This is a genomic window from Rhizobium sp. CG4 (genome assembly GCF_023701965.1).
Taxonomy (GTDB): domain Bacteria; phylum Pseudomonadota; class Alphaproteobacteria; order Rhizobiales; family Rhizobiaceae; genus Agrobacterium.
In genome coordinates this window covers 1-57,671 of sequence record NZ_JABAEG010000006.1, presented here as the reverse complement: position 1 = coordinate 57,671, position 57,671 = coordinate 1, and the positions used below count along the sequence as shown (strand labels likewise).

Genomic DNA, 57,671 nt, shown 5'->3' with positions numbered 1-57,671 from the left:
CCGGGATACAGAAAGCCGGTAAAGGGCTGTACGCCAGTGCAAAGACCAAGCTTCAGGCCCTTGGATTCATTGTCACGGTATTTTGCCGTGGACGTGATCACGAAGAAAGGTTCGGCCTGTCCCGGCGCCCCGGCAGCTTCTGCCACGGTCGAAGAATCCGACAATAGCGGCGCATTTTCCGCAAATGCCTTCACCCAGGAGGCCGTCGCCGTCTGATTGGTCGTATCAAGCGGTTTGCCGTAAAGCGCTTCATAGGCCTTGGCGACATCCTCATCGTGATGGGTCTCGATCTGGTTGAACCAGTCGGCATAAAGCGGCTTGTCGAAGAGGTCGAGCATAGCAAGCTTGCCCTTCCACTGCGGTTCCGTCAGTTGCCAGATATTGCTGACCGGGCACTTGTCGTATTTTTCGGTGTTATATGTCCACACATGAGGGTCTGAGACGACAACAAGCGGATCGCGCAGCTTTTTGGAAATGTCGTTCGTCAGATCCGGTGGCGTCCAGCTGCTAACGATACCCTGTGGCAGCAACTCGCCCATGGCGGAGGCCACATCGGTGGCGACACTGACGTCACCAACGATATTACCGGCTTGGTGCTCGCGGATCATCAGTTCGATCTGCGTTGCTTCGTTCACCTTTTTGCCGCTGGCCTGAACACCATACTTTTCGGTGAAAGACTTCGCGGTATCAACGATTTTGCCGGTGACAGCATAAACGGTGATCGGTGGTTCCTTTTTAGCCGCATCGATCAGCGCGTCAAGATTAAAGGCATCTTCAGCATGGGCCGCGCCACTGAGAGCTGTTGCAACCAGCAGTGCAACGGCGGATACCGCCGATTTGCGCCGATCAAGCTTGGTTCGTTTGGTTTGGGTCATGATATCAACTCCACATCGCCATTCATTTTCGGTAATTCATCCGCCAGAAATCCTGCCAGTCCTCGCGCGCATCCCAATCTTCGAGAGCGCTTGCCATGCTGTACGGCAGCACCTGATCAAGAACCGCGCCAATGCCGGAAGGCTCGTCCGAAGGCAGGCTGACATCACGGTTGGTGGACATCTTTCCGTCGATTGCCTGCGGTGCGATGCCTTCAGCAGTCATCACGTAATGCATGAAAAGCTTGGCAGCGTTCGGACTGTCCGTGCCCTTGGTGATCAGGCCAACGCCGGGATAAAGCCAGCCGAGCCATGGTTTCAAATCCTTGCAGAGGCCGAGTTTCATGTCCTTGTCGGCATTGTCGCGGAACTTGGCAGAGCTGATCAGCCCCATGAATGGCTCAGACTGGCCCGGTGCACCCACCGCATCTGCAGCCGCCGCATCGGCGTCGGTCAGAAGCGGAGCATTCGCTGCGAGCGCCTTGATCCAAGCTGCCGTTGCCGTTTCCTCGCCCTTTTCAAGGTCTTTGCCGTAGAATTCCTTGTAAGCGGCTGCGACCTTGTCATCGCCGTGTTTGGCCATCTGGTTGAACCAGTCGACGTAGGAAGCCTTGCCGAGCGGGTCCTGCATAGCAACCTTGCCCTTCCACTTTGGCTCGGTCAGCTCCCAGATGTTGGTGACAGGGCATTTGTCGAACAGTTCAGTGTTGTAGGCCCATACATTGGCGCTGTTCACCACGGTCAACGGCGACTGGTATTCTGCAGGGATCTTGTCTGCGAGATCCGGTGGCAGCCAGCTTTCCGCAAATCCTTGAGGTATCAGCTGCGCCATGGCGGCTGGAGCATCGCTGATAATCGACACGTCGCCCTGAATATTGTTGGCACGCGCCTCACGAATGATCATCTCAAGCTGTGCTGTTGCCTTGACCTTCGAACCTTCGGCGGAAAGTCCGTATTTTTTGGCAAAGTTTGCAGCCATTTCGACAATCTTGCCGGTGCTGTCATAGACAGTGATCGGCTTTTCTTTTTTTGCGGCCTCAACCAGGGCATCGAGGTTAAAAGGCTCCTCCGCCTTCACCACGCCCCCCAGCGTTGTCAAAACCGCGGCCGTTAACAAAAAACGGCCCATGCATCCCTTCACGTTACGCTTCATACTGCTTCTCCTCCAGCAAGCGCCCCAATGATCAGTGAATTTCAGTTGTAACTATTCTTCCTCAGCACCGTGTCCGCCTCGTTGACCCGACGCCCATCCGCGTCGAAGACATGCAGGGCTTCCGGCGGCGCGTGCACAAATACCCGCTCGCCGCTGTCGATCCGTGGCAGGGCATGCGTCGTCAAAAACAGCGTGTGGTTCTGGCTCTTCAATTCGAGGATCCAGCTGCCACCGGTTGGCAGTACGCCAGTAACGGTCATCTCCACGCCGAAATTGTTTTCCGGCACAGACTTCTGTTTTGAGGTGTATTCCAGCGCTTCCGGCCGGATACCAACCGAACCGATGCCGCGCAGTTTCGGGTAATTCTTCGCGAAATAGGCTTCGGCCTTGTCGGCAATGTCAGACACGCCCGGTTTGCCGAAGGTCAGAATATTAATTGGCGGGCTACCGACGAATTCGGCAACGAAACGGTTTGCCGGACGATCATAGATATCGTTTGGTGTACCCATCTGCTGCAATGTGCCTTCGTTCATCACAGCAATCGTCGTTGCCAGTGTCATCGCTTCCCACTGGTCATGGGTCACGAAAACAATCGTCGTCTTGAACTCGTTGTGCAGACGTTTCAGCTCAGCACGCATTTCAAGTCGCAGGCGCGCATCAAGGTTGGACAATGGCTCATCGAGCAAAAGCACGCCCGGATTGACCGCCAGCATACGAGCCAGCGCAACACGCTGTTGCTGACCACCGGACAGCTGCGACGGGTAACGATCACGATACTTGGCAATATCGAGAGCCTGCATGACGCGCTCTACCCGCGCTTCGCGTTCGGCCTTCGGCAAGTTGCGCAGTCTCAAACCAAAATCGGTATTGCGCTCGATCGTCAGGTGCGGCCACAGCGCATAGCTCTGGAACACCAGACCCATTTCACGCTTTTCCGGTGGTACAAAGACGCCCTGTTGTACGGAGTCGACCACCCGTTCTCCTACCCTGATCTCGCCACCCGACAGGTTTTCCAGCCCCGCAATCATGCGAAGGGTCGTGGTCTTGCCGCAGCCAGAAGGACCGAGCAGGCACATGAATTCGCCGTCGCGGATTTCCAGATCAAGATCGGCAACCGCGTTTGCGGAGTTCACACCATAGTTTTTCTGCGCGCCGCGCAGGTTGATTGTAGGCATTAGCTTCCAAGTCCTTCTGCAAGATTTGTGCGTGTCAGCTTCTGGGCCAACAGCGTGCCGAAATAGGCAATTGCGGCAATGATCAACACCACGGCATTGGCTGCCTGGGTGTAGTGGTAGTCGACCAGTCGCAGGGAAAAGGTGGTCAGAACATCAGTGCTCGGTACCGCCAGGATCACGAAGAGGCTGAGGCCCTTGATGCCCGAGATGAAGGGCAGCAGCACGCCGGTAACCAGTGAGCCCTTCTGAATCGGAATCACGATGGAGATCATGCGGCGGAACCAGCCAGCACCAGCAACCTGTGCCGCTTCTTCCGGATCCTTGCCCAGCTGCGTCATGGCGGAAATACCGGCACGCGACGCATAGGGCATCTGATCAGCAATCAGCGCCAGTATCAGGATGGTCACCGTGCCATAAAGCGCAGGCATTGGACCACGCGGTACCGCAAACAGCGAAAGATAGGCCGCCGCAAAGGCAATGCCCGGCACCAGATATGGCAGGAAGGTTACCTGACGCAAATAGACCGACAGACTGCGCACTGGTGTACGGATAACCACATAACCGACCAGCAGACCAAGCACACCTGAAGTCAGTGATGCGAAACCAACGATCATCATGGTGTTTTTGGCAGCCGCCCACAGATCAGGGCTCAATAGCACGCCTGTCTGCAGCGCAACCGTGTGCAGGTTGGTGCCGATCCAGTAATCGAGGGTGAAGTTGTCGAAGGTGAAACGCGCAGGCACCTTCATGACAGTCGACAGAACCAGCGTGAGCAACGGCATGCCAACGCTCAAGATAAAGACGGCCGCAGCAAACCCGGTTGCCGGAAGGCGAAGTTTGCCGAGGCGGTTCTGGCGGTTCATTGATCCCTTGGAACCGATCGTCACGAAACGACGTGCTTCCCGCACCAGCCGTGCATCAATCATCAAGGTGATGATACCGATCAACATGATCGATGCGGCAACCACACCGGCAACACCCGTCTGGCGCGAGGCGATACTGCGGAACAACGACGTTGACAGCACTTCGAACTTCACTGGCAGACCCAGAACGTAGGGCACACCAAACTCGCCAAGGCACTTTGCAAAAATCAGCACCATCGATGACAGAAGCGCCGGGCGCATCAACGGCATGATGATCTGGATGGCAACCTGATAACGACGCGCACCGAGAATACGGGCCGAGTCTTCAAGCTGCGAGTCAAACCGGCGCAAGGCAGAACCAAACAGCAGGATGACAAACGGCGTGTAATGCAGGGCCAGAATGATGGTGATTGGAAAACGCCCATAGGCAACCCAGTCCGGCGGGGTTAGGCCCATGGCCTCAAACCAGCCCGGCTGGCCACCCACGGTGCGGTTTTTGAACAGGGTTGTCCAGGCCAGCGCGAATGTCCATGCAGGCAACATGTAAGGCACGATCAGCGCAGTCGCGAACCAGCGACGGCCAAACATGTCGGTGCGGCTGATCAGCCAAGCCAGCACGGTGCCAATTACCAGCGACAGGGAAATTGCGCCTAGCGCCACTGTCAGCGTGTTGGCCAGCGGCCGCCAGAACAGGTCCGTTGCGACCGGCGAGAAAAACGCCCGGTCGAGATAATACATCGTGAGATCGCCGACATCCTTGCCAAGCCGACGCTCATGACCAAACTGCACCCGCACAGAATCCAGCACGATCGATATGATCGGCACGACAATCAGATAGGTGAACAGCAAGGCGGTCAAAACGCCGATCAATGTCGTCGGCTCTCGCAGCGCAATCTTCAGCCGATAGCGCCAAGCCTGCCACGCTGAAGGTGCACCTATGGCGCGTTGCTCCACCGCATCGGCTTTGTTTGTGTCACTTAGAAGAGCCATCATTCCTCCCCAGGCCTTCCATTGCGATGTCATGCGCCACTCGATGAAAAGCGCGCAAAATCCCTCCACCCAAATCGCGTAAATACGATTTTGGGCACTGTGGGCATCAGCAATGTATTCAATCCTCCCGACGGGACTCCCGACCCGTCAGCCTTGGTGAACGCCCAATCAGGGGCGCTCCTGCTTATCCAAGGCATGGATTTTGAGCCCCACTGCCTTCGACTATGGTTGGATGATCAATCCTCATGAAGGTTTTGTCAATGATAAAATTGCACACGTGATCAATATTATAATTAATTGATTTTGCTTGATTATTTTATGTATATTTTGGATATTTATTGCACACGTGATCAGAGGGAAAGCCCGTCAGATAAAAATGACATCACGCGTGTCTGTGACAGAGTTGAACAGAGACGTCACAATGGACGTGCCGGACCACGCGTTACGAGAAATTCTCGCACCACAAACGCGTGTTTCGACATTTTGGGGATTGGAAAAACCCCAACTTTGTGGCCTGTGATGAAGTGAAAAATATCAGGGGGAATGCATGGCCCGAGGCTTTGTAACGGCGGAAGAAGTGGCAAAACGGGCTGGCGTATCTCGCTCGGCCGTATCACGAACATTCACCCCGGGCGGCAGCGTGTCGAAAGCGGTGCGCAAGAAGGTTCTGAAAGCGGCGCAAGATCTTGGCTACCGCGTCAATCGTCTGGCGCAGGGTTTGAACAATGATCGTTCCAATCTCATTGGTGTGGTCGGTGCCAATCTCAGTTCGCCGTTCATTTCCAAACAACTCGATGCTTTAAGCCTTGCGCTTTTGCGTCGTGGTTCACAGTGCCTTCTTTTGAACGCCGCTGATGCACGCAAAGATATCGCACCGCTGATCGAACTGCTTTTTGAGTTCCGTGCGCAGGCAATCGTTGTACTGTCAGGTGAACCACCGGCCTCGATCGTGGATGAATGTATTGCCAATGGCGTGCGTCTTATCCTGATCAACCAGAGCGTGGACCGCACCGACACCAATATCGTTCTCAGTGACGATTCACACGGCGCCGATCTGGCGGCAATGCGGCTGCGGGCTGCGAAATGCAAAAAAGTTGCCGTCGTCACCAGTGGCAGCCAGACCCCGGCACAGCTTCGCCGCGCCAAGGCCTTTACCAAACGGATGGACAGCGAAGACATTGAAGTTGTCAGTTGGTCTAACGGTCCAACCAGTTATGACAGCGGTTATCAGGCCGGTTGTGAATTGCTGAAAGACAAGGATATAGATGGCGCATTCTGCGTCACCGACCTGCTGGCGCTCGGTTTCCTCGACGCCGCCCGATTGGAAATGAAGCGCCGCGTACCGCAGGATCTTTCGGTTGTCGGTTTTGACGACATCCCCCAGGCCGGCTGGAAAAGTTATCAGCTCACCACCATCGCCCAGTCCTTTGATGCGCTGACTGAAAAGGTCCTGACCGCGCTCGACAGCGACGAACCGGAAACCAGATTGCAGGTCGTACCGGTCAGCATGGTGGAGCGGACAACCGCCCGTTAACTGGCTTTCATGCGTTAATTGACTTGCCGGATACGGCTTTCGTTAAGCAGGCCGCTATCATCGAGAATGGGAAGCGCCACCGCCACGACATGGGCATTGATGCGCTTGAGGTCTCGCAACAAATCGAGATGCAGAGAACTCGTCTGGATACTGTCGGCCCTGCCGTCCCGCAGGCGCTGCAAATGGCGGGCGGATGACTGCTTTTCCAGTCGACGAACATCTTCCTTCACTTCGACGAGACGGCGCGCCAGTTCAGAATTTTTCGTCGAAAAAACCGTCTGGGCCATGCGCAGATTGTCGAGCGTGATGGTGAACAGGCGCAGCAATTCCTGCTGGCCGTCTTCAGAGAAGGTCAAACCAAGGCTAACCTTCTTGGCAATTTCCGGCCGGATGCCCTTTTCGATGATGTCGCCGATATGCTCAAGATTGATTGCATATTCAACGATATCCATTGAACGACGATAATCCTCATCGCTCAACTGCCCTTGCCCGACCCGCGACACGAACACCTTGATTTCATGCTGAATTCGGTCGACGCGCCCTTCAAGTGCACTGATTTCACTCAGTTGCGAAAGGTCGTTACGGCGCATTGCTTCTGCAGCCTGACGCAACATGCGCTCAACCAGATCGCCAACCAGCATCACTTCGCGGCTGGCACCGGCAAGAGCTGCAACCGGCTGGTCGAGATCATGACTATCAAGGAAGCTGCGATGATCATCGCCGGTTTTTTTGTCCGGCAGGATGGCCGCTGTCAGTCGCAAAATGAACGGTGACAATGGCCAGGCAATCAGCGCCACGGCAATGTTGAACAGAAGATGCGCATCAACTGCGAGCTGCTGGTGCGAAAAATAGGGAAGTTCCAAAATCGCGGCACCATAACCGGCAAGTGGCATGGCAACGGCGCAACCAATGGCGCGAATGATGAGGTTGCCAATCGTCACACGCCTTGCGGCAATCGATGCCTTCATGGTCGCCAGAACTGGCGGCACGGCACCGCCGAGATTAGCGCCAAGCACCAGCACAATCACCAGACTGGAATCGATACTGCCGCTCGCAGCCAAAGACAGGATCAGAATAACGACCGCGAGGCTGGACGACGCCAGCACAGCAAGACCTGCTGAAAACATCAAAGCAACCGGCCAGGCATTACCCAGCATGGTGATGAAAAGATTGAGTACTGGCGACTGACGCAGCGGATCGGTGGCCGCAGACAGCAAATGCAGCGACAAGAGCATGAGACCGACACCCACAAGCGCCGTGCCAGCGCCCTGCTTGGCTGACGAGGTCATGCGCATCAACACGACACCGGCCAGGATCAGCAGCGGCGACAACCAACCGAGACCCAAGGCAACGATCCACGCCGTGGTCGCTGTTCCAATGTTTGCACCAAGCATGACGATCTGCGCCATTGCTGGCACGATCATGTCCTTCTCAACGAAGGATGCGACCATCAGGGCGGTGGCTGTCGAGCTTTGCAGCGCAACGGTTGCAAGGAAACCGGCAGCAAATGAACGAGGGCCGCTTCGTGTGCCGGCAGCAAGGCCGGTCCGCAACTTTGCACCCAGCGCTCTAGACATGCCGTCCTTAATCTGACGCAGACCAAAGAGCAGCAGAGCGACTGCGCCAAACAGGTTGATGCTTACGATGGCCGATTCCATGCACTCACCTCATATCGACAATTATGCCGGCACGACGTCGCCAACCGTCGGGATCGACAGAACCAGATTCTGCGCTCCTCCTTCGGCACGATCAAGAAAAAGCCCGAGAGCCCCGAAGAATATCCCAAGGAAACTCGAGAGAGAGCCGTCATGAACTCCGGGAGCCCGCCCGAACCTCGATGCCAGCGAACGGTAAAGCATCAACCTTTCCGGCTCGATATGCGACAAGGCCAGCGACGCGCCCTGTCGCAGACAGTACCAATCTGCAATCAATTCAAACATCGGCAGATCAGCCAAGCCATCAAATCGAATAGGCATAGTCTCGTCCGTGACACCAAGCGAGGAGATCACATCCCAGACGGGCCTGTTGCCGATTGCCGCAACTATATCTGCGGGCCATTCCTTGACGAAATAACGATGCCGCACCAAAGCGCGTTTGTGCTGTCGCAGGAAGTCACCATAGTGACCGGCGGTAAAGGCCAGATCACGCTGTTCGCCGCGGATATCGGTCTCTCGACCATATCCTTGCGATAGGAGATCGTTGACGGGCAAGTCTGACATTTCAACGGTTTCAACCGCAACCTCAGTCATCGAGGCATGTACAACCTTGAAGGCTGGCGGAAAAGCCACCAGTGACGGGACCGCAACATTGGTCAGGCTCCGGCCGGAGGCTCCTCGTCTCGTCACACCTTCCACATGCAGATGGCCACTGAAATGAACCGTGACGCCAGCGGCGAGCAATGCATCCTCGACAGCCTTCACAGGCGTGCGCCGTACGACATTGGTTTCGCCGAATAATACCGCCTCGGCACCGGAAGCTCCGTCAAACGGATCGAGCGCCGGGTAATGCGAGAACGCCATAAGCGTCTTGCCCTGCTGCTTTGCCCGTTGGCTGACATCAGCAATCCAATTCAGAATGAAGCGTTTGGACCTGAGCATCGCATTCCAGCCGCCAGATGTGCTGTCGGTAAAGGCAGCCTCCTCGCCACGCTCGAACTGCCCGTCCAGCGGTTCAAATACGTTGGCGTCAATCATCAACAACCAAAGGCCCGGCTCCGGTTCAACAAGATAGGAGGCGTCCATCAGGCGATAGACATTGCTGCCATCAGGCGAGGTCACGGTATAAACCCGGTCGTCGGCAGCATCGCTTGTGCCGAAGGGTGTCTCCCAGTGCAGATATTCCGGACGACGAAAATAACCGAATGCCGCCATCGGGTTCAGGCCCGACGGATAGCCTTCACAATACATGGCATCGCTGAACGCCACACAGTCATCAACCGTGCTTGGATTGCTTGTTATCGACAGGCTGCGTCCCGCCTCCCCCAAGAATTCCTTTTGATGATGGCGACCTTGCGGGCCAAAAATGTCGTGGTTGCCCGGCAGAGCGTAAAAGGCGGTGCCATGGGTATCGGTATGGGCCTGTAGCAAACCGCGCAACGTTTCCGTCGTGGCACGCTGGCCATCATCGGTATAATCGCCAAGCAGCACAACATGGCGGATGTTGCGGGCAGCCACCTGATCAAGGGCAGCGCGCAGCGCGTCCGCACTTTCGTTAAAAACGCGGGTCGATTGGCGTGTATCTGACCAGCTTCGCATGGTCAGTTGCTGGCCATCCACATTGATACCGGTAAAGCCAAAATCTGCCGAGGTATCGTGAAAATGTGCGTCTGCGATAACAGCGACCGGCGGGAAATGTCTTACACCCATGATCAAGCCTTCTTTCGGCCTTCGACGAGATCAATCCAGTCGGATGCACGCCGCGCCGCTTCATAAAGGCTCGGTTTCGGGGTCTCAAACCACTCGTCCGGACGCAATTCGCGTCGCTCACGGATGACTGCAACAGCATCATCAAGCGTCGGATAAAGTTCAGGCTGTTGTTTGTGGAGAAACAGCGCCACCAGAGACACCGACCGGCTGCGACCACTACGGCAGTTGACGAGTACATTGCCGCCATCGGGGAACGGATAGGTCGCCCGTTTCGGCATGGTCTGGCGCAGAGCCCCATCCAGAATATAGTAGGCACCCAGCATCATCGTATCGGGGCTTCCCTCCCCGTCGATCAGGCCAAGTTTGTAATAACGGATATCGCCGTAACCGGTGGCGAGAAGATCACCGTCCTCGTCGGCGCCCCGCACCAGATTGATGTCCAGATTGACGGCGCAATTGACAACTGTGGTAATGCCGTGGCGCCGCAGCAGACCAATATCGCGCGCGCCATCACTACCACCGATATAAAGCGTGGCATTGTGCGGCCCGAGACCTTCGGCAATCTTGCTGATTGCGGGTCTTGCATAAACCGGTCCGTCCATAATCCATTCCTCCATACCGGCGCTTGCACCGTCATTCATCTTTGCAAATTAATTCAGGCAACCGACGAAACCGGTCTCGCGCCGCTCGCTTCAACCACCGCCAGCGGAATGGCGGATGCCTTGCTTACGCCTGCTGAGACGCCACGCGCGGCGGCCAGAACTGCTCCGCCATCACGAAGACTGCCAATTTCCAGGAACGGGCAGACATCGCCTCCAGCCTCACTGACCAACAGCAGTCCGGCAAGGCAGTCCCAGGAATTCATATGTAGCTCAAGATAACCGTCTGACCGGCCATCCGCGACATAGGCCAGAGCAAGTGCGCCTGATCCGGCACGTCGGACATTGGTCCCCATATCGAGCAGATTTTTGACGACACCGAGATAGGTATCGTTGGATACCCGTGTCGACCATCCCATTTCGATGGACGCGGCATCGAAACGCTGGGTTCCGGATGCACTGATCGGCTTGCCATTGAGTGTCGCGCCTTCGCCGCGAACGGCGAAATAAAGCTCGTCTAGCGCCGGGTTGTAGATGGCCCCAATTTCTGTTCGACCATCTTCAACATAGGCAATCGAAATGCAGAAATGCGGGATGCCCCGCGCAAAGTTGGCAGTCCCGTCGACAGGGTCCACGACCCAGACCTTGGCACCGATATTTCCGCCACCCTCTTCACCAAAGAAGGTATCATCCGGGAAATGTTTTTCAATCATGCTGCGGATATGCGCCTCGGAAGCAGCATCCGTCACGGTGAGAAAATCCTGTGGACCCTTCATCGAAACACTGCGCTCGGCCTCACCATGAAAACCCTTAAGAACCAGCTCTCCGGCGGAGCGGATGACCGCACGGCAGAGATCGGCGCGAGCCTGAAGCGTATCGGCGTAATGCAAGCTTTCCACGAGATCACCATCAAATCGATTTGAACACGCGTGCAATATTGCACACGTGTTCATTGATTGCAAGCAAGCAGCAGCGCTTGATATCGCCAATCCTGTGAATGACTATCTCCCGTTCCTGGCCCTACGCAACGGCTGCAGCGGGCGTGACGTAGCACGTGTTGTGCAGCGCTATCAGCTCATCATAGGCAGAGACATTGCCAGCCAGAACCGGATGGCCGCTCAGCAGCGCTTCACCTTCTGCCGGGAATGGCATAAAGCGGCCACCGGCTTCTTTCACGAGGCAAAAACCGGCCATGCAGTCCCAGGCGCGCATATAAGGTTCGTAGTATCCCACGAGGCGTCCGGCCGCGACATAGGCCAGCATCAGGGCACCCGAACCGTTGCGGATAAAACTGCCGCCACGGGCGAGCAGATCGGTGATGATCGAGCCAACCAGTTCCGGCGTCACCATGGTGTTGGAACTGATACCGGTCATTGAATTCTGGATGGTGCGGCTTGGATCAAGTTTGAGCGATTTACCGTTTAACGTCGCACCCATGCCATCTGCTGCGGCGTAGGTTTCGTTCATGCAAGGCACCTGAATGACACCGATCACTGGCACACCACCACGCAACACGGCAATCGATACACACCATGTTGGCAAGCCGTTGACAAAGGGCGCCGTGCCATCGATCGGATCAACCACCCAGGTGTAACCCGATGTTCCGTCCTGCAGACCAAATTCTTCACCCAGAAAGCTGTCTTCCGGAATGGCCGCGAGCACCCTTTCACGTAGAAAGGTTTCGACATTACGGTCGGCAATCGACACGACGTCCTGAAGATCGCGTTTGGTCTCGACAACAAGCGTATCGCGCTTGTTGAAGTAATCGAGCGCCAAGGCGCCCGCTTCTGCGGCCAGAGACTTCGCCAGTTCGAAGCGTTGATCGAGGCCGATATCATGCTTGGTCATTTCATCATTCCTATGCACTTGGTTGAATTCAAGATTGGATCAAGGCAATGCCGCGGCTTTTGAACCCGAGCGTCACATCACTGGCCGGCGGAAGGCTGGTTTCAACCGCATGATCGATGATGAACAGCGTGCCGACATCCGTCTCGACTTCATATTCGACATGACCGCCCAGATATGCGCTGTGCAGCACCCGACCGGCCAACCCTTGACCGCCGGGTTGCCCGATCGAAATAGAACCGGGGCGAACAGCCAGTTGTGCCGTTCCGGTTTTTGCATCACGAGCCGGTATACGATGATCGACACCACCGACCCGGATCAGCGCATTTGGACCTTCGATACCAACCACTTCGCAACCAATGACATTCGCTTCGCCCATAAAGTCGGCAATGAAGGATGAGGCTGGCGCTTCATAAAGTTCGCGTGGCGAGCCCGATTGTGCGATCTCGCCATCTTTCATCACGATGATGCGGTCGGAGACCGCCAGCGCCTCGTCCTGATCATGCGTCACGTAAACCGCCGTGAAACCCAGACGCTGCTGCAGCTCACGAATTTCAGTACGGACCCGGCGGCGCAGACGCGCATCAAGGTTGGAAAGTGGCTCATCAAGCAGCAGCACCTGTGGTTCAAGCACCAGCGCGCGGGCAACAGCAACACGCTGTTGCTGACCGCCTGAAAGCTCGGCGGGAAGACGGTGACCCATACCCGCAAGACCAACCAGTTTCAGGCCTTCTTCAGCCTTTTCCCGCGCCTCTGCTTTACGTAACCCTGAGGATTGCAGGCCATAAGCGACATTGTCGAGCGCGGTCATATGCGGGAACAGGGCATAGGACTGGAAGACCATGGAAACGTCACGTTCATTGGCAGGCAGCATGGTGACATCCTTGCCGCCAATCAAGATGCGTCCGGCGGTCGGGTGTTCAAGACCCGCCAGCATGCGCAGCGTTGTCGTTTTGCCGCAACCGGATGGACCAAGCAGTGTCACCAGCGTTCCCGGCTCAATGGTGAGGGACAGGTCTTGAATGGCAACGAAGGAACCAAAGGTCTTGCGAACATTTTGAAAGGTAACGGAACCGGGTTTTACGGAAATCATGCTGTTTTCTCCTGAGACAGAGGAACGGAGTTTGCTGGCTGCAGGCCTGCGACACGGTTTTCACGTCGCAAACGACGCTCGCCGACCAGCAGCTGGAAGCCGGTAATGACCGTGATCATCACCACGATGAGCATTGAGGAGTAGGCAATGGCCACGCCATATTCACCGTTCTCAACGAGACCGACGATGTAGGAGGTTGCCATGTTGTATTCCGCGCTGACGAGGAAAATCACGGCGCTGATCGAGGTGATCGCACGCACGAAGGAGTAGACCAGCGCCGCCGTGATGGCCGGACGCAGCAATGGCAGGATGACCTTTCTGATGGTGCGGAAACTGTCGGCCCGCAACGTCAGCGACGCTTCATCAAGGCTCTTGTCGAGCTGGCTCATCGCTGCAATGCCGCCGCGCACGCCAACTGGCATGTTACGGAAAACAAAACAGGCAATCAGCACCAGAGCCGAACCGGTCAACTCCACCGGAGGCAGGTTGAAAGCCATGATATAGCTAACGCCAATGACCGTACCGGGAATGGCAAAGCTCATCATCAGGGCAAATTCAAAGATATTGCGACCGGCAAATTTCTGTCTGACGATGATATAGGCTGTCAGCAGGCCAACAGCAGCAGTCAGCGGCGCCGAAATCAACGCAATCTCCATTGTCGTCCAGAACGAATTCCAGGCGACACCTGTCCAGGCGATGGAGCCGTCAGCAAAACTGACCGAAAAGGCACGGATATAGTGTGCGAAGGTCAGAGAGTTATCGAGACCCCAGGTCTTCACGAAACCACCGACCAGGATCATGCCGTAAACAACGATGGTGAACAGCATCCACGGAACGACAACCGCGTGTACACCAATCGACAGGCCGCGCGGCAGGGCAATGTGGGCACCGCTGTCGCCCTTTCCGGTAACCGTTGCGAAATTTTTGCCCGAAAGCCAGAGACGCTGGGCAAGGAAAGCCGACAGTGTGAAGCAGAGCAGGATGATCGCCAGAACGGCTGCGCGTGACGGATCATTCTGCGAACCGACCACTGCAAAGAATATTTCAGTCGACAGAACGCCATGACTACCGCCCAGCACCAGCGGATTGCCGAAATCGGCCATGCTTTCGATGAAACCAATGAGGAAGGCGTTGGCGAGGCCAGGCTTCATCAGCGGCAGCGACACGCGCCAGAAGGTGCGCCAGCGATCGGCCCGCAGCGTCTGCGACGCTTCTTCCATCGATGGGCTTACACCCTCAACAACACCAATCAGCACAAGGAATGAAATGGGGGTAAAGGACAGAACCTGTGCAATCCAGATGCCGGTCAGGCCATAAAGCCATCGACCCGGCTCTATGCCAAAAAGATCAGACAGTCCCTGCGTGACAACACCGGCGCGACCGAACAGAAGCGTCAGCGCAAGACCGATAACAAAAGGTGGCGTGATGATCGGCAACACCGTCAGCAGACGCAGCCCCCTCTTGAACGGAAAACGGGTACGTGTTGCGACCAGCGCAAAACCAAGCCCAAGCACGGTCGAGCCAAACGCAGTCATCAGGGCGAGGAACAATGTCCGCCAGGCGACGCCGCAGCGTTCTTCACCGAGCACACAGCCAAGGCTCCAGATACCTGGATCCTGGATATTGCGGATAAAACCATCGGCATTAAAAGAACCGTCAAAGTCCTGAACCGAGGCAATCAGCATGCTGCCAATCGGATAGAACACGAAGACGGTAACGAGGAAAACCAGCACCGAAATCGAACCGACGACAAAGGCATCACCCTTCATTACGCCGCGTTCGGCAAGACCGAAAGCAAACAACAGCACAAAGACCAGCGACATCAAGACGCCACCGGCACCAATCGACGGCTGACCATCGGCCAGCTGGCCAAACAGGGTCTCGCTAATGGTCCATGTCCAGCCGGTAAAACCGATCGCCAGCCCCTGTAGGCTAAGGAATAGCAGACCTATCGCACCGATCCATGCCAGCAGCTTGCCGCGTCGCATTGGATCCGCGATTGGCCTGACAGCACATGCACCAACGAAGATCAGCGCAATGCCAATCAGCCACGGCTTGCCGTAGACAAGAATTTGCAGAATACCTGGCGCGTTACTGGACGCGGAGAAGAACTCCGAAAACCAGCGAAAACTGTAGAAGCCGCCTTCGATGCGGTACCAGGGGAGAAGAAACAGGGCCACTGCCCCAAGCATCAGGACAACGTCCAGCCTGCGATTGCCACGCGTCATGGCCAACCTCGCTATTTTTATGCTGATGAATGAACTTGAGGCCGATACCCGAACCAAAGGTCGGGGTATCGGCCGTCACGTCTCGGATCAGTTGGCGACAGCGCCGACTTCACGATCCCAACGCTCCAAGAGAGCCTTGCGCTTGACAGGTTCGCCATAGGTCTTGAAGTCGTAGTCAATCAGCTTGATATCCTCGAACTTCGGCGCTTCCTTCGGCACTTCGGCCGTCTTGTTGGACGGCAACTGGAAGGACTTGGCATCCTTCATACGAGACTGCACGTCCGGCTGCAGCGCCCAGTCGTACCAGACCTTCGCATTGTCGAGGTTGCGGGCACCCTTGATGATCGACATGGAGCCGATCTCATAACCGGTACCTTCACATGGCGCGATCGACTTGACCGGGAAGCCTTCTGCCGTCTGCGCCACCGCATCATGCATGAAGACGATACCAACCGCAGTCTCGCCACGCGCAGCCGCCTTGACCGGTGCAGAACCCGACTTGGTGTATTGCGAGATATTGGCGTTGAGCTTCTTCAGATAGTCGATGGCCTGGTCTTCACCCATGATCTGCACCAGTGAAGCGAGTGCCGTGTAGGCTGTGCCGGAGGAATTGGGGTTGGCGATCTGGATTTCGCCCTTCAGTTCCGGTGCCAGAAGATCGGCCCAGCACAGCGGCTCCTTGTAACCCTTGGACTTGAAGATTTCTGTGTTGTAGCCCCAACCGAGCGCACCGGCGTAAACGCCAACTGTCTTGTAACCGGTGCTTTCTGCCTGTTTCACGGCCCAGTCCTGCAACTGGTCAAGCATTGGCGATTTGTATTCCAGCGTCAGGTTTTCAGATGCAGCCTGCATATGCGGATCGCCGGTACCGGCCCACCAGATATCGGTCTTCGGGTTGCGCGCTTCTGCACGAACCTTGGCATAGGTTTCGCCCGACGACAGGCGCACCATGTTGACCTTGATGTCATGGGACTTCTCGAAGTCGCCCTTCATCTGCTCACAGATAACAACGTCAGCCGAGCAAATCAGGTTAAGCTCGCCTGCGGCCTGAGCGCCGGTGGTGGCAAGTGCAGTACCGGTAAAAAGCAGGCTGGTCAGTATAGTCAGTCGCATGGGTATCCTCCTATAGCTTGCGTCTGAATGGGGGACAGCGTTTGAACATGGCGCTGCCGTTCGCAGCACTTGCAGTGCTGCGCTATTTGTTATTGTTGTTTGAATTGCCGACCCTATTGCGTCGGGTGGATTTCATTGTCGAAGCGGGCTAACAGCCGACTTCGTTCTTCTGGCAGACCGAAGGTGGCAAAGTCATAATCCACCATCTTGATCATCGATATGTCTGGCGCCGTCAGCGGCAGGCTTGCCTTGGCATTGGATGGCACCTGGTTTTGACCTGCGCGAAATCCGGTTGCCTGCCCTTCCGGGCTCAAGGCGTAGTCGACAAAGGCACGTGCAAGAGCCAGATTGGCCGCGCCCTTGATGATGCTGGCCGCACCAATCTCATATCCGGTCCCTTCACAGGGCGCGACGATTGCCAGCGGAAACCCTTCAATCTTCTGCGTCACCGCATCATGCATGAAGGAAATTCCGATCAACACGTCTCCCCGGGCGGCGGCCTTGACCGGAGCTGAACCTGCCTTGGTGTAGGCAACGACGTTGCGATCAAGTTTTGCCATGAAGCTGAAGGCTTCGTCCTCTCCAAACAGCTGCACAAGCGTGGCAAGCAAGGTAAACGCCGTGCCCGACGAATTCGGATTTCCCGATTGGATATGGCCGCGATAAATATCCTTTGCCAGATCTTTCCAGCAGGTCGGCGCTGGCAGCCCCGCTTCAGCCAGCAGTTCTGTATTGTAAGCAAAGCCCAACGCACCGGCATAAATTCCGGCCGAGCGCGACCCTGACATCGCATAAAAATTCTGTGCCCAGGGCAACAGGTCATTCGGGTTGGCGGGGTGGTATTCTTCGAGCAAACCTTCCGAGCTGGCCTGCAAATGGGTATCGCCAGTACCGCCCCACCACACGTCTATGGTCGGATGTGCACGTTCGGCGCGGATCTGATCGAGAATTTCGCCAGTGCTCTTGCGAACCACCGAAATCTCGACACCCATCTTGCTTTCGAATGCTTTTTGCATGGTCACACACCAAGCCTCGTCGACGCCGCACAGGACGTTCAACTTCGACTCGGCCATGCCATGGCCTGCGCCGCACAGCCACACGACCATGCTTGCCGCAAAAGCGGTCACTGCTCTCAATTGAGCCTCCCTGCTTGGAACCTCCCCGTTCCAATCTCCGCATATAGCATGTCAGATACTGCCGCCGCCGCAATCGAAGAATGGTTACCAATCTTTCACCAAAGCGCCCAACAACATGACATTTGTTACAAATATGACATTTCCGATAATCACCGAAGCTTTGAAGATCGCCAAGAGCGTGCTTATGATAGCTGTGGGAGGAATACGCAGTGCTCAATCAGAAGGTAAAGATTCTGATCGTCGAGGACGATCCAGACATGTCCGAACTTATTGCCGATCTGGTCGAGGCTGAGGGTTGGGTGCCGACCTGCGCGCGATCTGCCGAGGAAGCGGACGCAATTTTGGCAACGGACACCATGCAGCTCGTGCTGGTGGACCATAACCTGCCCGGCACATCCGGTCGGACCTTTGCCCAGCGATTGCGTACAAAGGTCGATATCGGCATTGTCATGGTAACGGCAGCGGGCAGCGCCATAGACAGGGTGCTTGGCCTCGAAACCGCCGCCGACGACTATGTGGTGAAACCCTTCGAGCCAATCGAACTGACTGCGCGCATCAAGGCGGTGTTGCGCAGGACCATTCCATCGTTGAAACACGAAAAAGACAGCGAACGCGATCACAGTCGCTCAGCCCTACATCTCGGGGACTGGGTTTTTGATCATGATGCCCATCAGGCCGTTTGCCTTGTTGATCGAAGCAAGACTTTGACAACAGCGGAATTTGCGCTGCTTGAAATTCTGGCGGAAACACCGAACCAGCCGGTCAGTCGCACACAAATCCTCGACCGCCTGGGCTCCGAAAGCGACCGCTACATTGACCGGAATGTCGATGTGCTGGTTCTGCGCTTGCGCCGCAAAATCGAACGAAACCCGGACTTGCCGCGCCATATCAAGACAAGACGTGGCAAAGGATATGTGCTGCATACCGACGAAGCCGAGCTGTCCCCGTGATCAATCGTTCATTTCTGTCGTCGATTGCGTTCCGCCTGCCTTTTGCGATTGTGTTTATCTGCGTTCTGGTCTTCAGCCTCTCGGCAATTGCCATATATGGTTTGCAAAGGGCCCGTGATGAGATGGCCGCTTACGGTGTGCAGGCATTTTCCAGCCTCGGCAAGGTATCGCTGGTTTCGCGGCAGGTGTCGGATCTGGTGTCAAGCGCACCCTTCTTGATGAACGCCGCCTCGCCCTACCGGGTATCCAGCGAAAGCCGCTCGGTGGTGCAGCAGGTCGACAGCCTGCTCTCCATGATAACACCGAAAGAGGACGAGCGACGCATTCCGGGGTTTGCCAGCGACCGAATTGCGGAACTCTTGCAGCAAATTCGCACACAGACGCTCGATCTGGTCAAGGATGCTGATGCAGCGCAGGTTCACAAGGCAGATGCTGCCGCCGCACTTGGCGAAATCGCCACCGGCAAAGGCATTCTGGACCCCAACCTGCGCCAACGCATGAACGGCATCGTGCAAGCCGCCTCAACCTCTGACAGCCTTTTCCAGCTCGGCGAACTGCGCCGTCGTTATGTCTCGGAAACAACTGCCCGTCAGGAAGGATATCCAGGCCAACGCCTTGCCGCCTTCGAACTGCTGCATTATGAGCGCGTCTTCAAGGCACAGACTCAGTATCTCCTTGAAATGTTTGCAATACGCGCCTCGGTCGCCAAACTTCACACCGTGTCGCGTGACCTTTCCCACGCCACCGAAACCCAAAGCGATGCAATTGCCCGTGGCCTGAACGAGGATTTGCTTTCCACGTCCGATGCGCTCAGCCGTCTGCTGGTCATCGTCGCGCTTGCGTCCTTCCTGGTGCTGGTCATGGCGGTTTTCTCCATTCGCTCGGTCATGCGTGTCTCACGCGGCATCGTCACGCTGTCGAATGGCATGAACGCGCTGGCCAAGGGTGATAAGGATGTTGGCCCGCCATCCTATCGCGGGCCGGAAACGGAACTGATTCAGCTGCTCGACGCATTTCGCGCGTTTCATGACAGCGTTGATCGTGTCTCACGGCTGCGCCGCACCGCAGAGGCTGCGGCCCGCACCATCCGCTCAACCTTCCGCAACATGAATGAAGGCATTGCGCTGTTTGACCCGAGCGGCCGGCCGATTACCATGAACCGCCGGATTATCGAGCTTGTTGGCCGCTCAGGTTCCTCTCGCAAATTGCCATTGCGACGTTTTGTGGAACCCATTCCGGAAATCGATCCGTCCTTGTTGCCATCAGATAGTGACCGCGGCGCGTTGATAGACCGCATCTTTATCCGGCATCGCGTTGACGGGCAGGTCATTGAAATCTCACTCTCACGCCAGCCGGACGGCGGCATCGTGATGCTGGCGCGTGATGTCACCGCCCTGGACCGCCAGGAAGCAGAAGCCGTAAAGGCCCAGCGACTGGATGGCATCATGCGTATGACCCATCAGGTCAGTCACGAAGTCGGAAACATGATCGGCATCATAACGGGCAGTCTCGGCCTGCTGGAACGCGAGGCCGGTTTCAATGACCGTCAAAAACGCCATATCACCCGTATTCGCAAAGCCGCCGACCGCGGGCGCTCACTTGCCTCGAGCATGTTGACGGTCGGCAGCCAGCAACCGATCCACGCGCAGCACATCGATGTCGCCAGCCTGTTGCGCGGCATGGCAGATATTCTCGAGATTGCCGTTGGATCGAAGTGCCGTATTACACTTCATCTCAACGAGGAATTGCCAACCATTCCGCTTGACCCTGCCCTTCTTGAGCAGTCGATCCTCAACCTTTGCCTGAATGCCGCCGCCGCAATGCCAAAGGGTGGCCTGATCTCCATCGGCGCATCATCGGACAAAGATGTACTGATCATTGATGTGACCGATGAAGGTATCGGAATGACACCCGAAGCCGTCGACAAGGCTTTTGAACCCTATTTCACAACCCGTGAAGAACATGGTGGAGCGGGCCTTGGCTTGGCAATGGTTTATGGGTTCGTTCGCCAAAGTGGCGGAGAGGCCCACATCCACTCAACCCTTGGACTGGGCACCTCGATCAAACTGATTTTCCCCCTCACTCATCCTCAAACCTTACACAACAGCCAAGCCTGACGGCGTAGAGGGGTAGCGGGAATTAGACACGCAATGCCTCGATAACCACGCGCAATCCCGCAGCCATATGCCTGCGGGATGGATAGTACAGATATAACCAGTCCTCCGGCGCGCTCCATGAGGCAAGGCATTCCACAAGCCTCCCATCGGCAATGTAGGGGCGCGCTCGTTCCTCCCAGACGTAGGCAAGACCTGTCCCGGACAAAGCCGCCTCAACCATAAGCTCGTGGTCGTCAAGCGAGAGCGATCCGGTCGGTTGAAACTCGATTGTCTTACCCGCCTGGCTAAACTCCCAGGCATAAGGCGTGCCATTGGGGTAGATATTGCGGATGCAAAAGTGATCGCTTAAGTCATCCGGGGAATGGGGCAGCGCATGCCGCGCAAAATAATCGGGAGACCCGACGACGGCAAAACGCAGGCGCGGCTTAATCTTTACTGCGGTCATACCATCACGAAGACTTTCGCCTAGGCGAATACCCGCATCAAAACCTTCTTCCACGATATCAACCAATTGGTCGGTCGCCACCACCTCCAGTTCAAGGTTGGGATTCTGTGCGATCAACGGCCCAAGGACAGAGCGAAAAACAAATGGCGCGACTGAACTTGGTGCATTGATGCGGACCTTCCCGAAAGGCGTATCGCGAAATTGGTTCAACGCATCAAGTGCAGATCCGATATCACCAAAGGCAGGCGACACTTGTGCAATCAACATGGCGCCGGCATCGGTCAACGAAACACTGCGTGTGGTTCGATTGAGCAAGCGCAACCCGACTCGTGCCTCGAGGTTGCTGACCGCATGACTGATTGCCGAAGCGGTAACCCCGCGTTCTTCTGCTGCGCGCCGAAAACTCTTGTGGCGTGCAACCGCATCAAAGGCAGACAGTTCCGATAGTTCAGTAGCGCGCATTGATGAACCTCATTCATCATTGATGAGAGCATTATCTATCTAATCGAACTTATAAAAAAGGTCCAGATTTCTCCTCGTAAACCGGTGCTGTTGCCGGCGCGTCAAGGAGATCCGATCATGACTGACTTCATCCCTCCAGCCAAAAACACCGCCTCCCCCTTTGCCGATATGCGCGGCCATCACGTTGCTGTCCGCACTCCTGACCTTGAAACAGTCAAGCGGTGGTACGTCGAAAAACTTGATTTCCGGGTTATTGCGGAATGGGATTATGCCGACGAAAAACTGGCATGTCTCGCCCCCGCAAACGACGATCATTTTTACCTCGAAATTTTGGGCGGAGGCGATCCTTCACCAGTTGATGTCCGCCCCTATACCGACCTTGGCGATAGCCTGAAATATGCCGGTTACCATCACTTTTGCCTCACTGTCGGAAGTGTCGACACGACAGTGCAAACGCTACGTGCCCGCGGCGTCACCATCACCACCGAGCCTTTCGACCTGCTGGCGATCAGTCGCCGGCTCGCATTCTTCTGCGATCCATACGGCAATTTGATCGAGCTTGCGGAAGTTCTTCCCTGATTGATGCAGCTGTACTGCGAACGACAGATAACAAGTCATCCTCACCATCACAAAAGGAACATCACCATGAAAATCTGGTTCATTACAGGCGCGTCCCGCGGATTCGGCGCTCTTATCACGGCACAGGCCTTGGCAAAGGGAGACGCAGTCGTTGCGACAGCCCGTAACTCCAAAGCGATCACTGAACGTTTTGGAGAACATCCCAATCTGCTGCCAGTTACACTGGACGTAACAAGCCAGGAGCAGGCAACTGCCGCCGCCAAAACTGCAATTGAACGGTTCGGCCGCATTGATGTGCTTCTCAACAATGCAGGTTTTGGCCTGATGGGCGCGGTGGAAGAAGCATCGCCAGCCGAAATCGAGGCTGTTTACAAAACCAATGTCTTTGGTCTGCTGAACGTCACTCGCGCGATATTGCCTTTCATGCGCCAGGTTCGTTCCGGGCGGATCCTCAACATTTCATCCATAGGAGGATATCGTGGCGCAGCAGGATTTGGCGTTTATTCATCGACCAAATTTGCCGTCGAGGGCCTGAGTGAGGCATTGCATGACGAGCTTGCACCTTTGGGCATTCACGTCACTGTCGTTGAGCCGGGCTATTTCCGCACAGACTTTCTCGATGCCTCGTCGCTGACTTCGAGCAGCCACATCATCGCAGATTATGAAGCAACGGCAGGAAAGGTAAGAACGCTGGCAACCAGCCTCAGCCACAATCAACCGGGTGACCCAAACAAGCTTGCGCAAGTGCTCATTGACTTTGCGGACGCACCTCATCCGCCAGTCCGTCTGCCACTTGGTAGTGATACGGTCTCGGCAATCGAGGACAAACACAGAAAAGACGCTGCCATCCTCGCGGAATGGCGTGCCATCTCAGTCTCGACGGACTTTATCACGCGCTGAAACGTTTAAACCACGGCAGTGACTGGGAAAACCCAGTTACTGCCGTGCCTCTTTTTCTGTGACAGACAATTTAGACGGCCAGAAAACCGCCATCAACATTGATAACGGCACCATTGACCATGGCCGTATCGGGTGAAAGTAGCGTGGCGATGGTGCGGGCAACGTCATCGGCCTCGGCAAAACGGCCAATCGGATGACGTACCATCATCGGTGCGGATTTTTCCGGATCGCTCCAGGCTTCCATCGCAAGTTCCGTCAATGTGATGGTTGGCGCAACGGAATTGACCCTTATGCCATAAGGGCCGAACTCCTTGGCAAGCACCCGTGTTGCACCCTCAAGACCTGCTTTGGACGCTGCGTAACACAAGTGTTCGTTAAAACCCCGATGTCCGGCAATCGAGGTTATGTTGACAATCGCACCGCCACCGCCAACGGCACGGCGGGCACGGCCAAACTCCTGACTGGTGATCAGGGCCGCCCTCAAATTGATGCCCATCACCGCCTCATAACCCGCTTCGGTCATGTCAAAGCTTGTCTCGAGAACATTGATACCGGCACTGTTGATCAGGAAGTCGGCAGTGCCGGCTTCCGCCATAGCCTTGCGCGTTGCAACCGGGTCAGCCAGATCAACGGTGATCGAACGACCACCAATCTCGTCACGCAGGCTGTCGAGATCCGACGTTGTCCGGCTAACGGCGATGACTTCGGCACCTCGTTCGGCCATGACACGGGCGCAAGCCCGACCGATGCCTTTGCCTGCGCCTGTGATGATGACCGATGTCCCTGAAAACTGCATACTGGTTCCTCCCTGATATATGTGCCCGGCCACTTAGCCAGAGGCTGCGGGCAACAATGGCTCAATGTCTTTTCGCACCTCACGGGCGAGTGTCTGTATTCTCAGAAATGCCTGGTAACGTGCCTCGTGCAGCGCCCGCGCCGCATCCGGTACCGGCTCACTACGCCCGGCCACAGTGGACATGGCAGGCATTGCGGCCTGCAAATCGGGGTACAGTTTGGCGGCAACAGCCGCCAACATGGCTGCGCCCAGCAAAACCGGCTCAGAGCAGGCCGTGACCTCAACGGGAATTCCCGTTGCGTCAGCGAGAATCTGCCGGGTTAGCGGATGTGTTCCCGCCCCGCCAGAAACAGAGATCGTGGAAACGGAGACGCCGTTTTCGGCCTGCGTCTCGATAATCTGGCGCAGTCCATAACCAAGCCCGCAAAGCCCGGCGACGTAAAGTGCAGCAAGATTATCCGCACCGCTTTCCATGCCAAGCCCCATCACAACGGCGCGTGCATAAGGATCGGCAAAAGGTGCGCGATTGCCGAGGAACTCTGGCACCACCTGCAACTGCCCGGCAAGTTCTACCGCGTCTGACGGTCTGTCAACGCCAGCCAGTACCCGCGCCGCAAGCCACGGCGCCAAGCTGGTACCATCCTGTTTTGCCTCCTGCGACGCCTTGCCCGCATAGGGATGCAGGCTCAACAACTGGTCGATGGCCGCACCGGCGGCCGACTGTCCACCTTCATTCAGCCACATGCCAGGAACCATGGCGGAAAAATATGGGCCCCAGACACCCGGCACAAATGTCGGCGCGGCAGTCGTTGTCATCGTGCAGGACGATGTGCCAAACACGTAACCAAGGCAGGATGATGCATCCTGCAAGCCACCCTTCGCCGCTACCGTCCCCACGCCACCGGCATGGGCGTCAATTAATCCTGCCCCGACAGCAATGCCAGCGCGCAGTCCCATGGCATCAGCCGCTTCCTGGTTCAGGCCATCGCCCAATGGAGTTCCCGGGTGCGCGACACTTTGCCCAATCCGGCGAAAACCGTCCTCAGGAAGATCGCCCAGCCCAATCGTGCGGAAATAGGTCTCGTCCCACCTGTCCTCATGCGCCAGATAGGTCCATTTGCAGGTCACGGTGCAGGAAGATCGCTCCAATGCACCGGTCGATTTCCAGGTCAGAAAATCCGTCAGGTCAAAGAAGTGCTCGGCACTGGAATACACCTCTGGCAGATGTTCCTTTAGCCAAAGCAGTTTCGGCGTCTGCATTTCCGGAGAGATAACTCCGCCGACATAGGACAGAACCTTATGTCCTGTGGCATTGATCCGTCGTGCCTGTTCCAGTGCGCGGTGATCCATCCATACGATGATATCGCGTTCAGGATGCGTGGGATCGCCCACTCCGTTGGACGCGCCCTGCACCACCAGCGAGCAGGTGGCATCAAATCCGATCCCGGCCACGGCCGAGGAATCGATCGCCGCCGATGTGACGGCATCACGAACAGTCGTACACACCGCATCCCAAATCTGGGCGCTCGATTGCTCGACATGCCCATGATCATTGCGAAAGATAAGGATGTCATGTTTGGCGGAGGCCAACAGCGTGCCAACCGCATCAAACACGCCAGCGCGTGCCGAACCTGTGCCAACATCGACACCGATAAAGTAACTGCTCATACGATCCTATCCCTCGCCGGAGTGACACAGCCGGCCGTGCTGTTCAAAGCACGGCTCAGCAAACTAGTCCGACCAGACTCAAACCCGGTCAAAGTTGGTCGGCAAGACCAACATATCGCGGATCGTTACATTGCGGTTGCGGGTAAGAATGTATTCCACAGCATCTGCAACTTCGCTCGCCTCAATGATGCTGCCGGATTCCTTGGCCTTGCGCAGGTTTTCTTCCGGCCAGTCAGCGAGCAGGGCCGAGAGGACGGGCCCGGGGGAAACCTGGGCCACACGAATACCATGTGGAATGAGCTGGCGGCGCATGGTCTGAACGAAGCAGGTCACAGCCCATTTCGAACCGGAATAGACCGGTTCCCAATAGGTCGGGAAATGACCGGCAATCGAGCTGGTGACAATGATGTCGCCGGTTTTGCGCGCACTCATATGCGGTACAACTGCATGCACATTCTTCATCACGGCATTGACATTGAGGTTGAGCATGCGGTCGATTTCGTCAGCCGAGGTCTCTGTCAGGTCGCCACCGATATAGGTTCCGGCATTGCAATAGAGAATGTCGATATGATCGACCTTCTCGAGAATTTCGGGAACCATCGCAGCGCAACTGTCGGCATCCAGCAAGTTGGTGACCTGAGGAATGGCATTTTTACCAAGCTTGGCGACCAGGTCGTTGAGCGCTTTTTCGTTCCAGTCGACCATGACGACCGTGCAGCCAATGGCCAGAAGCTTCTCAGTCGTTGCCAGACCGATGCCGGAAGCGGCGCCTGTTATAACCGCGATTTTGCCTTCCAGTGATTGAGCCATATTATTCTCCTAACGTTATGAAAGCTGTTGAGATTTCGTCAGCGCCATTCGCGGGCGATGTAGATAGCAAGCAGGATGATGAAGCCGCGGATGATGTCCTGCAGATAGGGGTTGATACCCATCAGATTGAGGCCGTTGTTGAGGATGCCGAGCAGGACGGCACCAATCAGCGTACCGAGGATGAAACCCCGGCCACCGGCAATTGCAGTGCCGCCGAGCACCACCGCCGCAATGGCATCGAGCTCGAAACCAACGCCGGCATTGGGCTGGCCCGACATCAGGCGTCCAGTCAGAATGATGGCTGCAAGTCCCGCCGTCAGGCCGGAAATCGAGTAAACGGCAATCTTTATGCGACCAATCTTGACGCCCGACAGACGTGCTGCCGTTTCATTGCCACCAATGGCATAGACATGGCGACCGAATGCAGTTCGCTCCAGCAGCAACCACGCCAATGCGTAGATGATGACCATGGCGATGACGGGAACCGGAATAATACCAACACGACCGACGCCGAACCACGAAATCCAGGATGGCAGGCCCGAGATCGGGTAACCGCCGGAATAGATAAGCCCAGCTCCACGGGCGATACCCATGGTGGCAAGTGTGACGATGATGGCCGGCATGCGGCCCCATGCCACCAGAATTCCATTGAAAAGACCAAGCCCGATGGCAATAGCGACGCCGGACAACAGTCCGGCCCAGCCTGGCATGCCGAAATGTACCATCAGCCCCGCCGCCATCGTGCCGGCAAGCGCCATCAGTGCCCCGACCGACAGGTCGATACCGCCTGTTAAGATGACGAATGTCATGCCAACCGCCAGAATGGCGACAATCGATACCTGTCTCAAGACATTGAGAATGTTGGAGACGGAAAAGAAGTTATCCGAGGCAAAACCCATCAGGATCGAAACAACGATCAAGCCAGCCAGTGGCAAGGCCAGAGGCGACTGTATGATGGTCTTCCAGATCGGGGTGGCAGAGGCCTCCGCCTGCGCGCCTGTAAGAGCGTCCGCGTCATGCGACATGTTGTGTCCTCCCGGTTGTTGCATGGGTCATGATCTGCTCAGAGGTGATCGCATCGCCTTCCAGCGTTGCGACAATCCCGCCTGAGCGGAAAACACAGACCCGGTCGGACATACCGATCACTTCAGGCAGTTCCGACGAGATCATGATGATGGAATAGCCACGGGCGGTGAATTCGCGCATGAGCTGGTAAATTTCGGTCTTGGCGCCAACATCAATTCCGCGGGTCGGCTCGTCAAAAATCAACACCTTCATGTTGTGGTTGATCCAGCGGGCAATCACCACTTTCTGCTGGTTGCCACCAGACAGTGTATCGACGCGCGCATGCGGGCTTGAGGCCTTTACTCGCACCCGCTGCATGGCGGCGCGGGTATCGGCAAGTTCACGCGAGCGGTTGATGAAGAAGTGGCCGAACAGGTATTTGCCGTAATTGTTCAGCGAGACATTGTGCATGATCGGGAAACTGGTGATCAGCCCCTGCTCCTTGCGACTTTCCGGAAGCAGACCGATACCGGCCTCCAGCGCCTGGGACGGGTCGGCAAACCGTATCTCGACACCGTTGATCAACAGCTTGCAGCGTGCGGCACGATAGGCACCAAGCATCGCCAGAACTGTTTCGGTACGACCTGAACCCACCAGACCAGCAAAACCAAGGATTTCTCCTGCCTTAAGCTGAAAACTGGAAACCGGTCCGCTTCTGGTGAGCTTGACTTCCTCTACCTCAAGAACAGTCTTGGCATCGGCAGGAATGACAGGTTTTGGCGGGAAGCTGTTTTCGATCCGACGCCCAACCATCATTTCGACCAACCGTGCCTGATTGACGTCGCTGACAGCACAGGAGGCGACAAATTCACCGTCCCGCAATACGGTGATGCGGTCGCAAATCTCGAAAATCTCTTCGAGATGGTGCGAAATGAAGATGATCGCGACACCCTGTTTTCGAAGGCTGCGCATGACGTGAAACAAATGTTCGACCTCGGCCGGCGTCAGCGTCGCTGTTGGTTCGTCGAGCACAAGAATACGGGCGTCGAGTGCCAATGCCTTGGCAATCTCTACAAACTGCTGTTCGGCGACCGACAGATTGCGGATTGGCACATTCAATGGAATGGAGATACCGAGTTGTTTCATGATTTCGGCGGCGCGTTTGCGCATCGCCGATCGTTTCATGAAACCAAGCCCGTTGCTGAGTTCGCGTGCCAGAAACATGTTTTCGACCGCATTCAAATAAGGAACGAGCGAAAACTCCTGAAACACCACACCGATACCGGCATCGATCGCTTCATTATAGTCACTGAAATGGCGAACCTCGCCATTGATGCGAATTTCGCCTTCGCTGGGTTTCACAATCCCGCACAGGATTTTCATCAGTGTCGATTTGCCAGCACCGTTTTCCCCCAGCAGCGCGTGAACCTCACCCGCCTGCACGGTGAGATCCACCCCATGCAGAACCTCGATCCTGCCAAAGCTTTTTTTGATGCCATTCAGCTGTAGCATCTGTTCCTCCCGTGTTTGATTGGAAAAGTCGCCCCCACCGTTTCCGGCGAGGGCGCTCGGGAGGCGCTTACCAACTGAAGTCGGCAGCGTTTTCTTTGGTGACTGGACGGACGTCGATTGGCACTTCCTTCGGCACCACGCGCGCGCCCCACTTCTGCGCCAGCGCCATGGCAAGGCCTACGCGGATCTGGTCACGTGGAAACTGTGCGGTGGTCTGGATGAATGGCGTACCTTCGGCAATCGCCTTGACGGCTTCCGGTGCACCATCAACCGAGGTCAGCTTCACGTCGCGGCCCGAGCCCTGGATGGCGGCAAGAGCGCCCATGGCACCACCGTCATTGACCGAGAAGATACCCTTGAGGTTTGGACGTGCCTGCAACATGTTTTCGACAACGCCGAGTGCAATCGAGCGATCCTGACGACCGTTCTGCGTATCAACCAGCTTGATGTCCTTGAATTCCGCAAGCGCTTCCTTGCAACCTTCCACGCGCTGCAGGATGGGAATAACCGGAATGCCGTCGAGAATTGCGACTTCGCCTTCGCCGTTCAGCGCCTTTCCGAGAGCCTGGCACGACTGGTAACCGGCATCCTTGTTCTTGGAACCAACGAATGTATCAACCGGGCCGTTGGCATTGGCATCAACAGCAACAACAACCACATTCTGTGCCTTGGCTGCGTTGACGGCGGCCTCCACGCCGGCCGAGTCTGTCGGGTTGAGAAGCAGAATATCGATTTTCTGCTGCAACATGTCTTCAACGTCGGAAATCTGCTTGGCAACATCATGGGCGGCATCTGTTACGATAACCTGCGCACCGAGGGACTTCGCTGCCTCGTCCAGCGCTTCCTTCATCGAGACGAAATAAGGGTTGTTCATTTCCTGAAATGTCATGCCGATCTTCAACTTGGCTTCCTGTGCCAAGGTAGGCACTGCGGTCAACGCGACGGTGGCGATCGACAATGCGGTCAAAGCTCTTTTCATGTCAGTTTTTCCTCCCTTTGAACGGCAGGCAAAGCCCGGCCGTTTCCGGAAAGCACCATGCTTTCCGAATTCTATTGTCCCGGTACGGGATATGGATCGTGGCGCTTATCCGGCGGCTTTAAATGCTCCGTTGGCTTTAAAGGTCGCGCGGAATTGCGAAGGCGACATTCCCTTCAGGTTCTGGAAATGCCGGTTGAAATTCGAAATATTGGAAAAGCCGATCTCGTAGCAGATTTGGGCAATCTTGACTTCGGGACGCGTCAACAGTGTCAGACAGGCCAAATCGACACGCAGCTGGTTCTTGTAACGAACTAGCGTTGTTCCGGTATGGCGTTTGAAAGCCCGTGAAAAGGAACTGGCGGTGTGCCCAACCATGTCAGCGAGATCGCGCTCATCAATATCGTCGGTCAGATGTTCACGCAGGTGCGCGATGGCCCTGTTAATGCCGCTTTCATTGATATTCGACAGGTCCAGTTCATAGCTCAGACTGGCCAGCACTTCCGGTTCGGGCGCATTTGCCAGGACATCAAGGATTTCCCAAAACAGTGCCAACCGCATGATGCCGCGTGTCTCGATCAATTTCTCGATCAAAGGGCGCACCTTGTCACTCGTGACGTTGTCGAACAGCAGGCCGCGATGGCTGCGCTCTAGAAGCGGTGCAATGGCTTCCATCTCCGCCATGCCGGCAACACTGTCGTCGACAAATTTCTGCGGGAACTGAAGAACCAGCGAGCGGGCAGGCACGATTTCGTCAGGCTCGATATCGGAAATCCAGTTTTGAGGCAGATTGGGGCCGGTCATGATCAACTGACCAGGTTCAAAGCGACCAATGTGGTCACCGATGTAAAAACGACCTGAGGTCGCAACAACCAGATGAATTTCATATTCAGGGTGATAGTGCCAGCGAACCGTGCGAAACGGATAGCCGTGTCTCCACGCGGCGAAGCTTTCGCCTTTGCGGATATGGACCAGTTCCAGATCGGGTTGCACAGCGTTTCCTCCCACCGAGCGCACAATGTCTGCGGCAAAATCTGCAAACCTCCAATTTGCAAATTTCATCATTAACAAGACCATAACCCCTGAAATTCAAGGCATCTACATCATGGCGAAAATTAAACCGATACTTTTTTGACAGCAGTTTTGCCGTGAGCGTTGATGATGAGAGCCGAGTGTACAAGGATGGAGACGACACGCTGTCGTCTCCGTCGCACGTTTTTTATCCGCAGGATTTGCCTGAAACAGACCGACAGTTCCGGTTAATTTTTCCATCAAACGGTGACCGTGCAACAGACATTATAACGGTTATCGTAACCTTTAGTGTCTGCGGCTACGCGAAAACTTTTGGAACCGATGGCCCGCATGGACGTTTTTCTAACTCCAAACAAGAGGAGAAAACGACCATGGATCACACTAATCACGTTCGTCTCACGACCACTGAACTCACGCCAGCAGTTTTGGAAGGCGCGACAGTCTACGGTGCTGACGATCACAAGGTTGGCAAGGTCGACCACATTCACGGTGTAGGCGCAGGCGGTAAGGCCATCATCGACGTCGGCGGCTTCCTCGGCATCGGTGCAAAACCTGTTGCGGTTCCGCTCAGCGATCTGGATTTCATGCGCGACGAGGACGGTGACATTCACGCCGTGACGGCATGGACAAAAGATCAGCTCAAGGACATGCCTGAGCATCACCACTAAATACCAGTTCGAAGCCCGGCCGCCGCGCCGGGCTTTTTACATTTGTTGCTGTTCTATGAGCGGATATTCCAGATCGGCACATGGTGCATGGGACAATTTGCAACGGTTCACATGATTTTAACAAAATAGATGGATGTCACGCGCTGTTTTCTTGATCAGTTGATCCCAGTCAACTTATAAGGCGCTCATGACATCTGATTCAAAAATTTTCGTCGGCTTAAGGTCAACCAAAAAAACCAAGGCTGCATCAAGCAAGCCGCTTGGCCCGAAGTGCCAATGGGACGGCTGCGAAAACGAAGGCGCGCACCGTGCCCCCGTTGGCAGGGACGGCGAAGGACTCTACCTGTTGTTCTGTCCGAAGCACACCAAGGAATATAACAGCGGATATAACTTCGCAGTTGAACTGTCCGACCCCGTCGTCGCGCGGTACCAGAAGGAAGCAGCGACAGGCCGTCGCCGCACCTATGGCACACCCGTCAACAAACCGTCGGAAGCTCCGCTGCCGTCATCCGCCCGTTCCGGCTCTGCCAAAACCATCAATGCCCGCAAGGATGCGGAACAGCGTCAGCGTGAAAAAGTTCAACTTAAGCAGCGCAAGTTGAAGGTGCTGGAAGCAAAGGCTTTCGAAACGCTTGGACTGTCAGAGGATGCGACACCTGAAGAAATCAGGCTTCGCTACAAACAAAAACTGAAAATGCATCATCCCGATGCCAATCAGGGTAACCGCAACTCGGAAGACGATCTGCGTGCAGCCATCGACGCACACAAGATCCTCAAGCTCAACGGTTTCTGTTGACGCTATAGGCAATGGGGCACGCAAGCCGTTGCTCGCGCACCCCATGTTACGACAGTCCAAAGCCTCTGGGACGCGGCATCAGATGTCGTTATTGATCAGCGCTTGCCCAAATAAACTTGTTTCGCGTTGAGCGTGCCGATCAATTGCCGCTCGTCGGCCGACAGGCCTGACAACAGTTCTGTTGTGATGTTGACCCAGTTGGCCAAACCGCCACCGACATCAATGACCGGCCAATCACCACCCCACACCATACGGCTCGGGCCAAACAGTTCGAGGACAGTGTCGCTGTAAGGTTTGACATCATCGATCTTCGAACCGGACGGATGGCAATATGTCGGCAAACCGGAAAGCTTCACCCAGAAGTTCGGCAATTCAGAAAGCTTGATCATCTCCTGACGCCAGGCTGCGAAGTCACCGCTAGCAATATCCGGCCTGCCGCAATGGTCGAGGATGAACACGGTATCGGGATCAGCACGAACCAGATCGTAGGCGATCGATAGCTGCCGTCCATCGAAACAGAGATCGACGGGATACCCGGCCTTGCCAATCTTGCGAAGATTGCGCCGATAGGTTTCGCTGCGGCTGAGATCATCCCGCATGACCTGAAGAATACGACGGAAACCCACCACGTTGAGGTCACCGCATTCTTCCAGCCAGGCATCAAAACCATCATCGGTTTCAGGACGGCAACTGGCGATCACACCCAGCATTTTGGGATAACCCGATCCGACCAGTCTTGACACCAGCCGCGCCTCGCTCTGGTAATCAACGTCATCCACGCCACTTTCCATGAAGATGGTGGCGGTGATGTTGCAGCCTGCAGCTTGCTCAGCGTAGACATTCTGGTCAAAAGTGCCGGACGCAATGGCCGGGACCTCTTCAGTCCATGCGTAACCGAGATCGCCACGCAGGATAAGATGCTGATGTGTATCGATCAGGTCTGTTGCCATTTACCCCTCCGTAGCGATCGCATGCTCTTCAAATTGCGCCCAAGCCGTCTCTGCGATGGTCTGGTCGAAAAGTTCAACATTACGCAGAAGGCTGGAAGGTTTTGCCGTGCCAATCAGTACGCTCACCACCAGCGAATTGCGCAGCGGAAAATGCAAGGCGGCGGCAGCAAGCGTCGTACCGGCCGACTGCGCAACCACTTCCATAGCCTGCACTTTTTCCATCACATCGGGCGATGCCTCGACGTAATTGAAGGTAGCGCCCGGCCGGGCACCGGTCGCAAGAATGCCAGAGTTGAAAACGCCACCGATCACAAGACGCGTCCCGGTTTCCTCGCAACGCGCCAGCAACTCGGCTTCTGCAGAACGGTCAAGCAGCGTGTAACGACCAGCAAGCAAGATGACATCCAGCGGCACCCGCGCAAGAAGGTTGAGGCAGGCTGGCACCTCGTTCACGCCAAGGCCAATGGCCTTGATTGCGCCGCTTGCCTTGAGTTCCTCAAGCGCCCGTGCACCACCTTCGACAAAATCTGCAAAATGGCGATCATAATCCGCACCGAGCGTGGTCGCTTCGAGATCGTGGATGTAAAGAATATCAATGCCATTCAACCCGAGACGGGCAAGGCTGTCCTGATAGGACCGCATGATACCGTCATAGGTATAGTCATGGACCACCGCGAACGGCAAAGGACGGACAAACCCGTGATCGGGAATGTCCTCCTCTGCGACGGGCTTCAGCAACCGGCCGACCTTGCTCGACAGGACATAGGACCCCTTGGGTTTGTCGCGTAAAAAGTCGCCCAGCCGACGCTCCGAAAGGCCGTGTCCGTAATGCGGGGCCGTATCGAAATAACGAATACCAGCCTCCCACGCCGTTTCCAGCGTGGCCATGGTATCTTCACGCGATACTTCGCGGTAGAGGTTGCCGATACCGGCGGCTCCGAACGAAAATGTACTGAGTTCAAGGCCTGTGTTTCCAAGTGGCCGCCCGATCATGCCGCCGCCCCCTCTTTGTCGAGTTGGCGCTCAATTGCGCGGATCGCGCCACGAAGCTCACCCAGGCCCTTAACGCGGCCGATATAGGAGTAACCGGGGTTGGTCTTCTTATCGATATCGTCACCGAGCAGATGCCCGTGGTCTGGGCGCAGTGGAATTGCGCGGCGGGTATCACCGGCTGCCGCGCGACGGCGTTCCTCACGCAACAACGCCTCGACAACACCCACCATGTCGGTACCACCATCCAGATGGTCGTCTTCAAAGAACGAACCATCCGCCTCGACGGTAACATTGCGCAGATGCGCAAAGTTGATACGCGGTGCAAATTCCGTCGCCATGGCAACCAGGTCATTATCAGGACGTGAACCGTAAGACCCGGTGCACAGTGTGATACCGTTGTAAGGGCTGTCGACGGCAGACAGGATGCTGCGAACATCTTGCGGCATCGATACAACACGCGGCAGACCGAAAAGCGAGAATGGCGGGTCATCCGGGTGAATGCCGAGATAAACACCATGTTCCTCTGCAACAGGCACCACTTCTTTTAGGAAGGCCAGCAGGTTGCTCTGCATTGTAACGGCATTGATACCGCCGAAGGATTCCAAGAGCGTATTGATGGATTGCCGCGTCTGCACAAGTGCACCGCCCGGCAGGCCGGCGATGATATTGCGCTCCAGCAGCAGTTTTTCGTCGTCACTCATCGCTTTTGCCCGCTGTTCGGCACGTGCAACGACGTTGGCATCATAGCTTTCAGCAGCATTGGGACGCTTGAGGATGAATACGTCATAGGCAACGAAATCAGTCATCTCGAAACGCAGGGCCAGTCCAGTGCCACGTTCGGTGCGCCAGCGAAGGTCGGTACGTGTCCAGTCAACCACAGGCATGAAGTTGTAGCAAACGGTGGGGATACCGGCACGACCGAGATTGGCTAGGGTTTCTTTCCAGCGGGCGATCGCCTTGGGCGCATCTGCGTCACCGCGTTTTACGCATTGCTCCATCGGAATGGATTCGCAAACGCTCCACTCAAGACCGGCCGCTTCGATCATCTCCTTGCGTTTGATGATTTCTTCAAGTGGCCAGGATGTACCATCGGGAATCTCGTGAAGCGCCGTCACCACGCCGGTAGCACCGGTTTGGCGGACATGTTCGAGCGTGATCGGATCATTCGGGCCGTACCAGCGCCAAGTTTCCTGCATGTATTCCTCCCTTAGGCAATATCATCAATGGCGCGAAGCGCACCGTGTGTCTTAATGGCGTGGCACGCAGCAGCCAGCGCCTCGGTGAAGCCGGATCTGTTTCTCCACTCAGCTGAGAAAACATGATCGAACTTCAGGAAATGTTCGACGACCTGTTCGGTCGGCAGCGCCTGTTGATCGACAACCGGCAACTGGTTGAATGCCGGATCATTGATGATGATCGGCTCACCATTTTCGTTTTTGATCGCGCAGGAGCAGATCCACAAGGCAGCGGCCATCAGCACCGCACCATGCGGTCTGCCTTGATCAATTAGTTCAGCAAGTGGCGACAATATGCGTTGCGGCACCTTCTGCGAGGCATCGGACGCAATCTGCACCGCCTTGTGCCGCAGCGAAGGATTGGCAAAACGCTGACGCAGACCACTGACATAGGTCGCACCATTAAGATGCGATGGCAGTGTTGGGTCTATTTCGCTCCAGTACCGGTCGATGAACCGGCGCACGCGCGGATCTGCGTAGACATCGGCAACCGTTTCGAGTCCGGTGATTTGGCCGATGGCGGCAATCGCTGTATGAGCCCCGTTGAGCATCCGGAGCTTCATGTGCTCGTAGGGTTCGACATCGTCGACAAATTCTACGCCTGAGGCTTCTAGCTCGGGGCGACCATGCGGAAAATGATCCTCGATGACCCATCGGAAATAGGGCTCTGCAACAACTGGCCAGGCGTCGTCCACGCCGAGCGCCTGGTTTACTGCAGCACGATCCTGATCCGTGGTCGCTGGCACAATGCGGTCTACCATCACGCAGGGGCAGGATACATTCTGCGCTATGTAATCTGCAAGATCTGAATCGGTCAGACCCGCGAACTCCACCAACAGCGCTTTCAGCACCTTGCCATTAGATGGCAGGTTGTCACAGGAGACGAGTGTCAGTGGTACGGCACCTTCGGCACGGCGACGTCTGAAGGCGGCGATCAGCACTCCATAGATCGAGCGCGGTGCCTTGGTAGCGTCTAGATCGTTCTGCACATCCGGATGGCTGCGCAGCAAGGTCCGCTCGGACAGATTGGCGAGATAGCCTTTCTCCGTCACGGTCAGGGTTACGATACGCACACGAGGATCGCTAAGCCGGTCGATCAGTTTTGACGGATCTTCCGGTGACACCAGAATTTCGAGGATTGAGCCGATAACCCGGTAGGTCACGGTCTGCCCGTTGCGTTCGCAATAGGTATAGAGATTGTCCTGCGGTGCGAGCGCATCACGCGTGTCGGCACTGCGCATCGAAGCAGCGACAATGCCCCAATCCGTCTCACCACGTCCAAGGCAATCATCAACAAAGACCGACTGATGTGCGCGGTGGAAAGCGCCAACACCGAGATGAACAATACCCGGTGTTACCTTCGACCGGTCATAGCCAGGAACCGAGATAACGGTTGGCAGGGCAGCAAGCGCTGTTTGTGAGAGACGGTTACCCGGCACTGTATTTCCAATCTACAATTACACGATTATGTCCTGACGGCGGGACTGAGGGCCGGCGATAGCTGCGGGCACGCCTGCTCAGCCGAACTGCAAACCGCCATTCATATCGATCACCACGCCGGTCATGAAACCGGACAGAGGTGATGCGAGGAACCGCACGGCATGGGCAACCTCTTCAGGTTCACACAGGCGACCAACCGGGATCTGTGCAAGCTGACGATTGCGATCTTCTTCCGACAATTGTTCCATGATCATGGGCGAAACGACGTAGGCTGGCGCAATGGCATTGGAGGTAATGCCAGCAGAGGCCAGCTCGCGGGCCGTGGAATAGGTCAAGCCGACAAGTGCCGCCTTGGACACCGCATAACCCGTTCCCGCAGTAAGACCACCGGATTTCCAGGCATAAGACGAGATGTTGATGACGCGTCCCCAACCATTTTCTTTCATCGCGGGAATGGTTGCCTGCGTCAGCAGAAGGGCAGCATCCAGATTGATGGCCATCAACCGGTGCCATTCCTCCAGCGTGGTGCCCGCAAGTTTGTTCGGCGAAAGTATGCCGGCATTGTTGACGAGAACATCCACGCGAGCATGGCGCTCAAGCACATCCTTCATCGCATGCTGAATGGCAGCAGGGTCCGAGAGGTCAACGACAACAGGCTCACAAATCGGGCCCAATTGTTCGATTGCAGCGGCATCACGATCGACCGCGAGCACATGGGCTCCCGCCGCAGCCAGCGCTTTTACGATAGCGCGGCCAATACCACCTCCCGCACCGGTCACCAGTGCGATCCTGCCCTTCAATTCCATTGAAACTCCCCTCCACTTGCCGTTATTAAACGGCCAGATTTTTTCTTTGCTGCTCGGACATCCGTCCGAAAATGACGAAAATCATATCAAGGTGCGTGACAAGCGCCTGCTCGGCGGCAGCACCATCGCCACGATCAAGTGCGTCCACAATTGCCAGATGTTCAGCGATAACGTCCGGTAGACGCTCGGCCGTCTGCCAGAGGCGATGGAAACGCGTCAGCGTAACCTTGGCACTCAGCACGGCCTGCCAAACCCCTTCGCGCCCGGCAAAGGTGCCCAGAAGATGGTGAAACTCCTCATCGGCGCGGAAAAATCCATCACCGTCACCTGCGGCGATAAATTGCTCTTGTTCACGGATCAACTGACGCATCGCGCGGCTCATTTCCGACGTCCATAACGGCAGAACCTCGCGCAGTAGCGCAATTTCCAGCGAGCGCCGGACAAAATGGCTGTCCTGAAGACCAGCTAACCGGATCGGCGCCACGAAGCTGCCGACCTGCGGATAAACATCCACCAGCCCTTCCTCGGACAATCTCTGGATAGCGGCGCGCACAGGTGTGCGAGAGATGGCAAACTGCCGACAAATCGAGTTTTCGCTGATTGGACTGCCAGGCGCAAGGCGGACTTCGATGATGGCGCGACGCAACGCAGCATGAACCTGATCCGAGGCGGAACGCTGACGATCCAGAACCAGCTCAAGCCCTTCCAGACCCGCAGATCCCAGGGTTACGCTCTGCAAGGAGCCTTGATCATTCACCTGCGGCAACTCGGTCAAAGTGCGCTTCATCTCACCTCATCCTGAAAAACGGTGGCCGCAAAGATTCCATTTGCAGCTTGTATACAAGTATTATAGTGTCCAAGCCGTTCTTGCAAGTGGCTAGTTGGGAGCAGCCCGCATTTTGGGCGCTTAATCAGACACCTGACAGAGTTGAGGAGGTCAACACAATGAGGAGGAAACTCATGTTGAATGGATTGCGTAGCTTTGCGGCTGTGACTGCATTGGGAATGAGTGTCGGCCTGGCTGGTATCGCGCAGGCAAGCGACACGACTGTTGCACTGGTGCCGGGAGGCCCGCACCCTTATTTCGCAGCCTGGGAACAGGGCGGCGCTGATGCCGTAAAAGAATTTGGCCTGCAGTCGGCTGACTACAAGGTGCCGCAGAAATGGGAACTCGCCCAGCAGAACCAGTTGCTCGAAAGCCTGCTTTCCCAGGGATATAATGGCTTTGTTATCTTCCCGGGCGACCCGGTTGGATCCGTTTCGACAGCAGAAGAGCTGACATCCAATGATGCAACAGTGATCGCGGCTGGCGGCTGCTTTAAAGATCCATCATCTGCAGCCTTCTGCCTGGGTACCGACACTGGTAACTCGGCCTATATCGGCACCAAGGAACTGGCCCGCATCCTGGGGCCGGGCAAAAAACGCATCCTGCATCTCACCGGCTTCCTGGTTGACCCGAATACGCAGCTGCGTATCGACGCCGTGAAGAAGGCTGCAGAAGAAACCGACAATGAAGTCGTGCAGGTTATTGCCGACATTGACGCGCCGGAACCGGCTGAAGAAAAGATCAACGCTTACCTCGCAGCGCATGCCAGCGAAGTGGACGGCGTTATCGCAACTGCCTGGGTACCATCGGTCGTTGCCGCCAATGCCCTGCGCAAAATCGGCGACAAGCGCATCAAGATGGTTGGTATCGACCATGACCAGGTTGTGCTTCAGGCCATCAAGGACGGCTTCGTCGACGGCACCATGCTGCAGAACCCGTATGGTCAGGCTTATGTCGGCTCCTACGCTGTCAACAAGCTGCGCTCGGGTTGCACGGTCAAGGCAGACGCGCCATTCAAGACCAATGCGCTGACCAGCAAGTTCATCGATTCCGGCACCGCCTTCATCGATGCCAGCCAGGTTGATAGCTATGTCGATTCGATGCGTGACGAAACCAAGAAGCTGCTCGAAAGCTTCGACGCCACCTATCTGAGCTGCAACTAAGATTTTTGAGTTCGAAGGGGGAAGAGGCTTCTCGAAGCCTCTTCCTTGCGTCGACGGAGCGTCGTCTGATCTGCCCCGTCCGGCATAGGCGTTTGCGCCTTGTCCCCACGACCGGAATTCGAAGGAACACCCATGTCATCACAACAAATTCCAGCACCCTCAGAAGTCGGCACAAGCCGTCCAGCCTTCGGCACGGGAACGTCCCGCACCAGTATTTTTGTCTCCAACGAATTCGGGTTGATCTTGCTGATCGCCATCTTCGTCCTTGTTTTCAGCCTGACGACGAAGGGTTTCCTCAGCCCTTTCAATCTTTTCACGCTTGGTCGTAACACTGCTGTCAACATCATGATCGGTCTGTCCATGATGACGGTAATCGTCACCGGCGGATTGAGCCTCGCGGTTGGCGCCATCGGCGTTTGTGCCGCCATGTTTACCGGTTACGCCATCGAGATCCTGCAACTTCCATGGCCACTGGCCATCGTGGGCGGTATTGGTCTGGGTGCGGCGCTTGGTTTCGTCAATGGTTTCACCGTTGTTCGCACCGGCTTGCACAGCTTCATCATTACCCTGGCCACCATGAGCATATTCTTCGGTGTCATGGTGTTCCTGACCAGAGCGGAGGCCTATCGCAATCTGCCGCCCGAATTTGCCGCCTTCGGCAAAATGAAATTTTTCACCTACTTCTCGCCACTGCTGCTGATAACCATCACCGTCGCCATTGCGCTGACCTGGCTTTATCGCCGCAGTGTTCTCGGCCGTGAAATGTTGGCCGCAGGTGCGCGCCCGGAAGCTGCAGAGCTGTCCGGCGTTCGTGTTGGTCGCATCACCGTGCTGTGCCACATGCTGTCGGGGTCCCTCGCCGCAATCGCCGCATTGATGCTCATTGCCCGCAATGGCGCCGCCATTCCATCGATGGCTGGTCAGCTGGGGCAGGACTGGTTGCTGCCAGCTTTCCTCGGCCCTGTGCTGGGTGGCGCGCTGCTGAACGGCGGCAAGGCACCTGTTTTAGGGACTTGCCTGGGTGCCGCCCTCGTCACGTTGTTGACCGGTGGCCTTCTACTGCTTCAGATCGGTGATTTCTGGGTACAGACCTTCCTTGGTCTTCTCCTTCTCGTCGCAGTGTTCATGGACAAGGCGCGTCGCAGCTACCTTGCCTATCATAACCTTGCCTGAGGTACGATCGATGACAAATTTCAAACTTTCCCGCCTCGCCAAGGCAGACTGGTTCGGACCGCTGCTTGCAACGGTGATTGCGATTATCGTGATCCGTAGCTTCAGCCCGAACTTCCTGTCATCCTTCAACATTCAGACACTGCTGCTGGCCATTTCCATCAATGCCTTGATCGGGTTTTCGCAGATGATCATCATCGCCATCGGACAGATGAACCTGTCAGTTGGTGCAATTGGCGGTCTTGCGGCAATCTCCTTTGCCGGACTGATGGAAATATGGGGGTTTCCAGCCCCGATTGCAGCTGTTCTCGCCCTTGGGATCGGTGTCCTCTGCGGCATGCTCAACGGTGTATTGATCAGCATTACCGGCATATCCGCCTTCGTGATCACGCTTGCGACACTGTCCATTTACAAGGGCATCAACCTGGGTATTACCCGTGCCCAGCCGTTTTATGGCATTCCTGACAGCGTCAAGGAACTCGGTTCCATGACATTGTTCGGCGCAATACCCATGCTGGCACTCCCAACTGTCATCGTCGCCATCGGCCTTTGGTATCTGCTTAATCGTCTGCCAATCGGTCGTTTCATTCTGGCTGTCGGCGGTAACGAACACGCAGCGTCCCTGTCGGGCATTTCGGTCCGCACCGTCGTGGTCGTTGCACACTCGATCTCGGGTCTGCTTGCCGCCTGTGCCGGTATGTTGCTGGTCGCACGTCTGCAGATCGGCCAGCCGTCGATTGGTGATGACTGGCTTATCCTGTCGTTTGCCGCACCGGTGATTGGCGGTGCAGTTCTGGCGGGCGGTCATGTCAGCGTTGCCGCCACCTTCCTCGGTGTTGTCGTGGTTGCGCTGATCACTCAGGCATTGGTGCTGTTTTCAATCGACCCGTTCCTTGTTCAGGTCGTGTTGGGAGCACTCATTCTTGCGGCCGTTGGCATCAACAAGCTGCGCGGCACGGCCCCCGTATCGAGAAAGGCATGACAATGACCATCACTCCCGTATTCGAAGCTATCAATATCGAAAAACGTTTTCCGGGTGTGAAGGCGTTGGACGGCGTGTCCCTTTCCCTTATGCCGGGCTCGATACATGCCCTGCTTGGTGAAAATGGTGCTGGAAAGTCGACACTGATCAAGGTGATCACCGGCGTTCATCGCCCAACATCTGGTCAGCTTCTCGTCAATGGACAGGATGCCCAGTTCTCCAGCACGCGAGATGCCGTGGCGAAGGGCATTGGCGTTGTTCACCAGGAACGCAATCTCATTCCGCGGTTTTCGATTGCCGAAAACATACACCTCGAACAAACAACCCGTCACGCGCTCAAGCCAATTGATTATGCCGAACTAAACCGTTCGGCACGCAAATGGCTGGATGCACTGGAATTCGACATCGATCCGGCAACGCCGGTCATGGACCTGTCAGTTGCGCAGATGCAGCTTGTCGAAATTGCCAAGGCACTGTCCCTGCAAAGCCGCGTTCTCCTGCTGGATGAGCCGACAGCATCACTGACATCAAATGAAACGAAAACGCTGTTTACGGTTTTGCGCAGATTGCGGGACAATGGCGTCAGTCTGGTTTTCGTCAGTCACAAGCTGGAAGAAGTTCTGGAGATTTGCGACCGTGTTACCGTGCTGCGTGATGGCGTCAATGCCTGCCAGAGCCAATCACTCGAAGGTCTTGGTCGTCAGGATCTCGTGCGTTTTATGATTGGCCGCAACGAAAGCGCTGGCGGCTGGCAAAAGCGCGACACGTCAACCAACCCGGTGGCCCTTGAGCTGAAAGACGTGTCGACAGCCATCGGTCATAGCAATGTCGACCTGACAGTCCGCAAGGGTGAAATTCTCGGCCTTTACGGCCTGATCGGAGCCGGACGCAGTGAACTCGCCAAATCGATCATGGGACGAATTCCGATCACCAGCGGCGAAGTGCTGATCGATGGGCAGGTTGCCCGTATCTCCTCGGTCGGCGATGCTATCCACCGATATGGTTTGGGCTACGTCAGTGAAGACCGCAAGACGGAAGGCCTGCTGTTGCCGCATTCGGTCCTCGCCAATGCTGGCATTGTCGTCTGGAAACGTTTGTCCGGCCTGTTTGGAAGCCTGTCCGACGCAAAGATCCGCAAGGCCGTTGTCCCATTCCTCGAAAGGCTGGAAGTCAAAACACCAAGCCTAGCACAAACGGTTGGCAACCTGTCCGGTGGCAACCAGCAGAAGATCAGTGTCGCCAAATGGCTGGCCGCCGGCATCAAGGTCCTGATCATTGATGAGCCCTCCGTCGGCATCGACATCAAGACCAAAGCCTATCTGCACGATTTGTTGCGTGAACTTGCCAATAATGGCACCGCCGTCATTGTCATCACCAGTGACATGCCGGAAATGGTCGCGCTGGCAGACCGGATTGTGGTGATGGATAATTACAAGGTGCAAGGCGCAATCGAAAACGACGGCGTTTATGAACGCATGAGTGAAGCGATCATGAACCTCATCCACAAGGTCAAACCAGAACAGGTCAGCGCCACAGCCTGACAGCTTGCCCCCAAGTATCGTCGTTTAAAACGGCTGATATCAACACCTACCTTGCCGACACCGGCCAGGTAGCCTGCCCGAACGGCAACTTTGTATACCTTGCTGGCGTGTGCGAAAGACGCGGCGCCCAGCTTCCTGCATATTATACTTCGGCGTTGTGGGTAATTTACCCAAGGCGATGACAGTCGCGCCCAATATCATTATCAAGAACATCCGGTGCGGGTGCGTCGAATCGACGCCAGCACCGTCACATATCGGGACAATGGTAATTTTACTTCACGCCTGCGACTTGCTGCGGATGATCTGCGCGCGGTTGCACGGCGCGCATCAAACAGAGCGGGGCGAGCAATGAACGAGACTGGCGGGTATTTTCCACGTTGGCGACTGAAGACGGAAGGGCGCATTCTGCCCGATGAGAGGCTGCCGACCGGGCAAACAGTTGTGCTTGGTTTTCAGCATGTTGTGGCCATGTTTGGTTCCACTGTCCTGGCACCTATTCTCATGGGGTTCGATCCAAACGTATCGATCCTGTTTTCTGGCATTTCAACGCTGATTTTCTTCATTGCCGTGGGTGGCCGGGTGCCGAGCTATCTCGGTTCGTCCTTCGCATTCATCGGCCCGGTGCTGGTTGCAACTGGCGCAGCCGCCGGGGCGGTTAACCCGGACATTTCGCTGGCCCTTGGCGGCATCATTGCCGCAGGCGCACTTTATACCCTGATCGGCCTGCTGGTAATGTTTGTTGGCCATCGCTGGATCGAGCGGCTGATGCCACCAGTTCTGACGGGTGCAATTGTGGCTGCCATCGGACTGGTTCTCGCGCCGATTGCCGTATCAAACGCCTCTGGTTCCGGTCCCGCAAGCCCCGATGGTGACCAGCTTTCCCGCTGGATTGCCATTACAACCTTTGTTGCCGTCGGCGTCGTCGCGGTTTATGCGCCGGGCATGGCGCGCCGCCTGCCAATCCTGATCGGTGGTGCGGTGGCCTATATCGCCTATATGGTGGTCACCAACGGGCTCGGCTTTGGCGCACCGGTTGATTTTTCCGGCGTTGCAGCTGCCGCATGGTTCGGCTGGCCTCATTTCACCGCACCATCCTTCTCGGCCTCGGCAATCACACTGATTGCCCCTGTCGTGATCATTCTGGTTGCGGAAAACCTCGGACATATCAAGGCAATCGGCGCAATGACTGATCGCGATCTTGACCCCTACCTTGGTCGCGCCTTTATCGGTGACGGTATTGCCACGATGTTTTCCGGCGCCTTTGGCGGCACCGGCATGACCACCTATGCTGAGAACATGGGCGTCATGGCGGTAACCCGGATCTTCTCGACGCTTGTTTTCCTGGTTGCTGCGGCAGTCGCCATCATTCTTGGCTTTTCCCCGAAATTCGGCGCGCTGATCCAGACCATTCCAGGCCCAGTGATCGGTGGTCTCTCGATTGTTGTTTTCGGTCTGATTGCCGCGACTGCGGGCCGTATCTGGGTAGAGAATAAGGTCGATTTCTCCGAACCACGCAACCTGATCACTGTTGGTGTCGCACTGGTTCTCGGCGCAGGCAATTTCAAGCTACAGGTCGCAGGCTTCACGCTTGACGGTATCGGGACTGCAACGATCGGTGCAATTGCACTCTACCACCTGCTTGGAATGACAAGCCGCCGCGCCTGATCACTCCATCTGCAATACCCCTCCCGCTTCGCCGCATGGCAGGCGGGAGGGAAACATGCCTGATGACAACGAGAAACGACGTCATCAAAGTTTGAGCATGCACACCTAAATTGCACTCAAAGAGTTGGCTTCAAAAGCGAGTGCCTTGCTGCTCCTTGGTAGAGGCAACGGCGAGCATTACAGGTGAACAGCGGTTGTGACAGCGACGTTCCAAGAGCATCCGTGCTGAATAATCAACTGCTCAGGCCCGGTGCCTCATGGCCGGTACGTTCGACATATTCCGTATAGCCGCCGCCGTATTGATGAATACCATCGGCGGTGAGTTCCAGCACCCGGTTCGACAGGGCAGCAAGAAAACGGCGATCGTGCGAAACAAACAGCATGGTACCTTCGTAGGCAGCCAGTGCCTTGATCAGCATTTCCTTGGTATCAAGATCAAGGTGGTTGGTCGGTTCGTCGAGAACCAGGAAGTTTGGAGGATCAAACAGCATGGCCGCCATAACAAGGCGAGCTTTCTCACCGCCCGAAAGAATACGGCAGCGCTTTTCCACATCATCGCCAGAGAAACCAAAACAGCCACAAAGTGCCCGCAGTGGAGCCTGTCCGGCCTTTGGAAACTTCTGTTCCAACCATTGCAGAATGGTCAGTTCACCCTCCAGCAAATCCATAGAGTGCTGCGCGAAATAACCAAGTTTGACGCTAGCCCCCAAATTCACCGCGCCCTGATCAGGGTCGGTCGATCCGGTCACCAGCTTCAGCAGCGTGGATTTCCCGGCACCATTGACGCCCATGATGCACCACCGCTCCTTGCGGCGGATCATGAAGTCCAACCCTTCGTAGATAGTACGGCTGCCATAGGCCTTGTGAACACCCTTCAGGTTCACAACATCATCGCCCGAGCGCGGCGCGGGAAGGAAGTCAAACGCCACCGATTGGCGACGACGTGGTGGTTCCACGCGGTCGATCTTGTCCAGCTTCTTCACGCGGCTTTGTACCTGCGAAGCATGTGACGCACGCGCCTTGAAGCGTTCGATAAACTTGATTTCCTTGGCGAGCATCGCCTGCTGGCGCTCAAACTGGGCCTGCTGTTGTTTTTCGTTCTGCTCGCGCTGGCCTTCATAAAATGTGTAGTCGCCAGAATAGGTATTCAGCGAACCCGCATCGATTTCGATGATCTTGTTGACGATACGGTTCATGAACTCGCGGTCGTGCGAGGTCATCAAAAGCGCACCCTCATAGGTCTTCAAGAAGGATTCCAGCCAGATTAGGCTTTCGATATCAAGATGGTTCGAAGGTTCGTCGAGCAGCATCACATCGGGGCGCATCAGAAGAATACGGGCCAGTGCCACGCGCATCTTCCAGCCACCGGACAATTTGCCGACGTCGCCATCCATCATTTCCTGCGAAAAGCTGAGGCCCGCCAAAACTTCACGGGCGCGGCCTTCCAGGGCATATCCATCCAGCTCTTCGTAACGTGCCTGAACTTCACCGTAGCGCTCGATAATCGCATCCATCTCATCCATGCGGTCAGGATCGGACATCGCCGCTTCAAGTTCGCGCAGTTCGGCTGCAATGACGCTGACCGGGCCAGCACCCTCCATAACTTCGGCAACCACGGACCGGCCTGCCATTTCACCGACATCCTGATCGAAGTAACCGACTGTCATGCCTTTTTCGACAGCAACCTGACCTTCATCCGGCTGTTCCTCACCGGTGATCATACGAAACAGCGTCGTTTTGCCTGCTCCGTTCGGGCCAACAAGACCAATCTTCTCGCCGCGATTGAGCGCAGCAGACGCTTCGATATAGAGGATACGATGGCTGGCGGACTTGCTGATATTTTCGATGCGGATCATGAAACGGAATGGCCTTCTGAATTGTGCGCACCCCTATGGCATGGACGCGGCAGAAACACCACACCCGCAGCTGTGAAAGGATTTTGACAGCTCCTGTCTAACCGTGACCGCGATGCTAACGGCGCCGTTACCACCACGTTAAGCTTCATGCACAAACAGGCTTGCAAGAGACGGGCGGTATCTGGTGTGATGGCGAAGGAACTCACTCGATTGTCATCAGCATAGCGAATGAAGTCATGAGCGGAGTACGTCATTGAACACCCAACAACCAAGACTCACTTGGTGGATCATTCGCTGGGCTCTGCTGGCTCTGGCTATTCCCGGGGCATCGCATTCTGCGCTGGCGGATGCACCGCGTCTGGGACCGTTTGAATTACCCAAACCGCGCCAGCTGACCGTTTTTAACGACCAGCAAAGCTTTGACCCGACCGAGGCGCTCAACGGCTCCTTCACAACGGAGAAAGCTTGCAGCGATATTCCCTACGGTCTTTGGGTTGAGGTCGATGGCCAAGGGGATTGCATTCGTTATTATCCGCATGCGCTGGCGGATGGCGAGAACCAGAAGGTGCTGGTTTATTTCGGCGGTGACGTGATGTTGCGCAGTGCCAAAGGGGTTCGGTTCATAACCGAATCCTATATGCGGCAATCACCGGCGACCATTGCGACTGACATGGCGGAATGGGCACAAAAAGCCGGGCATCCGGTGATCTTCATGGCGAGGCCTGGCATATACGGCTCCTCTGGTGATCACAACAATCGTCGTCAACCGCGTGAAATTGCCCTGATGGGACATGCGCTGGACCTGATCAAACAACGGCACCGGGTATCATCCTTCATTTTAAGCGGTCATTCCGCCGGGGGGCAGATCGTGGCGGGCCTTCTCAACAAACGGGATGATGTTTCGTCTGTTGTTATCACATCCGGTCTGGTGTCCGTGAAACAGGTTTCTGATTTCTGGGAACGACGCCGCAAACTGCCCGGGAAGCTTCTCTATGATGCATCCGGCTTTTACGATCCCATTGAGGAAATCGACAAAATCACGACAGAACCACGGCCGGATATTTATATCATATCGGACCCGGAAGACCGGGTCGTGCCGTTTTTTAGCCAGCTTTATTACGTCAGACGTTTGCGCGCAGCTGGTTTCGAGCCGCACCATATCTACGCTCAGGCCACGGATCGTCAGCGCCATCTACTCGCCCAGCACGGCCGTCTTGCAGCCGCGCTGCTGGCTCAGGGGCAATCGAAGGTCGATATTCGCCGCGCCGTAAACGAGATGGATCTGGAACAGTTCAAGTAGCGGTCAATTTCCACGACCTGCGAAGTCAGGCAGCGGCGCTGCCGTCAGCGCTTTTCTTCAGCCAGGCAACCAGCTCATGCATGCCCGCACTATGTGAGCCCTTGACCAGCACGACGTCTCCGTCTTGCAATTTTTCCCGCAAAATGTCCTTGAGAACCTGCCGCGAGTGCACATAGGCGCCTTTCAGTTCCGGGGACAGTTCGTCCCAGAACTCACTGTAGAGATCACCGGCAACATAGACCTGATTGATCGAGCTCTCTCGCAGCGATACCGCAAGTTCGGTATGATAGCTTGCAGCACCGGGACCCAGCTCTGCCATTTCGCCCAACACGGCAACCCGGCGGCGGCCATCACCGTGATCGTTCAAACGATCCAGCGCCGCGCGCATCGAGCCGGGATTGGCATTATAAGCATCGTCAATCACCGTCAGACGGCGACCGTTGAGTGACAGGCAAATCTCTTCGCCACGACCAGGCAGTGCCGCAAAGCTTTCAAGCTGCGCGATGGCCGGTTGCAGCGGATGGCCGAGCGACGCCACTGCGGCCAGCACGGCGAGACTGTTTAAGGCCATATGCTGGCCAACCGCACCGACACGGTAGCTGATCTCACGCCCCTCAATACGGGCATGGGTCAGACCATCGGCGGCGTTATAGCGGATCAGTTGAAATGCGCAGTCGTCAGTGGTCCCGTAGGTCATGATATCGAGCCCGCGTTTGCGCGCAGCATCATGCACCGTATCCCATTCCAGCATATCCCGGTTGAGCACGGCGACGTCGCCGGGATACATGCCAAGAAAAATCCCGCTTTTTGTTCTGGCAATATCGGCGACCGTGCTATTCCGACCCAAATGAGCCGGCAGAACGTTGGTGAAAATGGCGACCCGCGGCCGCGCCATGCGGGCGCTTACCGCCATTTTGCCAACCGCCAGTTCCAGAACCACATGTGGCGTGTTCCAGGCCATGGAGGCCAGATTCCAGCCAACACCGGCAGGCAGATTGGCATTGTGATGACTTTTGCCAACATCGCCCCAGGCCGAGAGTGCATGTGCAAGCATGGCAACGACAGTTGTCTTGCCAGCACTGCCGGTTACACCAAGGACATTACCTGTCATCTGACGGCGCGCATAATCGCCCATATCAAGGATGGCACGCGAACCATCTTCTACATGCAGGACCGGACCCGGATAAAGCTGCGCCAGTGTAGCATCCGTTGTAATAAGGCCCGCCGGGGAAGGTAGGCCGTGAAGATTGGCAACGGCAACGCCCGTTTCCCCATCTGCGCTGCGCACCAGAACAAGTGCACCCGGCTGCATCGCTGGCGCGAAGATACAAAGTCCATTGGCCGTCCAGCCCTCAGCCGGTTGACGAAGCCACCGGCCACCGGTTGCGGCCTCGACATGAGCAGCGGTCCACTGCCCATCGGGAAGCGGGACCTTGGGTGTTTCCAGAACGGGTAAAGAGCGACGTTTGGCTGCTGCAGATTGGCGAACCAGTTCACGAAAAGCTGCCCGTTCCCGCAGGTAGCTGCGATAGGCGACAAAGCCGGAGAGGTAATGCTCCACATCATCAATCCGCACCCGGAAAGCGTGATGGCGGATGAAGAATGAGCCGGAAATGCGGTTGGGATTGCCGTAATACATCGCCATTTCTGGCCAGAAATGCCCATTGAGCAGGTGCTGCGCCCGTTTTTCGAGCGCCCGCTCGAAATGCACCAAATCGATATCGCCAAGCAACCGCTGCAACTGTGGCTCCGCCGCGATCCGTGACAAGGTCTGTCGCGCCGCCATCATCAGTTCCAGCAGTGTCGGAAAGGTGGTGATGCGGTTTTCAACAAAGCCGAGATAACCGGCAATGTTGCGGATGGCGAAACGAAAATACCGCTCCTCCGGCTTATAACGGGTCAATTCATTGACGCAGTAACCAAGCCAATGATCGTGATGTTTCCAGTGCTCCTTGGCTATGAAGTGTTCAAAAGCCTTCTCCACCGTCGCCAGCCACACTGTGTCTCCGGTCAAAGCATAAAGACGCATTAATCCGAAAGCCGCCTCACCGTCGTAATAGATGGTGCGATACCGCTGCTTGACGCTCAGATCCGGAAAATTCAGCACGTGGACAAATGCACCGGTCTTGGCGTTCTGCATGTGGCGGATGCCAAGCGCCAGCCCCTCCGCCAATTCCAGCCAGTCATGATTGCCCATGACTGTCATGTATTTCACAAATGCCAGTATCGCGACGGCGTTGCCGCCCAGCTTGATCTCGCCGTCGGCCTCAACGAGAAAGGCAGCGTCAGCCCCATCGGGAAGGACAGCAGGTTTTATCAACATCTGAGCCAGATATGTCAGGGCACGGTCGATCGCATCCTTGAGCTTTGGGTCACGCGTCACTTCCCAAGCCTCTATCATCGCATAGGTCGTGCTGGCGTGGCGCAGCGCATTGTAAGCGTCAATCCGCCGATCAAAGCAGGCGTGATATCCATAAACAAAGGAACCATCTGGCTTGACCTGTCCGGCTAGATAGGTCGATGAATCGCGGATCAGCGACAGTGCTATGCCGCCGTCAATCTTTTCAATTTTACGTCGTCCTGCCTCAAGGCCGGTTCCATCCAGCTGGTGCAGCCTGCCAGCCTCATCGCAGAAGACACCCTTCGTCTGGAAAAGATAGACAGACTGGTCATCCGCAAAACGCAGTTCGGGGAGTACGTGATACCGTGTACGGGCATAGAGACTGAAATTTTTCTCATTGAGTACAGCATGGTCAATGGTGTTGCCACCATAAAGCATCGCGTTCGCGTTCAATTCCTGTTCCGTGAACGTAAATCGCAAATCCGTATCAAGTGCGATGCCAAAGCGAAAATAGTTACGCTTGACCTGATCAAGCAACGCTTTCAATCGTGACCAGGTTGTTGCCTCCGCAACATCAACCCAGTCCACACGAAGCCAGCGCCCCTTGATGCCGTTCGCCTTCATGACGTTTAAAAGCTGCTCAATGCCTTTTTGCCATGCCGATTCCAGCGATGGCCCGGAGGCATTGATCACGCGCGCCTTTTTGTCACCATCCGAAACGGAAAAAAACAGAGTTACAGCCGGGAACGGTCTTTTCAGCGGGTGAATTCGGCCGCGCAAATACGACCTGACGCTGGAAAGCCGCTCTGTCATATCCTGCGGCGTTATCGGCAATACCGCCTCTATATCAACGTTCACGCAGCGCCTCCCGAGCCTTGTTGAAAGGTTTGATAAGATATTCCAGCACGGTCTTTGCCCCGGTATGAATGTCGACAGTTGCGACCATACCCGGCACGATCGGAAGTTCCCGGCCGTCGGCATTCACAAGCGCATCTTTTTCGGTCTTGATGAAGACGCGGTAATAATAAATCGTGCGATCAACCTCGTCTTGGATCGTGTCGGGCGAAATGGTGGTTACCTGCCCGTCGAGACTGCCGTAAATCGCGTAATCATACGCGCTGACCTTAACGCTCGCGCGCTGACCGGGGTGGATGTAGGCAATGTCACGTGGCGAAATACGGGCTTCGACAAGAAGCTCGTCCCCCAGCGGAATGATATCCATCAGCTTGCCGTTAGGCGGTATCACACCACCAATCGTCGAAACTTCGATATTCTTGACGATACCCCGTACTGGAGAACGACGGGTCAGGCGGGAAAGACTGTCGGTCCGACCGGTCACGACAGGTGAGAGCGAATTCACCTCGCCATTCATCTTGGCCAGTTCCTCCCGTGCGCGCACAAGATATTCTGATCTGACTTCGACCTTCTTGAGCTCCAGTTCAACGATCTGCCTGCGCAGACGGATAACTTCCACGTTGCTTGCCGCCCCCACGACCCGCAGCTCCTCGTTAAGCTTCAGCTCACTGCGCACCAGTTCAAGCGATTCTTCCACCCAATGCAGGGACTGTTCAAGCGACTGGCTACGCGCATTGTAAAGTTCGGTCTCGGCGGCAATCAGTGAAGGATAAGCGTCCAATGCCGGTGAAAATGCAAGTGCCGTGCCGTTGACTTCGGCATCAAGCCGCGCGGAAGCTGCCAGTGCGGCACGATATTTTGCCGCGGTTTCTTCAACATCCGATTCACTTCTGGTGGGGTCGAGCTGGGCAAGAATCTGCCCAGGTTCAACCACCTGGTCCTCCCGCACAAGCAGCTTTGCGAGAATGCCGCCCTCCAGCGACTGGATGACCTGCTCGCGGCTGGTAGGAACTACGCGGCCGTCACCGCTGGAAACCTCGTCCAGTGTTGCGAAATAGGCCCAGACCAACATGGCGATCAGCAGGAGAACAAAAATCTGTACCACCCGGGTCGAACGGCTCAGTTTTCGTCCGTCATCGTCACCGAAAGCCCATCCACCCTGACCGGGAAAATCACGATCGCCGATTGTCGCCATTCATGCCTCCTTGACGGTCTTGAGTGGAAAACCTGCGACTGCGTTGCTACCAACGCTACCGGTAGTCTTGGCGCGATTGTCCTTCGGGGGAACCACCTTGGTTACGCCGCGCAAAGTGTTGAGAACCTCTTCCTTGCTGTCATCGAGTGCAACCTGACCGCCCTCAACCACCACAATGCGCTGGACCAGATCAAGGACACGCATGCGGTGGGTGGCAACGACCACTGTCCGTCCTGCACTCCAGGTCTGGAAGCGTGCAATGAACTGACGTTCCGTCGCCTCATCCATTGCAGCCGTTGGTTCATCAAGGAGCACGACGGCGGGATCGCGAATGAGCAGGCGCGCCAGCAGCAAAGCCTGCTTTTGACCACCGGAAAGACCCCGGCCACCTTCAAGGATAGGATGATCAAGCCCGCGCGGCAGCTTCCGTACGAAGTCATCGGCGCCTGTCATTGCCAACACCTCAAGCAAAGCAGTTTCAGGCGCATGCAGGGCACCCAAAGTCACATTTTCACGGATAGTACCGTGAAATAACCTGGTATCCTGCGTCAGAAGGCCGACATGGCGGCGGACATCGGATGGATCGATTTGCGACAGTGCCAGATCGTCCAGCAAGATTTCTCCGGCAGCTGGTTCGATCATGGCGGACATCGCCATCAGAAGTGTGGATTTTCCTGCACCGTTTTTGCCCAGCACCGCGACTTTCTCGCCAGCGGCAATGGCAAGGTCACCAATGACAAGCGCCGGCTTTCCGGCTCCAGCACCATAATGGAAAACAGCACCCTTGATCCGGTAAGCCCCGCGCAGATTTGGCGCGCTGACGCGTGTTTCGGTCGCCGGATGGTCAGAGGGCATTTGCAGGATGGCGTCGATGCTTTTGAGGCCGACCCGTGCCTGCTGAAATCTGCCAAGGATTTGAGTTAGTTGCGCCATTGGCGCCATCATGCGTGAGCCGAGAATGGAGCAGGCAACCAAAGAGCCGGTCGTCATGTCACCCTCCATTACGATCGGTGCACCGACAAAAACCACGGCGGCAAATGTTCCTGTCTGGATAGAATGGCTCCACGCGGCGAGACCGTTGGTGATGGAACGCAAACGAAGCTGACCTTCAGCCGAAACTGCATTGTAATGGTTCCAGCGCTGCTGGAAATGATCTTCGGCCTGCAGGGTTTTGATATCTTCGATGCCCTGCACCGCCTCGACCAGCATGGCATTGCGCAACGAGGATTCACGCATGGCTTCATTGGCTGCCGCCCGCAGTTTGCCCTGGACAAGAAGGCCCGGCAGCAACAGGAGAACCAGGGCTGTTATCGGAATGAATACCAGTGGTCCGCCGATCATCCAGAAAATGAACAGGAACAGCAAAAAGAACGGCAGGTCAGCGACCGCGGCCACCGTCGTCGAGGTCAGAAGTTCACGCACCTGTTCCAGATCACGCAACTGGGCGATGAATGTGCCTGTCGATGTCGGACGAGCCTGGTTCTTCACACGAAGAGCATGACCGAAAACAAGATCCGATATGCGCATGTCAGTCCGTTTGCCGACAATATCGATAATGCGGGTGCGCAGCCGCCGCATTATGAAATCAAAGAGGGCGGCAAGAAGCACGCCGATAAACAGCACATAAAGCGTGTTGAATGACTTTGATGGCACCACCCGGTCATAAACCTGCATGGAAAACATCACGCCTCCCAATGCCAAGACATTGGCAACCAGAGACGCCAGCATGACATGGCTGTAGGCGCCTAAGTCCTTGAAGGCAATGGTGCGGAACCAGTGTTCGCGATGCGGGGCAATGTAACTATCGACCCGTTCATCCACTGTGCCGCGTTGCGGGCGTGCCACAACGGCAAAATCACTATGCGACAGAACGATGTCGAGAGGCAGGGTCGTGGCGCAACCACCATCGCCGCTAAAGACAACGGAAACCTCCTGGCTGGCAGAAAGTGCCGTGACAACACCGACTGCACCATCCGCAAATTGCAGGATCGTCGGCAGTCGCCAGCTTGTCAGCAGGTTGGAGGTCGGTGCTGCCCGTTTGATGCGCAGCCCCATTTTGCCTGCCATCCGGGTCAGGCATTCTTCTGTCCCGTTATTATGCAGCGTCTCGATAAGCTGTTTGGCCGCACCGGGAGAAAAAGGCACGCCATAATGGCGTGCCACATATTGGAAAGCTTCATTCCAGCCCGCGATATCGAGGCCGGGTGCGTTGGTGTCCGGGGGGGATTCCGTTTGTCCATCGGAAAGAGACATCAATGCTCCTCTTGCGCGGCAGGTGGACTGTTGGTGCCAACCTGCCGCTTCAGTTCTTTCAGACTACGTGCGAGTTATGAGAGTTCCAGTCGTCTTCGGTGGCGAGATGCCCGAGGGGATCAAAGGGCAAATCTACCGGATCCGGAGTATCGATCATGTCCACACGCTCTTCGACGGTGGTCAGGTCAGCATCCGAATCATCCGGAGCAGACAGCGCATCCAGTCCCTCGAGAGGAATAGTCAGGTCATCGCCAGTATCATCGATGAGCTGTGACAGATCGTCATGACTGTCCGTGGGTGCATGTGAGGAAGAACCGTCGTCATGGGTTGCATCGATTTGGTCGAGCCCGCCAATATCGTCTGCAACAAACATCATCATTGTCTGGACTGGAACACCAGCGCCAGATGGCTCGACGGTGACAACCAGAGATGATTGTTCCACAGGCCCTGTAGGATGCATCAACTGATATTCAAACGTATCCGTCTGAACATCGGTGAAGTGCGTCAGGGTCGGGTCCGGCACATAACTATAACTTCCGTCAGCATTGACGGTAAGCGAGCCATAATCACCTTGGATGGTAATTTGACCAGTCACATTCACGTAGTCCGACCCGTTGAAAATCTGGAACGTCGTGAACGCTGACCCTAGGTCATCATTGGTCAGGAGATTTCCGGTATCGCCGGTTGCAGTGTCGAGCACATACTGGTCGGTATAGGTGATATCAACGTTGGTTACGACAGATGCCGCAACATTCGCCACCGAACCATTCAATGTTGCTTGTACACGATAGTTTCCTTCGACAAAATTGACATCAGATAAGTCAATTGTCGCTACAGGAGCGAGTGCACCAACGAGGACATTGTAAGGCTGAGTGGCGACCTGCACCCAGTTTCCGGGCGTGACCTCTCGTTCAAGAGAGATTTCACCGCTAGAGGCAATCGCAATCGTCAGCGACATGACGATTGAACCAGAGACCTCCATATTGTCGGTAATCGTAAATGTATCACTGGTATATGTCGCAGGTGGTGCGAGAAGAGCAACACTCACAGAGTCAGTGTCATCAAAGAAAGCATTATTCGTTTCATTTTCCCAAACGAATGAAGCACCTGCATCGTCACCTGTAGCGGCAAAATCCAAGGTTGCTGGCGAGCCAGGATTGGCCGCATCCCATGTCATATCGACACTGTCGCTGCCGATTTGGACATTCAGTGTCGCAGTGCCTGTATTTCCGTCGGCATCGATCAGGGTGTACTCGAACGTATCGACTTTACCTATGCCAGCACCGCTGGCAGATGGTGTGTAAGTGAAAGTACCGTTCGGCAGGATGGTCAATTGACCAAAGTCACCCTGAATCGTCGTTCCCGCAGGATCAATTGTCTGACCATCTACACTCTGCACGGTTGTGCCAGCAGGAACATCGTCATTGCTCATGACATTGCCGATTGCGGCAACGGGTTCGTACCCAGCAATGTCGGTAAAATCATTATCCGTTGCAGTGAGGTTCAATGTGCCGCCGACACCAATACCGATCAAAGTACCGTCGTCATACCCCATAAAAGCGCGGTATTCGCCGGATTCAAGTCCGGTCACGGTTCCGCTGGTTCCTCCCAGAAGAGCCAGCGACAATGGGGTGGATTGCCCTTGGCCATTGATGCCAGTCCATTGCTGAGTTGCCGGATCCCATTTTTGCAAAACGAGATTGTAGTTCCCGATCACCCCGACATTGGCAAGTCCACTCACGTCGTACTGCAAATCTTGGGTGTGGCCTGCATCAACCTCGAACTCGATTGCATTTGCGATAACCTGCAGGTCGATATTGAGCAGGTTGACGATAGCAACATAACTCGCGTTACCCAGTGGCACATCTTCCGTCACTGTTGGCAGAATTGTCACGCTGGCTGATGCCACGTCATTGGTAGGCTCGAGATCTGCGTCAGCGTCAGCGTCAGCATCGGCATCAGCATCAGCGTCGGCATCGGCATCAGCGTCAGCATCGGCATCGGCATCAGCATCAGCATCGGCGTCGGCGTCGGCATCAGCGTCGGCATCGGCATCAGCGTCAGCATCAGCGTCAGCATCAGCATCAGCATCAGCATCAGCATCAGCGTCAGCATCGGCATCGGCATCGGCATCAGCATCAGCATCAGCATCAGCATCAGCGTCAGCATCGGCATCAGCGTCAGCATCGGCATCGGCATCGGCGTCAGCATCGCATCAGCGTCAGCATCAGCATCAGCATCGCTCGGCGTCGGCATCAGCGTCAGCGTCGGCATCGGCGTCAGCGTCGGCGTCGGCATCGGCGTCAGCGTCGGCATCGGCATCGGCGTCAGCATCGGCATCGGCGTCAGCGTCGGCATCGGCGTCAGCGTCGGCATCGGCATCGGCGTCAGCATCGGCATCGGCGTCAGCGTCGGCAT

Annotated in this window: 46 protein-coding genes (1 of these 46 running past the window's edge); 13 read left to right on the top strand and 33 right to left on the bottom strand. The window is 56.0% G+C overall.

The window, feature by feature from the left end:
- The 4 genes in view from HGO37_RS17270 to HGO37_RS17255 are tightly spaced (at most 41 nt apart) and all read right to left on the bottom strand, a layout consistent with a single transcriptional unit that may run on beyond the window.
- On the bottom strand, positions 1–875 hold the 5' portion of the coding sequence (locus tag HGO37_RS17270) for an ABC transporter substrate-binding protein (protein ID WP_250984402.1). The gene continues 265 nt to the left of window position 1, outside the view; 875 of the gene's 1,140 nt are visible here — the first part of the coding sequence; its start codon is at positions 873–875; its stop codon lies off the left edge, out of view.
- Positions 876–897: 22 nt separating this feature from the next.
- Positions 898–2,025 carry an ABC transporter substrate-binding protein gene (locus HGO37_RS17265; protein WP_250984401.1) on the bottom strand — a complete coding sequence of 376 codons (1,128 nt, stop codon included), beginning with the start codon at positions 2,023–2,025 and terminating at the stop codon, positions 898–900.
- 41 nt (positions 2,026–2,066) lie between these two features.
- On the bottom strand, positions 2,067–3,200 hold the full coding sequence (locus HGO37_RS17260) for an ABC transporter ATP-binding protein (protein ID WP_250984400.1): 1,134 nt from the start codon (positions 3,198–3,200) through the stop codon (positions 2,067–2,069).
- The gene (locus tag HGO37_RS17255; RefSeq protein ID WP_250984605.1) at positions 3,200–5,053 is read right to left on the bottom strand and encodes an ABC transporter permease; all 1,854 of its coding nucleotides are present in this window, start codon (positions 5,051–5,053) and stop codon (positions 3,200–3,202) included. Before HGO37_RS17255 ends, HGO37_RS17260 begins: the two co-directional genes overlap by 1 nt.
- Before the next feature lie 547 nt (positions 5,054–5,600).
- Here HGO37_RS17255 and HGO37_RS17250 point away from each other — a divergent pair.
- A complete protein-coding gene (locus HGO37_RS17250) occupies positions 5,601–6,587 on the top strand; it encodes a LacI family DNA-binding transcriptional regulator (protein ID WP_250984399.1) in 987 nt (328 codons plus the stop codon).
- A gap of 14 nt (positions 6,588–6,601) precedes the next feature.
- On the opposite strand, the gene HGO37_RS17245 is transcribed toward HGO37_RS17250, so the two are convergent.
- The 9 genes from HGO37_RS17245 to HGO37_RS17205 form a co-directional block, all read right to left on the bottom strand.
- Positions 6,602–8,245, bottom strand: coding sequence for a Na/Pi cotransporter family protein (locus tag HGO37_RS17245; protein WP_250984398.1), 1,644 nt, complete (start codon positions 8,243–8,245; stop codon positions 6,602–6,604).
- 21 nt (positions 8,246–8,266) lie between these two features.
- Positions 8,267–9,952, bottom strand: coding sequence for a metallophosphoesterase family protein (locus HGO37_RS17240; RefSeq protein WP_250984397.1), 1,686 nt, complete (start codon positions 9,950–9,952; stop codon positions 8,267–8,269).
- 2 nt (positions 9,953–9,954) lie between these two features.
- Positions 9,955–10,554, bottom strand: a complete 600-nt coding sequence (locus tag HGO37_RS17235; RefSeq protein ID WP_250984396.1) for a dual specificity protein phosphatase family protein — start codon at positions 10,552–10,554, stop codon at positions 9,955–9,957.
- A gap of 53 nt (positions 10,555–10,607) precedes the next feature.
- The gene (locus HGO37_RS17230) at positions 10,608–11,450 is read right to left on the bottom strand and encodes an inositol monophosphatase family protein (protein WP_250984395.1); all 843 of its coding nucleotides are present in this window, start codon (positions 11,448–11,450) and stop codon (positions 10,608–10,610) included.
- Positions 11,451–11,571: 121 nt separating this feature from the next.
- Complete coding sequence (locus HGO37_RS17225; protein WP_250984394.1) at positions 11,572–12,399, bottom strand: inositol monophosphatase family protein; 828 nt, start codon at positions 12,397–12,399, stop codon at positions 11,572–11,574.
- Between the two features lie 28 nt (positions 12,400–12,427).
- On the bottom strand, positions 12,428–13,489 hold the full coding sequence (locus tag HGO37_RS17220) for an ABC transporter ATP-binding protein (protein ID WP_250984393.1): 1,062 nt from the start codon (positions 13,487–13,489) through the stop codon (positions 12,428–12,430).
- Complete coding sequence (locus HGO37_RS17215) at positions 13,486–15,717, bottom strand: ABC transporter permease (protein ID WP_250984392.1); 2,232 nt, start codon at positions 15,715–15,717, stop codon at positions 13,486–13,488. Before HGO37_RS17215 ends, HGO37_RS17220 begins: the two co-directional genes overlap by 4 nt.
- 87 nt (positions 15,718–15,804) lie before the next feature.
- A complete protein-coding gene (locus HGO37_RS17210; RefSeq protein WP_250984391.1) occupies positions 15,805–16,830 on the bottom strand; it encodes an ABC transporter substrate-binding protein in 1,026 nt (341 codons plus the stop codon).
- A gap of 113 nt (positions 16,831–16,943) precedes the next feature.
- Positions 16,944–17,966, bottom strand: a complete 1,023-nt coding sequence (locus HGO37_RS17205) for an ABC transporter substrate-binding protein (protein ID WP_502941427.1) — start codon at positions 17,964–17,966, stop codon at positions 16,944–16,946.
- Positions 17,967–18,175: 209 nt separating this feature from the next.
- On the opposite strand from HGO37_RS17205, the gene HGO37_RS17200 reads away from it, so the two are divergent.
- Together HGO37_RS17200 and HGO37_RS17195 are read left to right on the top strand one after the other, a co-directional pair.
- The gene (locus HGO37_RS17200; RefSeq protein WP_192489858.1) at positions 18,176–18,916 is read left to right on the top strand and encodes a response regulator transcription factor; all 741 of its coding nucleotides are present in this window, start codon (positions 18,176–18,178) and stop codon (positions 18,914–18,916) included.
- Positions 18,913–21,033: a sensor histidine kinase gene (locus tag HGO37_RS17195; protein ID WP_250984390.1), complete on the top strand. Its 2,121-nt coding sequence runs from the start codon at positions 18,913–18,915 to the stop codon at positions 21,031–21,033. The genes HGO37_RS17200 and HGO37_RS17195 overlap by 4 nt, the downstream gene beginning before the upstream one ends.
- Before the next feature lie 22 nt (positions 21,034–21,055).
- Here HGO37_RS17195 and HGO37_RS17190 read toward each other — a convergent pair whose 3' ends face one another.
- Complete coding sequence (locus HGO37_RS17190) at positions 21,056–21,940, bottom strand: LysR family transcriptional regulator (RefSeq protein ID WP_250984389.1); 885 nt, start codon at positions 21,938–21,940, stop codon at positions 21,056–21,058.
- 117 nt (positions 21,941–22,057) lie between these two features.
- Here HGO37_RS17190 and HGO37_RS17185 point away from each other — a divergent pair, with 117 nt between their 5' ends.
- Both HGO37_RS17185 and HGO37_RS17180 read left to right on the top strand, forming a co-directional pair.
- Complete coding sequence (locus HGO37_RS17185; RefSeq protein WP_250984388.1) at positions 22,058–22,519, top strand: VOC family protein; 462 nt, start codon at positions 22,058–22,060, stop codon at positions 22,517–22,519.
- Between the two features lie 66 nt (positions 22,520–22,585).
- Positions 22,586–23,419 carry an oxidoreductase gene (locus tag HGO37_RS17180; RefSeq protein WP_250984387.1) on the top strand — a complete coding sequence of 278 codons (834 nt, stop codon included), beginning with the start codon at positions 22,586–22,588 and terminating at the stop codon, positions 23,417–23,419.
- Positions 23,420–23,489: 70 nt separating this feature from the next.
- Here HGO37_RS17180 and HGO37_RS17175 read toward each other — a convergent pair whose 3' ends face one another.
- The 7 genes from HGO37_RS17175 to HGO37_RS17145 all read right to left on the bottom strand — a co-directional run bounded on the left by HGO37_RS17175 (position 23,490) and on the right by HGO37_RS17145 (position 31,179).
- Entirely contained in the window at positions 23,490–24,215 is a 726-nt protein-coding gene (locus HGO37_RS17175) for an SDR family oxidoreductase (protein WP_250984386.1), read from the bottom strand.
- Between the two features lie 33 nt (positions 24,216–24,248).
- Positions 24,249–25,883 (bottom strand): FGGY-family carbohydrate kinase, encoded by a 1,635-nt coding sequence (locus HGO37_RS17170; protein WP_250984385.1) that lies wholly within the window; start codon positions 25,881–25,883, stop codon positions 24,249–24,251.
- Positions 25,884–25,961: 78 nt separating this feature from the next.
- Positions 25,962–26,693: an SDR family oxidoreductase gene (locus HGO37_RS17165; protein WP_250984384.1), complete on the bottom strand. Its 732-nt coding sequence runs from the start codon at positions 26,691–26,693 to the stop codon at positions 25,962–25,964.
- A 38-nt stretch (positions 26,694–26,731) separates the two neighbouring features.
- On the bottom strand, positions 26,732–27,718 hold the full coding sequence (locus tag HGO37_RS17160; protein ID WP_192489866.1) for an ABC transporter permease: 987 nt from the start codon (positions 27,716–27,718) through the stop codon (positions 26,732–26,734).
- The gene (locus HGO37_RS17155; RefSeq protein WP_250984383.1) at positions 27,708–29,210 is read right to left on the bottom strand and encodes a sugar ABC transporter ATP-binding protein; all 1,503 of its coding nucleotides are present in this window, start codon (positions 29,208–29,210) and stop codon (positions 27,708–27,710) included. Before HGO37_RS17155 ends, HGO37_RS17160 begins: the two co-directional genes overlap by 11 nt.
- Before the next feature lie 67 nt (positions 29,211–29,277).
- Positions 29,278–30,189, bottom strand: coding sequence for an ABC transporter substrate-binding protein (locus HGO37_RS17150; RefSeq protein WP_250984382.1), 912 nt, complete (start codon positions 30,187–30,189; stop codon positions 29,278–29,280).
- 105 nt (positions 30,190–30,294) lie between these two features.
- Entirely contained in the window at positions 30,295–31,179 is an 885-nt protein-coding gene (locus HGO37_RS17145) for an AraC family transcriptional regulator (RefSeq protein ID WP_192489869.1), read from the bottom strand.
- A 410-nt stretch (positions 31,180–31,589) separates the two neighbouring features.
- On the opposite strand from HGO37_RS17145, the gene HGO37_RS17140 reads away from it, so the two are divergent.
- Positions 31,590–31,886, top strand: coding sequence for a PRC-barrel domain-containing protein (locus tag HGO37_RS17140; protein ID WP_192489871.1), 297 nt, complete (start codon positions 31,590–31,592; stop codon positions 31,884–31,886).
- A 187-nt stretch (positions 31,887–32,073) separates the two neighbouring features.
- Complete coding sequence (locus tag HGO37_RS17135) at positions 32,074–32,682, top strand: J domain-containing protein (protein ID WP_250984381.1); 609 nt, start codon at positions 32,074–32,076, stop codon at positions 32,680–32,682.
- Between the two features lie 95 nt (positions 32,683–32,777).
- On the opposite strand, the gene HGO37_RS17130 is transcribed toward HGO37_RS17135, so the two are convergent.
- The 6 genes from HGO37_RS17130 to HGO37_RS17105 form a co-directional block, all read right to left on the bottom strand.
- On the bottom strand, positions 32,778–33,632 hold the full coding sequence (locus HGO37_RS17130; RefSeq protein ID WP_250984380.1) for an amidohydrolase family protein: 855 nt from the start codon (positions 33,630–33,632) through the stop codon (positions 32,778–32,780).
- Positions 33,633–34,625 (bottom strand): aldo/keto reductase, encoded by a 993-nt coding sequence (locus HGO37_RS17125; RefSeq protein WP_250984379.1) that lies wholly within the window; start codon positions 34,623–34,625, stop codon positions 33,633–33,635. It abuts the gene before it with no gap.
- Positions 34,622–35,821 carry a mannonate dehydratase gene (uxuA, locus tag HGO37_RS17120; protein WP_250984378.1) on the bottom strand — a complete coding sequence of 400 codons (1,200 nt, stop codon included), beginning with the start codon at positions 35,819–35,821 and terminating at the stop codon, positions 34,622–34,624. Before uxuA ends, HGO37_RS17125 begins: the two co-directional genes overlap by 4 nt.
- 11 nt (positions 35,822–35,832) lie before the next feature.
- A complete protein-coding gene (locus HGO37_RS17115; protein WP_250984377.1) occupies positions 35,833–37,299 on the bottom strand; it encodes a mannitol dehydrogenase family protein in 1,467 nt (488 codons plus the stop codon).
- Between the two features lie 78 nt (positions 37,300–37,377).
- Positions 37,378–38,106: an SDR family NAD(P)-dependent oxidoreductase gene (locus HGO37_RS17110; RefSeq protein ID WP_250984376.1), complete on the bottom strand. Its 729-nt coding sequence runs from the start codon at positions 38,104–38,106 to the stop codon at positions 37,378–37,380.
- Between the two features lie 25 nt (positions 38,107–38,131).
- On the bottom strand, positions 38,132–38,893 hold the full coding sequence (locus HGO37_RS17105; protein ID WP_250984375.1) for a GntR family transcriptional regulator: 762 nt from the start codon (positions 38,891–38,893) through the stop codon (positions 38,132–38,134).
- A gap of 173 nt (positions 38,894–39,066) precedes the next feature.
- Here HGO37_RS17105 and HGO37_RS17100 point away from each other — a divergent pair, with 173 nt between their 5' ends.
- The 5 genes from HGO37_RS17100 (at position 39,067) to HGO37_RS17080 (ending at position 45,453) form a co-directional block, all read left to right on the top strand.
- Entirely contained in the window at positions 39,067–40,095 is a 1,029-nt protein-coding gene (locus HGO37_RS17100; RefSeq protein ID WP_250984374.1) for a sugar ABC transporter substrate-binding protein, read from the top strand.
- 132 nt (positions 40,096–40,227) lie between these two features.
- Positions 40,228–41,268, top strand: a complete 1,041-nt coding sequence (locus tag HGO37_RS17095; RefSeq protein ID WP_250984373.1) for an ABC transporter permease — start codon at positions 40,228–40,230, stop codon at positions 41,266–41,268.
- Positions 41,269–41,278: 10 nt separating this feature from the next.
- Positions 41,279–42,247, top strand: coding sequence for an ABC transporter permease (locus tag HGO37_RS17090; RefSeq protein ID WP_250984372.1), 969 nt, complete (start codon positions 41,279–41,281; stop codon positions 42,245–42,247).
- The gene (locus HGO37_RS17085; RefSeq protein ID WP_250984371.1) at positions 42,244–43,788 is read left to right on the top strand and encodes a sugar ABC transporter ATP-binding protein; all 1,545 of its coding nucleotides are present in this window, start codon (positions 42,244–42,246) and stop codon (positions 43,786–43,788) included. Before HGO37_RS17090 ends, HGO37_RS17085 begins: the two co-directional genes overlap by 4 nt.
- Before the next feature lie 348 nt (positions 43,789–44,136).
- Complete coding sequence (locus tag HGO37_RS17080; protein WP_250984370.1) at positions 44,137–45,453, top strand: solute carrier family 23 protein; 1,317 nt, start codon at positions 44,137–44,139, stop codon at positions 45,451–45,453.
- Between the two features lie 233 nt (positions 45,454–45,686).
- Here HGO37_RS17080 and HGO37_RS17075 read toward each other — a convergent pair whose 3' ends face one another.
- Positions 45,687–47,309, bottom strand: coding sequence for an ABC-F family ATP-binding cassette domain-containing protein (locus HGO37_RS17075; protein WP_250984369.1), 1,623 nt, complete (start codon positions 47,307–47,309; stop codon positions 45,687–45,689).
- Between the two features lie 253 nt (positions 47,310–47,562).
- Between HGO37_RS17075 and HGO37_RS17070 the strand changes: the two genes are divergently transcribed.
- Positions 47,563–48,609, top strand: a complete 1,047-nt coding sequence (locus HGO37_RS17070; RefSeq protein ID WP_250984368.1) for an alpha/beta hydrolase family protein — start codon at positions 47,563–47,565, stop codon at positions 48,607–48,609.
- 25 nt (positions 48,610–48,634) lie between these two features.
- Here HGO37_RS17070 and HGO37_RS17065 read toward each other — a convergent pair whose 3' ends face one another.
- The 5 genes from HGO37_RS17065 to HGO37_RS17045 form a co-directional block, all read right to left on the bottom strand.
- Positions 48,635–51,808, bottom strand: a complete 3,174-nt coding sequence (locus HGO37_RS17065) for a Mur ligase family protein (RefSeq protein ID WP_250984367.1) — start codon at positions 51,806–51,808, stop codon at positions 48,635–48,637.
- A complete protein-coding gene (locus HGO37_RS17060) occupies positions 51,798–53,000 on the bottom strand; it encodes a beta-barrel domain-containing protein (protein WP_250984366.1) in 1,203 nt (400 codons plus the stop codon). The genes HGO37_RS17065 and HGO37_RS17060 overlap by 11 nt, the downstream gene beginning before the upstream one ends.
- Positions 53,001–55,253: a type I secretion system permease/ATPase gene (locus tag HGO37_RS17055; RefSeq protein WP_250984365.1), complete on the bottom strand. Its 2,253-nt coding sequence runs from the start codon at positions 55,251–55,253 to the stop codon at positions 53,001–53,003.
- Positions 55,254–55,311: 58 nt separating this feature from the next.
- The gene (locus HGO37_RS17050) at positions 55,312–57,147 is read right to left on the bottom strand and encodes a BapA/Bap/LapF family large adhesin (RefSeq protein WP_250984364.1); all 1,836 of its coding nucleotides are present in this window, start codon (positions 57,145–57,147) and stop codon (positions 55,312–55,314) included.
- The coding region (locus HGO37_RS17045; RefSeq protein ID WP_250984363.1) for a hypothetical protein at positions 57,144–57,671 on the bottom strand (528 nt) is incomplete at its 5' end. The genes HGO37_RS17050 and HGO37_RS17045, both read right to left, overlap by 4 nt.

What these genes read in the sequence shown, in the direction of transcription:
- HGO37_RS17175 (WP_250984386.1), bottom strand. Translation starts at nt 24,215, where the DNA reads ATGCAGTTTTCAGGGACATCGGTCATCATCACAGGCGCAGGCAAAGGC.
- HGO37_RS17105 (WP_250984375.1), bottom strand. Translation starts at nt 38,893, where the DNA reads ATGAAGCGCACTTTGACCGAGTTGCCGCAGGTGAATGATCAAGGCTCC.
- HGO37_RS17180 (WP_250984387.1), top strand. Translation starts at nt 22,586, where the DNA reads ATGAAAATCTGGTTCATTACAGGCGCGTCCCGCGGATTCGGCGCTCTT.
- HGO37_RS17265 (WP_250984401.1), bottom strand. Translation starts at nt 2,025, where the DNA reads ATGAAGCGTAACGTGAAGGGATGCATGGGCCGTTTTTTGTTAACGGCC.
- HGO37_RS17185 (WP_250984388.1), top strand. Translation starts at nt 22,058, where the DNA reads ATGACTGACTTCATCCCTCCAGCCAAAAACACCGCCTCCCCCTTTGCC.
- HGO37_RS17095 (WP_250984373.1), top strand. Translation starts at nt 40,228, where the DNA reads ATGTCATCACAACAAATTCCAGCACCCTCAGAAGTCGGCACAAGCCGT.
- HGO37_RS17170 (WP_250984385.1), bottom strand. Translation starts at nt 25,883, where the DNA reads ATGAGCAGTTACTTTATCGGTGTCGATGTTGGCACAGGTTCGGCACGC.
- HGO37_RS17165 (WP_250984384.1), bottom strand. Translation starts at nt 26,693, where the DNA reads ATGGCTCAATCACTGGAAGGCAAAATCGCGGTTATAACAGGCGCCGCT.
- HGO37_RS17060 (WP_250984366.1), bottom strand. Translation starts at nt 53,000, where the DNA reads ATGGCGACAATCGGCGATCGTGATTTTCCCGGTCAGGGTGGATGGGCT.
- HGO37_RS17055 (WP_250984365.1), bottom strand. Translation starts at nt 55,253, where the DNA reads ATGTCTCTTTCCGATGGACAAACGGAATCCCCCCCGGACACCAACGCA.
- HGO37_RS17225 (WP_250984394.1), bottom strand. Translation starts at nt 12,399, where the DNA reads ATGACCAAGCATGATATCGGCCTCGATCAACGCTTCGAACTGGCGAAG.
- HGO37_RS17135 (WP_250984381.1), top strand. Translation starts at nt 32,074, where the DNA reads ATGACATCTGATTCAAAAATTTTCGTCGGCTTAAGGTCAACCAAAAAA.
- uxuA (WP_250984378.1), bottom strand. Translation starts at nt 35,821, where the DNA reads ATGCAGGAAACTTGGCGCTGGTACGGCCCGAATGATCCGATCACGCTC.
- HGO37_RS17255 (WP_250984605.1), bottom strand. Translation starts at nt 5,053, where the DNA reads ATGGCTCTTCTAAGTGACACAAACAAAGCCGATGCGGTGGAGCAACGC.
- HGO37_RS17260 (WP_250984400.1), bottom strand. Translation starts at nt 3,200, where the DNA reads ATGCCTACAATCAACCTGCGCGGCGCGCAGAAAAACTATGGTGTGAAC.
- HGO37_RS17190 (WP_250984389.1), bottom strand. Translation starts at nt 21,940, where the DNA reads ATGCGCGCTACTGAACTATCGGAACTGTCTGCCTTTGATGCGGTTGCA.
- HGO37_RS17220 (WP_250984393.1), bottom strand. Translation starts at nt 13,489, where the DNA reads ATGATTTCCGTAAAACCCGGTTCCGTTACCTTTCAAAATGTTCGCAAG.
- HGO37_RS17215 (WP_250984392.1), bottom strand. Translation starts at nt 15,717, where the DNA reads ATGACGCGTGGCAATCGCAGGCTGGACGTTGTCCTGATGCTTGGGGCA.
- HGO37_RS17210 (WP_250984391.1), bottom strand. Translation starts at nt 16,830, where the DNA reads ATGCGACTGACTATACTGACCAGCCTGCTTTTTACCGGTACTGCACTT.
- HGO37_RS17080 (WP_250984370.1), top strand. Translation starts at nt 44,137, where the DNA reads ATGAACGAGACTGGCGGGTATTTTCCACGTTGGCGACTGAAGACGGAA.
- HGO37_RS17085 (WP_250984371.1), top strand. Translation starts at nt 42,244, where the DNA reads ATGACAATGACCATCACTCCCGTATTCGAAGCTATCAATATCGAAAAA.
- HGO37_RS17250 (WP_250984399.1), top strand. Translation starts at nt 5,601, where the DNA reads ATGGCCCGAGGCTTTGTAACGGCGGAAGAAGTGGCAAAACGGGCTGGC.
- HGO37_RS17130 (WP_250984380.1), bottom strand. Translation starts at nt 33,632, where the DNA reads ATGGCAACAGACCTGATCGATACACATCAGCATCTTATCCTGCGTGGC.
- HGO37_RS17245 (WP_250984398.1), bottom strand. Translation starts at nt 8,245, where the DNA reads ATGGAATCGGCCATCGTAAGCATCAACCTGTTTGGCGCAGTCGCTCTG.
- HGO37_RS17240 (WP_250984397.1), bottom strand. Translation starts at nt 9,952, where the DNA reads ATGGGTGTAAGACATTTCCCGCCGGTCGCTGTTATCGCAGACGCACAT.
- HGO37_RS17140 (WP_192489871.1), top strand. Translation starts at nt 31,590, where the DNA reads ATGGATCACACTAATCACGTTCGTCTCACGACCACTGAACTCACGCCA.
- HGO37_RS17100 (WP_250984374.1), top strand. Translation starts at nt 39,067, where the DNA reads ATGTTGAATGGATTGCGTAGCTTTGCGGCTGTGACTGCATTGGGAATG.
- HGO37_RS17125 (WP_250984379.1), bottom strand. Translation starts at nt 34,625, where the DNA reads ATGATCGGGCGGCCACTTGGAAACACAGGCCTTGAACTCAGTACATTT.
- HGO37_RS17090 (WP_250984372.1), top strand. Translation starts at nt 41,279, where the DNA reads ATGACAAATTTCAAACTTTCCCGCCTCGCCAAGGCAGACTGGTTCGGA.
- HGO37_RS17110 (WP_250984376.1), bottom strand. Translation starts at nt 38,106, where the DNA reads ATGGAATTGAAGGGCAGGATCGCACTGGTGACCGGTGCGGGAGGTGGT.
- HGO37_RS17075 (WP_250984369.1), bottom strand. Translation starts at nt 47,309, where the DNA reads ATGATCCGCATCGAAAATATCAGCAAGTCCGCCAGCCATCGTATCCTC.
- HGO37_RS17235 (WP_250984396.1), bottom strand. Translation starts at nt 10,554, where the DNA reads ATGGACGGACCGGTTTATGCAAGACCCGCAATCAGCAAGATTGCCGAA.
- HGO37_RS17150 (WP_250984382.1), bottom strand. Translation starts at nt 30,189, where the DNA reads ATGAAAAGAGCTTTGACCGCATTGTCGATCGCCACCGTCGCGTTGACC.
- HGO37_RS17155 (WP_250984383.1), bottom strand. Translation starts at nt 29,210, where the DNA reads ATGCTACAGCTGAATGGCATCAAAAAAAGCTTTGGCAGGATCGAGGTT.
- HGO37_RS17160 (WP_192489866.1), bottom strand. Translation starts at nt 27,718, where the DNA reads ATGTCGCATGACGCGGACGCTCTTACAGGCGCGCAGGCGGAGGCCTCT.